The sequence below is a fragment of the Pantoea folii genome, assembly GCF_056678875.1.
On sequence record NZ_JBWXON010000020.1, the window covers coordinates 57672 to 115116 of the forward strand.

54 protein-coding genes (1 of these 54 running past the window's edge) are annotated in these 57445 nt (G+C 53.3%); 33 read left to right on the top strand and 21 right to left on the bottom strand.

Features of this window, described 5'->3' with window-relative positions:
* Positions 1–244, bottom strand: the beginning of a protein-coding gene (rfaD, locus tag AC1MDE_RS20700; RefSeq protein WP_045815712.1) for an ADP-glyceromanno-heptose 6-epimerase. The gene continues 689 nt to the left of window position 1, outside the view; only the first 244 of its 933 coding nucleotides appear in the window; the start codon lies at positions 242–244; the stop codon falls past the left edge of the window.
* Between the two features lie 231 nt (positions 245–475).
* Here rfaD and AC1MDE_RS20705 point away from each other — a divergent pair, with 231 nt between their 5' ends.
* Positions 476–1684, top strand: a complete 1209-nt coding sequence (locus AC1MDE_RS20705; RefSeq protein ID WP_058960125.1) for a glycine C-acetyltransferase — start codon at positions 476–478, stop codon at positions 1682–1684.
* Complete coding sequence (gene tdh / locus AC1MDE_RS20710) at positions 1681–2709, top strand: L-threonine 3-dehydrogenase (RefSeq protein WP_038644056.1); 1029 nt, start codon at positions 1681–1683, stop codon at positions 2707–2709. The genes AC1MDE_RS20705 and tdh overlap by 4 nt, the downstream gene beginning before the upstream one ends.
* Before the next feature lie 35 nt (positions 2710–2744).
* Here tdh and AC1MDE_RS20715 read toward each other — a convergent pair whose 3' ends face one another.
* A complete protein-coding gene (locus AC1MDE_RS20715; RefSeq protein ID WP_058960126.1) occupies positions 2745–3827 on the bottom strand; it encodes a glycosyltransferase in 1083 nt (360 codons plus the stop codon).
* Positions 3828–4013: 186 nt separating this feature from the next.
* On the opposite strand from AC1MDE_RS20715, the gene AC1MDE_RS20720 reads away from it, so the two are divergent.
* On the top strand, positions 4014–4985 hold the full coding sequence (locus tag AC1MDE_RS20720) for a polysaccharide deacetylase family protein (RefSeq protein WP_058960127.1): 972 nt from the start codon (positions 4014–4016) through the stop codon (positions 4983–4985).
* Here the strand turns inward: AC1MDE_RS20720 and AC1MDE_RS20725 are convergent.
* A complete protein-coding gene (locus AC1MDE_RS20725) occupies positions 4960–5991 on the bottom strand; it encodes a glycosyltransferase family 9 protein (RefSeq protein ID WP_058960154.1) in 1032 nt (343 codons plus the stop codon). The two genes, AC1MDE_RS20720 and AC1MDE_RS20725, sit on opposite strands and share 26 nt — an antisense overlap.
* A 177-nt stretch (positions 5992–6168) precedes the next feature.
* Between AC1MDE_RS20725 and AC1MDE_RS20730 the strand changes: the two genes are divergently transcribed.
* From AC1MDE_RS20730 to coaD, 6 genes are all read left to right on the top strand, one after another.
* Positions 6169–7158 carry a glycosyltransferase gene (locus AC1MDE_RS20730; protein WP_479397868.1) on the top strand — a complete coding sequence of 330 codons (990 nt, stop codon included), beginning with the start codon at positions 6169–6171 and terminating at the stop codon, positions 7156–7158.
* Between the two features lie 73 nt (positions 7159–7231).
* Positions 7232–8308, top strand: a complete 1077-nt coding sequence (gene rfaQ / locus AC1MDE_RS20735; protein ID WP_479397869.1) for a putative lipopolysaccharide heptosyltransferase III — start codon at positions 7232–7234, stop codon at positions 8306–8308.
* On the top strand, positions 8301–9434 hold the full coding sequence (locus AC1MDE_RS20740) for a glycosyltransferase family 4 protein (RefSeq protein WP_058960130.1): 1134 nt from the start codon (positions 8301–8303) through the stop codon (positions 9432–9434). The genes rfaQ and AC1MDE_RS20740 overlap by 8 nt, the downstream gene beginning before the upstream one ends.
* 85 nt (positions 9435–9519) lie before the next feature.
* On the top strand, positions 9520–10794 hold the full coding sequence (waaA, locus tag AC1MDE_RS20745; RefSeq protein ID WP_058960131.1) for a lipid IV(A) 3-deoxy-D-manno-octulosonic acid transferase: 1275 nt from the start codon (positions 9520–9522) through the stop codon (positions 10792–10794).
* Positions 10795–10797: 3 nt separating this feature from the next.
* Positions 10798–11574 (top strand): glycosyltransferase family 2 protein, encoded by a 777-nt coding sequence (locus tag AC1MDE_RS20750; protein ID WP_058960132.1) that lies wholly within the window; start codon positions 10798–10800, stop codon positions 11572–11574.
* Positions 11571–12056 carry a pantetheine-phosphate adenylyltransferase gene (gene coaD / locus AC1MDE_RS20755; protein ID WP_058960133.1) on the top strand — a complete coding sequence of 162 codons (486 nt, stop codon included), beginning with the start codon at positions 11571–11573 and terminating at the stop codon, positions 12054–12056. The genes AC1MDE_RS20750 and coaD overlap by 4 nt, the downstream gene beginning before the upstream one ends.
* Here the strand turns inward: coaD and mutM are convergent, their stop codons facing one another.
* The 4 genes from mutM to radC form a co-directional block, all read right to left on the bottom strand.
* Positions 12057–12866: a bifunctional DNA-formamidopyrimidine glycosylase/DNA-(apurinic or apyrimidinic site) lyase gene (mutM, locus tag AC1MDE_RS20760; RefSeq protein ID WP_480345058.1), complete on the bottom strand. Its 810-nt coding sequence runs from the start codon at positions 12864–12866 to the stop codon at positions 12057–12059.
* 70 nt (positions 12867–12936) lie between these two features.
* Entirely contained in the window at positions 12937–13104 is a 168-nt protein-coding gene (rpmG, locus tag AC1MDE_RS20765; RefSeq protein WP_001051798.1) for a 50S ribosomal protein L33, read from the bottom strand.
* Positions 13105–13122: 18 nt separating this feature from the next.
* Positions 13123–13359 carry a 50S ribosomal protein L28 gene (rpmB, locus tag AC1MDE_RS20770; RefSeq protein ID WP_007885297.1) on the bottom strand — a complete coding sequence of 79 codons (237 nt, stop codon included), beginning with the start codon at positions 13357–13359 and terminating at the stop codon, positions 13123–13125.
* Between the two features lie 243 nt (positions 13360–13602).
* Complete coding sequence (radC, locus tag AC1MDE_RS20775) at positions 13603–14259, bottom strand: RadC family protein (RefSeq protein ID WP_058960135.1); 657 nt, start codon at positions 14257–14259, stop codon at positions 13603–13605.
* Positions 14260–14448: 189 nt separating this feature from the next.
* On the opposite strand from radC, the gene coaBC reads away from it, so the two are divergent.
* The 3 genes from coaBC (at position 14449) to slmA (ending at position 16817) form a co-directional block, all read left to right on the top strand.
* Positions 14449–15669, top strand: a complete 1221-nt coding sequence (gene coaBC, locus AC1MDE_RS20780; RefSeq protein WP_479401342.1) for a bifunctional phosphopantothenoylcysteine decarboxylase/phosphopantothenate--cysteine ligase CoaBC — start codon at positions 14449–14451, stop codon at positions 15667–15669.
* Positions 15647–16105, top strand: a complete 459-nt coding sequence (dut, locus tag AC1MDE_RS20785) for a dUTP diphosphatase (RefSeq protein ID WP_034823835.1) — start codon at positions 15647–15649, stop codon at positions 16103–16105. Before coaBC ends, dut begins: the two co-directional genes overlap by 23 nt.
* Positions 16106–16220: 115 nt before the next feature.
* Positions 16221–16817, top strand: coding sequence for a nucleoid occlusion factor SlmA (gene slmA / locus AC1MDE_RS20790; protein WP_034823837.1), 597 nt, complete (start codon positions 16221–16223; stop codon positions 16815–16817).
* Between the two features lie 95 nt (positions 16818–16912).
* Here the strand turns inward: slmA and pyrE are convergent, their stop codons facing one another.
* Complete coding sequence (gene pyrE / locus AC1MDE_RS20795; protein WP_034823839.1) at positions 16913–17554, bottom strand: orotate phosphoribosyltransferase; 642 nt, start codon at positions 17552–17554, stop codon at positions 16913–16915.
* Between the two features lie 49 nt (positions 17555–17603).
* Positions 17604–18320: a ribonuclease PH gene (gene rph / locus AC1MDE_RS20800; RefSeq protein ID WP_034823841.1), complete on the bottom strand. Its 717-nt coding sequence runs from the start codon at positions 18318–18320 to the stop codon at positions 17604–17606.
* 146 nt (positions 18321–18466) lie between these two features.
* On the opposite strand from rph, the gene AC1MDE_RS20805 reads away from it, so the two are divergent.
* On the top strand, positions 18467–19651 hold the full coding sequence (locus AC1MDE_RS20805; RefSeq protein ID WP_479402995.1) for a NupC/NupG family nucleoside CNT transporter: 1185 nt from the start codon (positions 18467–18469) through the stop codon (positions 19649–19651).
* Between the two features lie 67 nt (positions 19652–19718).
* On the opposite strand, the gene AC1MDE_RS20810 is transcribed toward AC1MDE_RS20805, so the two are convergent.
* On the bottom strand, positions 19719–20162 hold the full coding sequence (locus AC1MDE_RS20810; RefSeq protein WP_038649786.1) for a DUF3574 domain-containing protein: 444 nt from the start codon (positions 20160–20162) through the stop codon (positions 19719–19721).
* A 174-nt stretch (positions 20163–20336) separates the two neighbouring features.
* On the opposite strand from AC1MDE_RS20810, the gene AC1MDE_RS20815 reads away from it, so the two are divergent.
* From AC1MDE_RS20815 to AC1MDE_RS20850, 8 genes are all read left to right on the top strand, one after another.
* On the top strand, positions 20337–21200 hold the full coding sequence (locus AC1MDE_RS20815; RefSeq protein WP_058960137.1) for a YicC/YloC family endoribonuclease: 864 nt from the start codon (positions 20337–20339) through the stop codon (positions 21198–21200).
* A 423-nt stretch (positions 21201–21623) separates the two neighbouring features.
* Positions 21624–22547: a kdo(2)-lipid IV(A) palmitoleoyltransferase gene (gene lpxP, locus AC1MDE_RS20820; protein WP_034823845.1), complete on the top strand. Its 924-nt coding sequence runs from the start codon at positions 21624–21626 to the stop codon at positions 22545–22547.
* A 139-nt stretch (positions 22548–22686) separates the two neighbouring features.
* On the top strand, positions 22687–24141 hold the full coding sequence (locus tag AC1MDE_RS20825) for an efflux transporter outer membrane subunit (protein ID WP_479414854.1): 1455 nt from the start codon (positions 22687–22689) through the stop codon (positions 24139–24141).
* Positions 24142–24213: 72 nt separating this feature from the next.
* Positions 24214–25356, top strand: a complete 1143-nt coding sequence (locus tag AC1MDE_RS20830; RefSeq protein WP_374754038.1) for an alanine racemase — start codon at positions 24214–24216, stop codon at positions 25354–25356.
* A 218-nt stretch (positions 25357–25574) separates the two neighbouring features.
* Positions 25575–25970, top strand: coding sequence for a hypothetical protein (locus AC1MDE_RS20835; RefSeq protein ID WP_058960140.1), 396 nt, complete (start codon positions 25575–25577; stop codon positions 25968–25970).
* 436 nt (positions 25971–26406) lie between these two features.
* Positions 26407–26673, top strand: a complete 267-nt coding sequence (locus AC1MDE_RS20840; RefSeq protein WP_034823852.1) for a hypothetical protein — start codon at positions 26407–26409, stop codon at positions 26671–26673.
* Positions 26674–26747: 74 nt separating this feature from the next.
* A complete protein-coding gene (locus AC1MDE_RS20845) occupies positions 26748–27392 on the top strand; it encodes an oligosaccharide flippase family protein (protein ID WP_058960156.1) in 645 nt (214 codons plus the stop codon).
* A gap of 323 nt (positions 27393–27715) precedes the next feature.
* Positions 27716–28333, top strand: a complete 618-nt coding sequence (locus tag AC1MDE_RS20850) for a trimeric intracellular cation channel family protein (RefSeq protein ID WP_058960141.1) — start codon at positions 27716–27718, stop codon at positions 28331–28333.
* On the opposite strand, the gene ligB is transcribed toward AC1MDE_RS20850, so the two are convergent.
* On the bottom strand, positions 28274–30016 hold the full coding sequence (ligB, locus tag AC1MDE_RS20855) for an NAD-dependent DNA ligase LigB (RefSeq protein WP_058960142.1): 1743 nt from the start codon (positions 30014–30016) through the stop codon (positions 28274–28276). The genes AC1MDE_RS20850 and ligB overlap by 60 nt on opposite strands.
* A 239-nt stretch (positions 30017–30255) precedes the next feature.
* Between ligB and gmk the strand changes: the two genes are divergently transcribed.
* From gmk to recG, 5 genes are read left to right on the top strand one after another with little or no spacing between them, the layout of a single operon-like run.
* A complete protein-coding gene (gene gmk / locus AC1MDE_RS20860; protein WP_034823854.1) occupies positions 30256–30879 on the top strand; it encodes a guanylate kinase in 624 nt (207 codons plus the stop codon).
* A gap of 57 nt (positions 30880–30936) precedes the next feature.
* A complete protein-coding gene (gene rpoZ, locus AC1MDE_RS20865; protein WP_034823855.1) occupies positions 30937–31212 on the top strand; it encodes a DNA-directed RNA polymerase subunit omega in 276 nt (91 codons plus the stop codon).
* 20 nt (positions 31213–31232) lie between these two features.
* Positions 31233–33341: a bifunctional GTP diphosphokinase/guanosine-3',5'-bis pyrophosphate 3'-pyrophosphohydrolase gene (gene spoT / locus AC1MDE_RS20870; RefSeq protein ID WP_034823856.1), complete on the top strand. Its 2109-nt coding sequence runs from the start codon at positions 31233–31235 to the stop codon at positions 33339–33341.
* Between the two features lie 3 nt (positions 33342–33344).
* Complete coding sequence (gene trmH, locus AC1MDE_RS20875) at positions 33345–34040, top strand: tRNA (guanosine(18)-2'-O)-methyltransferase TrmH (protein ID WP_034823857.1); 696 nt, start codon at positions 33345–33347, stop codon at positions 34038–34040.
* The gene (recG, locus tag AC1MDE_RS20880) at positions 34037–36115 is read left to right on the top strand and encodes an ATP-dependent DNA helicase RecG (protein WP_058960143.1); all 2079 of its coding nucleotides are present in this window, start codon (positions 34037–34039) and stop codon (positions 36113–36115) included. Before trmH ends, recG begins: the two co-directional genes overlap by 4 nt.
* Positions 36116–36167: 52 nt before the next feature.
* Here recG and AC1MDE_RS20885 read toward each other — a convergent pair whose 3' ends face one another.
* Positions 36168–36644 (bottom strand): MarR family winged helix-turn-helix transcriptional regulator, encoded by a 477-nt coding sequence (locus AC1MDE_RS20885; RefSeq protein WP_058960144.1) that lies wholly within the window; start codon positions 36642–36644, stop codon positions 36168–36170.
* A 70-nt stretch (positions 36645–36714) separates the two neighbouring features.
* On the opposite strand from AC1MDE_RS20885, the gene AC1MDE_RS20890 reads away from it, so the two are divergent.
* The 3 genes from AC1MDE_RS20890 to AC1MDE_RS20900 all read left to right on the top strand — a co-directional run bounded on the left by AC1MDE_RS20890 (position 36715) and on the right by AC1MDE_RS20900 (position 40921).
* Entirely contained in the window at positions 36715–37650 is a 936-nt protein-coding gene (locus tag AC1MDE_RS20890) for a quinone oxidoreductase family protein (RefSeq protein ID WP_058960145.1), read from the top strand.
* A 92-nt stretch (positions 37651–37742) separates the two neighbouring features.
* A complete protein-coding gene (locus AC1MDE_RS20895) occupies positions 37743–39119 on the top strand; it encodes a nucleobase:cation symporter-2 family protein (RefSeq protein ID WP_058960146.1) in 1377 nt (458 codons plus the stop codon).
* Between the two features lie 122 nt (positions 39120–39241).
* A complete protein-coding gene (locus AC1MDE_RS20900) occupies positions 39242–40921 on the top strand; it encodes an AsmA family protein (RefSeq protein WP_480345059.1) in 1680 nt (559 codons plus the stop codon).
* 130 nt (positions 40922–41051) lie between these two features.
* On the opposite strand, the gene fabY is transcribed toward AC1MDE_RS20900, so the two are convergent.
* From fabY to typA, 5 genes are all read right to left on the bottom strand, one after another.
* Positions 41052–41999, bottom strand: coding sequence for a fatty acid biosynthesis protein FabY (fabY, locus tag AC1MDE_RS20905; protein WP_058960147.1), 948 nt, complete (start codon positions 41997–41999; stop codon positions 41052–41054).
* A 59-nt stretch (positions 42000–42058) separates the two neighbouring features.
* A complete protein-coding gene (dtd, locus tag AC1MDE_RS20910) occupies positions 42059–42496 on the bottom strand; it encodes a D-aminoacyl-tRNA deacylase (protein ID WP_058960148.1) in 438 nt (145 codons plus the stop codon).
* A complete protein-coding gene (locus tag AC1MDE_RS20915) occupies positions 42493–43365 on the bottom strand; it encodes a virulence factor BrkB family protein (protein WP_045815735.1) in 873 nt (290 codons plus the stop codon). Before AC1MDE_RS20915 ends, dtd begins: the two co-directional genes overlap by 4 nt.
* Complete coding sequence (yihX, locus tag AC1MDE_RS20920; RefSeq protein WP_034823897.1) at positions 43366–43962, bottom strand: glucose-1-phosphatase; 597 nt, start codon at positions 43960–43962, stop codon at positions 43366–43368. It lies immediately after the preceding gene.
* 183 nt (positions 43963–44145) lie between these two features.
* Positions 44146–45966: a ribosome-dependent GTPase TypA gene (gene typA / locus AC1MDE_RS20925; RefSeq protein ID WP_034823899.1), complete on the bottom strand. Its 1821-nt coding sequence runs from the start codon at positions 45964–45966 to the stop codon at positions 44146–44148.
* Positions 45967–46406: 440 nt separating this feature from the next.
* Here typA and glnA point away from each other — a divergent pair, with 440 nt between their 5' ends.
* From glnA to glnG, 3 genes are all read left to right on the top strand, one after another.
* On the top strand, positions 46407–47816 hold the full coding sequence (gene glnA / locus AC1MDE_RS20930; RefSeq protein WP_034823901.1) for a glutamate--ammonia ligase: 1410 nt from the start codon (positions 46407–46409) through the stop codon (positions 47814–47816).
* A gap of 186 nt (positions 47817–48002) precedes the next feature.
* Positions 48003–49052, top strand: a complete 1050-nt coding sequence (gene glnL / locus AC1MDE_RS20935; protein WP_479397874.1) for a nitrogen regulation protein NR(II) — start codon at positions 48003–48005, stop codon at positions 49050–49052.
* A gap of 7 nt (positions 49053–49059) precedes the next feature.
* Entirely contained in the window at positions 49060–50469 is a 1410-nt protein-coding gene (glnG, locus tag AC1MDE_RS20940) for a nitrogen regulation protein NR(I) (protein ID WP_034823905.1), read from the top strand.
* Between the two features lie 35 nt (positions 50470–50504).
* Here glnG and hemN read toward each other — a convergent pair whose 3' ends face one another.
* Complete coding sequence (gene hemN / locus AC1MDE_RS20945; RefSeq protein ID WP_479397875.1) at positions 50505–51878, bottom strand: oxygen-independent coproporphyrinogen III oxidase; 1374 nt, start codon at positions 51876–51878, stop codon at positions 50505–50507.
* Positions 51879–52113: 235 nt separating this feature from the next.
* On the bottom strand, positions 52114–52635 hold the full coding sequence (gene yihI / locus AC1MDE_RS20950; RefSeq protein WP_034823909.1) for a Der GTPase-activating protein YihI: 522 nt from the start codon (positions 52633–52635) through the stop codon (positions 52114–52116).
* A 550-nt stretch (positions 52636–53185) separates the two neighbouring features.
* Between yihI and yihA the strand changes: the two genes are divergently transcribed.
* Positions 53186–53824 carry a ribosome biogenesis GTP-binding protein YihA/YsxC gene (gene yihA, locus AC1MDE_RS20955; RefSeq protein WP_058960150.1) on the top strand — a complete coding sequence of 213 codons (639 nt, stop codon included), beginning with the start codon at positions 53186–53188 and terminating at the stop codon, positions 53822–53824.
* 85 nt (positions 53825–53909) lie between these two features.
* Here yihA and spfP read toward each other — a convergent pair whose 3' ends face one another.
* Complete coding sequence (gene spfP, locus AC1MDE_RS20960) at positions 53910–53957, bottom strand: small protein SpfP (protein ID WP_071892919.1); 48 nt, start codon at positions 53955–53957, stop codon at positions 53910–53912.
* A gap of 274 nt (positions 53958–54231) precedes the next feature.
* On the bottom strand, positions 54232–57021 hold the full coding sequence (polA, locus tag AC1MDE_RS20965; RefSeq protein WP_479397878.1) for a DNA polymerase I: 2790 nt from the start codon (positions 57019–57021) through the stop codon (positions 54232–54234).
* Between the last annotated feature and the right edge of the window lie 424 nt (positions 57022–57445).

Sequence of the window (57445 nt, forward strand, 5' to 3'; positions counted from 1 at the left end):
TGGTCGCCGAGCAGGCACCTTCGTGGAACACCGCTTCGATTGGACCCAGATCTTCGCCGGACATGATGTAAGAGAGGAACTCTTCTTTGTCCATGTAATCCGCGATATCAAGATCTGCGAGGTTCACGAATTTGGTGCCATCTTTCAGATTATCCACCACCAGAATATCGGTAAGACCGCGATCGTTCAGCGCTTTAACAATGTTGCTGCCAATCATGCCAGCGCCACCGGTTACGATAATCATATGCTTTGCCTTTAAACAGTTGGGGTGAAACAGGAGGTTTCACGCACGAATACCTAACATCATAACATTTCAGCCCGCGGCAGGCAGCCAGATGACTCCGTAACCGCTGCACAATTTGCATCCATAGCGTGAACTATGCTGCAAAACGAAGATTTCTCTGGCGGAAATGTCGGCACGATGCGTCTTGATCAGTAATATGTGCCAAAATTTTGCTATCTGAGGAGCAGAATCATGTCCAGTCAGTTTTATTCGCAAATCCTTCAACAGCTTGAGACAACACGTAGCGATGGATTGTTCAAACAAGAACGTACCATCACGTCGGCGCAGCAGGCTGAGATCAATGTCGCTAATAGTCCTTCGGTGATTAACTTCTGCGCCAACAACTATCTCGGTCTGGCGAATCACCCCGCGCTTATTCAGGCCGCCAAAGAAGGCATGGATTCCCACGGCTTCGGCATGGCATCCGTGCGCTTTATCTGCGGCACACAAGATATCCATCAGCAGTTGGAACAAAAGCTGGCGGCCTTTCTCGGCATGGAAGATGCTATCCTGTTTTCCTCTTGCTTCGATGCCAATGGCGGTCTGTTTGAAACGCTGCTCAGTGCGGAAGATGCCATCATCTCTGATGCACTCAATCATGCCTCAATTATCGATGGCGTACGCCTGTGTAAAGCCCAGCGCTATCGGTATGCCAACAACGATATGTCTGAGTTACGTGCTCGGTTAGAGGAAGCGCGTGATAAAGGTGCTCGCCATATTCTGATCGCCACAGACGGTGTGTTCTCGATGGATGGCGTGATTGCCAATCTGCAAGGCATTTGCGATTTGGCCGACGAATTTGACGCATTGGTGATGGTTGATGATTCCCATGCGGTCGGCTTTGTCGGTGCAACTGGGCGTGGCACCCATGAATACTGCGGCGTAATGGATCGCGTAGATATCCTGACTGGCACATTAGGCAAAGCGCTAGGTGGTGCTTCTGGTGGCTATGTAGCTGCGAAAAAAGAGGTGGTTGAATGGCTACGCCAGCGTTCACGCCCTTACCTATTTTCCAATTCCCTCGCACCTGCTATCGTCGCCGCCTCGCTGCGGGTGTTAGACCTGCTCAGTGAAGGCGATGGGTTACGCCAGCGCATTTGGGATAACGCCCGATTCTTCCGCGAGAAGATGACCGCAGCCGGCTTTACGCTGGCGGGTGCTGACCACGCCATCATTCCGGTGATGCTTGGCGATGCAAAAGTGGCTCAGCAGTTTGCCAGCCTGCTGCAAAAAGAGGGCATCTACGTCACAGGCTTCTTTTATCCGGTGGTGCCGCAAGGTCAGGCACGCATCCGCACTCAGATATCTGCAGGTCATACGCAGGCACAACTGGAACATGCCGTTGCCGCCTTCACTCGCATTGGCCGACAGTTGGGCGTGATCGCAGGAGCAGAACGATGAAAGCATTGGCCAAACTCAAAGCCGAAGAAGGTATCTGGATGGTGAAGGATGCACCGATTCCGGAACCTGGTCACAACGACCTGCTGATTAAAATTCGTAAAACCGCAATTTGCGGCACCGATGTTCACATTTACAACTGGGATGATTGGTCGCGTAAAACCATTCCCGTTCCAATGATCACTGGCCATGAATATGTCGGCGAAGTCGTCGGTATGGGCGAAGAGGTAAGAGGCTTTGCCCTTGGCGATCGTGTGTCCGGCGAAGGTCATATCACCTGCGGTCACTGCCGAAATTGCCGCGCCGGCCGCACTCACTTGTGCCGCAATACCGTGGGTGTCGGCGTCAATCGTCAGGGCTGTTTTGCTGAGTACCTGGTCATCCCTGCATTTAACGCTTTCAAGATTCCCGACAATATCTCTGACGAGCTGGCAGCGATTTTCGATCCCTTTGGCAACGCCGTGCATACCGCGCTCTCGTTTGATCTGGTCGGCGAGGATGTGCTGATCTCTGGCGCTGGCCCCATTGGTATTATGGCTGCAGCGGTGTGCAAACATGTAGGCGCACGCAATGTAGTCATCACCGATATCAATGAATATCGCCTCGGTCTGGCACGCCAGATGGGCGTGACACGCGCCGTCAATGTGGCGCAGGAAAATCTGCGCGATGTGATGGCTGAGCTGGGTATGACCGAAGGTTTCGATGTCGGGCTGGAGATGTCTGGCGCGCCTCCCGCGTTTCGCACCCTGCTGGAGGTGATGAACCATGGTGGGCGAATCGCTCTACTGGGCATTCCGCCGGGCGAGATGGCGATCGATTGGAATCTGGTGATCTTCAAAGGACTGTTCATCAAAGGCATCTATGGCCGTGAGATGTTTGAAACCTGGTACAAAATGGCAGCGTTGATTCAATCCGGCCTCGACTTAACGCCCATCATCACACATCGCTACCACATCGATGAATTCCAGCAGGGATTTGACGAGATGCGATCCGGCCGTTCAGGAAAAGTGGTATTGAGCTGGGATTAAGGATTCACAGGGAGGCTTTTGGGCCTCCCATGGATTCACTTAATCAGCGCCAGATATTGCTGACAGATTGCCGCCGTATCAAATTCGGCAAAGGCATCCGCTGCTAACAACGGCGGGTGCTGATAAATGTCACACATTGCTGCTGCCAGCGATTCAGGGTTGAGATCCGCCAGGCCGCGCGCTAAATCACCCTGCAACAGCCACATCGGGCCACCCGGACAACGCGTACTGACGACGGGTGTGCCACACAATACGGCTTCGATCAGCACATTACCAAAACCCTCGCTATCCGAACTGACGATCAACATTGTCGCCCGGCTGATCCATGCATAAGGGTTTTGTGTAAAGCCCTGGAAAATAACACGATCGGCAATTCCTAGCGATTGTGACAGGGCTTCTAAAGCGGCTTTACGCTGTGCCGATCCCTGCCCCAATAACACCAACGGCAACTGAATATTGCTTAATGCGTAAGCCTTTAACAGTCGGTCATGCCGTTTAGTTTCGTGGAAGCGCCCGACATGCACCAGAAAACCAGACTCAGGCACTTCGGCGGGCTCTGCTGCCAACTGCCGAATCAGTGCAATATCGAACGGATTGCCAATTACCGCTTCGCCTGTGAGCTTCACAGCAAAGGCCTCTTTCAAATCCTCCAGCACGGCGGGTGAAACGCCGACCACGTTACGCCCCTGATAAACCTGCTGGATTTTACGCGCCTTTAACCAGCGTGATAATCCGGTGCGATGTCCAAGGTAGGAGGCTGAAAACACGCCATGCAGGCAGAACCAGGTTTTCTTCGCATCCAGCGCGCGACTTCGACGCACAATACGGTCGGTTTTGTGCAGATGAGATACCACAAGATCAAATTCACCTGCCGTTTTCTCCGCCTGTTGTACTGCTGCGTCCAGCAAACGGGCTCGACGACTCAGCTCAGTGAGTTTGCGCCAGGGTCGACGATTGGTGTCCAGAATGACCTGATAATCCACTCCCTGCGGCAAGGGGTATTCGCACACTTTTCGCAGGGAAAACAGTGATACACGGTGCCCCTGTGCCAGCATACCGGTGACCAGCGTCAGAACCACTTTTTCAGCGCCGCCGCCCGGCAATCCATCTATCACCATGAGTATGCGTTTTGACAAAATATTCTACCTGTCTGAATGAAATAACATGTGATTGCCTGCAGTCCTGGCCAGGATAGTAGCGCAGATCCTTCGTGCTTTTCGCCTGTTTCCTGCCCGGGCAAATAGTTTTGCGTCACTGAATGGCTCAGCGTAACATTGCGATTTTATTGGCTTCAGGCGGCGAACATGACCCGGCACGCGTTCCTTATTACCATTGACACTGAAGGCGACAACCTTTGGCGCAATCACCGTTCAATCACCACCGAAAATACCGGCTATCTGCCACGTTTTCAGGACCTGTGCGAGCGTTATGGTTTTAAACCCACCTGGCTGACCAACTATGAAATGGCGATGGATTCCGCTTTCGTGGAATTCGGTAAAGATGTCATCGCACGCAAACAAGGTGAGATTGGCATGCATCTGCATGCATGGAACAGTCCGCCAGAAGCTCCACTCACCGATGATGACTGGCGTTGGCAGCCTTTCCTGGTCGAATACCCGGATACCGTGCTGCGCGATAAAGTCGTTTATATGACTGATCTGTTGGAAGAAAAGTTCCAGACCAAAATGCTGAGCCATCGTGCGGGGCGCTGGGCATTTGATGAACGTTATGCCGCCATTCTCACCGAATTAGGCTATCAGGTGGATTGTTCCGTTACCCCGCGCGTGAACTGGTCCTACACACGCGGCGCGCCACAGGGTAAAGGCGGCACTAACTATACAGATTTTCCGTTCAAACCTTATTTCATCGATCCGCAGGATATCTCACGCAGCGGCAACTCTTCACTGCTCGAAATCCCTATGAGTATTCAATACAAATACTCGCCTTTGATGAATGCCTTCAAACAAAGTCTGTATCGACTTCGCGGCAAGCAAAAAAGCCCCGCCGTACATTGGCTGCGCCCGTCCGGCGGTAATCTTGCGGATATGCAACGTGTGGTCGAAATGTCGCTGGCAGAAGGCAATAATTACACGGAATTTATGCTGCACAGCTCTGAGTTCATGCCAGACGGCAGCCCAACGTTTAAAAACGAACGCGATATCGAACAATTATATGCGGATTTAGAGGCGCTCTTTAGTTGGTTAGCGCCCCGTTTTGTTGGTCAGACCCTGTCTGAATACCACGACAGTTTTAGGCTACAGCAGCCTGCACGTTAAGTTTTTCCCACGCCTGCCAGACCGTTTCCAGTGCGATATCAGTGCATTCACCGGAATCGGTCTGCATAATCTGGTACTCACCCGACCATGGATGCCACAACGTCGCATTGGTATCGCCAAAGAACACAACCTGCTTTTTATGCAGCCCGGCGGCAAGATGCATCTGCCCCCCATCGCTACACAAAATTTGTTCGCAGCTATCAAAACCTGCGATGACTTCGCGCACTGATGCGGTGGGATAGCGCGCTACGCGCGGTGAATTGACCAACTGCATCAACTCATCAGCACGTGCCGCATCGCCTTTGTCATGGGCATCCAACGTGCCTTGAGGCGACCAAAACACCAGCACGCGCGCCTGCTCATCTTCCAACAGCTTATTGATAAAAGCCGCATAACTGGCTATCGGCCAGCGACGCTTTGGGCTGCGGCTGCTGATGTGCACACCATATACCCTGCCTGGTGAGGCGAAGCTTTGTGCAACCCGCGCTTTCGCGGCTTCACGTTCTGCATCTGCGAGATAAAGATTCACGGAGGGCACTTCAGGCAGGCTGTCAGTCAACGCCGAGAGGTAAGAAAAGGTATGTTCGACCTGATGGCTGCCCTGAAAATCGCTTTTACGGAACGGATGATCCAGCTGAACATCGGGCAAAGCTGCACCAATAATATTGTGTGCGCCTGCCATTTTCGCCAACCGTAAGCTGTATTTGCACGGCACAGGATTGGCCAAAATCGTGGCATCAAAACGCGTTTTACGCAGTGCCAACATGATTTTTACGCGCTGCCAGTAAACACCGAGTGTGGTTTCGTTCTTACCGCGATGTTTGGCTTTTTTGTAGACATACAGACGGTCAACGTGAGGATTATGGCTCACCACATCCTGAGCAATCTTATTAACCAGTAGGGTGATTCTTGCGTCAGGAAAAGTGCGTTTCAAACCTTCCAGCAGTGGAGTGGTACACACCATATCGCCAATGTTATCGCGTCGGATAACAAGGATGTTTTTCATACTGATGCCCAGGGTAAAAAGGATTGATGCCAAACATTCCGGCCAGAACCGTTCCTAAAAGCGCAAAAATGCTAGCGAGCTAACTACTTTTGACCATTAATGTCCAAAAAGTTCTGAATTTCTTAGCAATAATTAACGTTAGAAAATCGTAAATAATTGATAAAACCATAAATAACAATGTCGCTTGATAATCCCGCACTTTCCATCATTACACCCATGTTCAACGCTGGCGCGATGTTCGAGACGTTTATGCAGTCTCTACTGGCGCAGTCGCTGACAGATCTCGAGATCATCATTGTCGATGATGGTTCCACCGATGGTTCAGGCGAACGGGCTGAGGCTTATGCGCATCAATATTCTCAGGTGCGGGTTGTTCACCAGGCTAATGGTGGCGTCTCACGGGCACGCAATGCCGGATTAGCCGTTGCAAAAGGCAAGTACGTCACATTCCCGGATGCAGACGACACCATGAGCCCAACCATGTATCAAACACTGGTTGAGATGGCCGAGCGAGACGATCTCGATGCCGCGCAGTGCAACGCGGAATGGTTTTTCAAAGCCAGCCAGACGACCAAACCGTTGATTCCCCTGGATCGCTTATCCAGCACCGATGTATTAAGCGGCCCAGAATGGCTGAACACCGCACTGCAAACCCATCGATATATGCATGTTGTATGGCTAGGTATTTATCGCCGTGAACTGATTGAACAAAACAATCTCACTTTCGAACCGGGATTGCATCATCAGGATATTCCCTGGACCACAGAGTTCATGTTCAACGCCAAACGCGTGCGCTACACCGATCAAATGCTCTACCGCTACTACCTGCACGATGCCTCCATTAGCAACCGCAAACGCACCGGTCAACGAAATGTCGAGTATCAACGCCATTACCTGAAAATCGCGCAGATGCTGGAAGAGATCAATGCACGCTATCGCGATAAAGTTAAAATCTATCCCGCATTCCATTATCAAATTACGCGTGAAGCGCTCAGCGTCTGCCATTCCATTCGCCGTGAACCGGAAGAGAGCGCACGGCAGGCGATGATTGCGGATCTGTTTGCCACGCAAACCCATAAACGGATGCTGCGTAATGCACGCGGCGCGCGGCAGTGGTATCAACTGCTGTTATGGCTGAGTCGCATTTATCGCTGGCGTAACAAATAAGCGTCGCGGCTGGCTTTCGCCCTATAGGGGTTTGCCCTACAATCAGCTCACTGAAATTTGAGATCATTTGAGTATGGCAAGCCCGATTCCAGTCCAATTTGCACCGAAAAACATTCTGCTGATCAAGCTACGCCATCACGGCGATATGCTGCTGACCACGCCCGTTATCAATGCGCTCCGCCAACGCTATCCCCAGGCCAACATCGACGTCCTGTTGTACAAAGAGACGCGGCCGATGCTGGAAGCGCACCCCGCGATTCGCCAGTTGCACATCATTGACCGCAACTGGAAAAAAGAGGGCGGCTGGCAGAAGTTCCGCCACGAGATGGCTCTACTTTCAGCTGTACGAGCCTGCCATTATGACGTGGTGATTAACCTCGCCGACCAGTGGCGTAGCGCGATTATCACGCGTTTTTCAGCCGCTCCGGTGCGTATTGGGTTTGCCTACGCCAAACGTGATCACGCCCTGTGGCGTTGGTGCCATAACTATCTGGTTTCGACAAAAACACATAATCAATTGCATACCGTCGAGCAGAATATGGCGGCGCTTGAGCCGCTAGGTATCAGCGCGGAAGGTGCAAAAGCCTCAATGCACTTTAGTGCGGCAGATAAACAGAAAGTGCAGGATGCATTGGCTCAGCAAAAGGTCAGCGGGCCGTTTATCGTGTTACAGCCGACATCGCGTTGGGTATTTAAATGCTGGGAAGATGAAAAGGTCGCGCAGCTGATTGATACGCTCGCGGCTGACGGCCATACCCTTGTTCTTACCGCTGCCCCAGACCAGAAAGAGCAAGCGATGATTGCCCACATTCAGTCGCTGTGCCACAGCCAGAATGTGGTTTCACTTGCTGGGCAGTTTTCATTGCCGCAACTGGCGGCATTGATTGATGCCGCACAACTGTTTATCGGTGTGGATTCTGCCCCCATGCACATGGCCGCCGCACTCGATACGCCCTGTCTTGCGCTGTTTGGCCCCACCAAACTGCAACACTGGCGTCCGTGGGGTGAAAACAATCGCGTGATCTGGGCCGGTGATTATGCACCGCTGCCTTCGCCAGACGACATCGATACCAAAACAGAACAGCGCTATCTCTCAGCCATTCCGGTGGATGATGTGGTGGCCGCCGCCAGGAGTTTTTTGCATGACTAAGTTACGCCTGGCGATTGTCCGGCAGAAATATCGTCCGGATGGCGGGGCCGAGCGTTTCATCTCGCGGGCGCTGGAAGCACTGGACAGCGAACAGCTCGATCTGAATATCATCACACGTAGCTGGCAGGGCACACCCAATCCGGCCTGGCATTTGCACATCTGCAATCCCGCCAAATTTGGACGCGTATCGCGCGAACGCGGTTTTGCCCGCGCGGCACGGGCATGCTGGGAACGTGAAAAGTTCGATATCGTGCAGAGCCACGAACGCATTGCGGGCTGCGATATTTTTCGCGCCGGTGATGGCGTCCATCGCGTGTGGCTGGAACAACGTGCGCGTATCGTCTCACCCTGGCAGCGTTTGAGCGCCAGCCTGAGTCCTTATCATCGCTATGTTTTGCAGGCTGAAGCAGAGATGTTCAATGCAGCATCTTTAAAAGCAGTAATCTGTAACTCTGAGATGGTGAAGCAAGATATTTTGCGTCATTTCACGCTAGATGCCAGCAAAATCCATGTCATTCACAACGCCATTGATAGCCAGCGTTTCCAGCCAGCAACAGAAGCTCAGCGCTACGCCATACGCCAGCAATTGACGCTGCCACAGGATGCCACGGTGATGATCTACGTGGGTTCAGGCTTTGAGCGCAAAGGCTTGAAAGCCGCCATTGAAGCACTCGCCCACAGCGATCGCTATCTGGTTGTGGTTGGCCAGGACAAACAACTTTCACGCTATCAGCAGCTGGCTAACCAGCTTAATTGCCTTGATCGCTTGCGCTTTGTTGGCGTGCAGCAGGATGTGGAGCCCTATTATCACGCCGCTGACGCCTTACTGTTGCCCACGCTTTATGATCCTTTTCCGAATGTGGTGCTTGAAGCGATGGCCTGCGGTTTGGCCGTGATTACCAGCACCGGCTGTGGCGGCGCAGAATTTATTCAAGCCGGCCAGGAAGGCTTCGTTTGTGATGCATTGGATATCAAGGCATTAAATGACGCCATTGTCGCCACACCTGCACTTTCGCAGAATTCTGTGATGGGTGAAGCCGCACGCCGCAGAATCGAACCTTTTGGTCCGCAGCGACTGGCGCAGTCCCTGACTTCACTCTATCAGCAGGTGCTGAAGACCAGCTGACGAAGTGGTATGAGCAGGCGGTCAGTTTCTGATAACATGCCGCCTTTCATGTGTTTTTTGACGCGAATCTGTCGTAACGATAACTATGACAACTCTATACACAGCCCTGCTCTATTTAATACAGCCACTGATCTGGCTGCGCCTGTGGCTGCGCGGTCGAAAAGCACCGGCCTATCGTAAACGCTGGGCGGAACGCTACGGCTACTGTGTGGGCAAAGTTGAACCGCACGGCATTGTGCTGCATTCGGTTTCTGTGGGTGAAACACTGGCCGCCGTGCCGCTGGTACGCGCATTGCGCCATCGCTATCCTACTCTGCCGATCACCGTGACTACCATGACGCCAACCGGTTCCGAACGCGCTCAGTCCGCGTTTGGTAAAGATGTGCATCATGTCTATCTGCCCTATGATTTGCCCGGTTCGATTAACCGTTTCCTTGATACCGTTGATCCTCGTCTGGTGATCATCATGGAGACCGAGTTGTGGCCGAACATCATCCGTATTCTGCATCAGCGCCAAATTCCGCTGGTCATTGCCAATGCCCGTCTGTCAGAGCGTTCGGCCAAAGGCTATAAAAAACTCGGTGGCTTTATGCGTGATTTGCTGCAGCGCATTACGCTGATAGCAGCGCAGAACAACGAGGATGCTGAGCGATTCCTCAGCCTCGGCCTTAAACGAACGCATCTCGCCGTCACCGGTAGCCTGAAATTTGATATATCTGTAACGCCGGAATTGGCGGCCCGTGCGGTCACCTTGCGCCGTCAATGGGCATCGCGCCGCCCGGTGTGGATCGCCACCAGCACGCACGAAGGCGAAGAGACCATCATCCTCGATGCGCATCGTCGTCTGCTGCAGCAGTTCCCTGATCTGTTGCTAATTCTGGTGCCACGCCATCCTGAACGTTTTAAAGATGCCTGTGAACTGACGCAAAAGCGCGGTTTCAGTTTCACTCTGCGCAGCAGCGGTGAAATTCCGTCTGGCGCAACGCAGGTTGTGATTGGCGACACCATGGGTGAATTAATGCTGCTGTACGGCATCGCCGATATCGCCTTTGTTGGTGGCAGTCTGGTAGAACGCGGCGGTCATAATCCGCTGGAACCGGCCGCCCATGCCATTCCGGTGCTTATGGGTCCGCATATCTGGAACTTCAAAGATATCTGCGCCAAATTGCAGCAGGCAGAAGGCCTGATCACCATCACCGACGTGGTTTCGCTGGAGAAACAGGTGGCCAACCTGCTGCAGGATGATGATTACCGCCGTTATTACGGTCGCCACGCTGTCGAAGTGCTGCATCAAAATCAGGGCGCATTGCAGCGTCTGCTACAGTTACTCGAACCACATTTGCCGCCACGAGCTCATTAACGCATGCCACAACGCCAACGTCTTTCCGTGGTGATGATCGCCAAAAACGAAGCTGAATTGCTGCCGGAGGCGCTGGCCTCAGTGAGCTGGGCAGATGAGATTGTACTGCTGGATTCAGGCAGCCAGGATAACACCGTAGCAGTGGCCCGCGCGCACGGCGCGCAGGTTCATCAGGCTGAAGGCTGGGCGGGCTTTGGCAAGCAGCGCCAGCGTGCACAAGCTCATGCAAGCGGCGATATGATTCTAATGCTGGATGCCGATGAACGTGTCACACCCGAGTTACGCCGCGCGATTGAAAACGTACTTGAGCAACCACCCTCCGCTACCGTTTATAGCCTGGGACGCAGCAATTTGTTTCTTGGCCGCTTTATGCGCCATAGTGGCTGGTATCCGGATCGCGTGATGCGCCTCTATCCTCGCGTACTCAATTACAATGACAATCTGGTGCACGAGTCGCTGGAAACCCTGGGCGCATCGGTGGTGACGTTACCAGGCGATCTCCAGCATCTCACCTGCCGCGATTTGATCGCTTTCCAACGCAAACAGATGAATTATGCCGAAGCCTGGGCGCAAGAACGTTTTCAGCGAGGCAAGCGTTGTGGCATCTTCTCGATTTTCAGCCACACGTTGGGCGCATTCTTTAAGACGTTGCTGCTGCGTGCCGGATTCCTCGACGGCAAGCAGGGCTGGATTCTGGCCGTCGTCAACGCGCAATACACCTTTAACAAATACTCAGCGCTCTGGGCGCTGCATCACACCTCAACACAAGGTCGCGTATGAGCACCAAAGCGATTTATCCCGGCACGTTTGATCCCATCACGTTGGGCCATGTGGATATTGTGACGCGCGCGGCGCAGATGTTTGATCGCATCGTGGTTGCTATTGCCGCCAGCCCCAGCAAAAAGCCGCTGTTTACACTCGATGAGCGCGTGGATTTGGCACGGCAGGCTACTCAGCACATCGCCAATGTTGAGGTGCTGGGCTTTAGCGATCTGATGGCGAACTTCGCCAAAGCGCAAAATGCCAATGTGCTGGTGCGGGGATTGCGTGCGGTGTCAGATTTCGAATATGAACTGCAACTGGCGCAGATGAATCGTCACCTGTTGCCTACGCTGGAAAGCGTGTTTCTGATGCCTTCCGAAGGGTTCTCGTTTGTATCATCGTCGCTGGTGAAGGAAGTGGCGCGTCATAAAGGTGATGTGCAGGCATTTCTGCCTGCCGTGGTGCATCAGGCACTGCTGGCCAAGCTGGCGCTGCCCTGATTAATGCTGACAGCATGGGCACCAAAAGGTGCTGCGCTGGCCATGTTTACCGCTGACGATCGGCGTACCGCAGGCTCGGCAGGGTTCGCCCGCCCGACCGTACACCTGCAATTCCTGGGCAAAGTAGCCAGGCTTTCCATCGGTTTGCAGGAAATCACGTAGCGTGGTACCGCCCTGCTCAATCGAACGCAGCAAGACGGCCTTGATTGTCGCCACCATCAACTCCGCTTCATCACGACTCAAACTCATCGCCGAACGATCGGGTAAGATCCCGGCGGTAAACAGTGATTCACTGGCATAAATGTTGCCCACGCCAACCACCACTTTGTTATCCATCAGCCACTGTTTAATGACCGTGCGTTTGCCGCGCGACTTCTCAAACAGATAAGCACCATCGAATTCGCTGCTGAGCGGCTCAGGACCGAGATGTGCCAGTACACTGCTGCCTTCCAGATCAGGGGTCCACAACCACGCACCAAAGCGGCGTGGATCGGTATAACGTAGCACCTTGCCGTTGCTCATCACCAAATCGACGTGATCGTGTTTTGCGGCGGGTTGCTCACCGGGAAGGACTCGAAGGCTGCCAGACATGCCGAGATGAATGATAATCCAGCCGTGTGGCAGTTCCAGCAGCAGGTATTTTGCGCGCCGTTGCACGCTCAACACTGGTTGGTCGCTCAGCGCATGAATTTCGTGCGAGACCGGCCAGCGCAGGCGTGAATTACGCACAATCGCATGCAAAATCGTTGCGCCCACCATATGTGGCTCAATACCACGTCGGCTGGTTTCTACCTCTGGTAATTCAGGCATGTCATCTCCTCAACAAATCGCAGAAACAAAAAACCCGGCCGAAGCCGGGTTTTTCGCAAGAACACCAAAATTACTTAATTTTGGCTTCTTTGTAGATCACGTGCTGACGTACAACCGGATCGAACTTTTTCAGTTCCAGTTTCTCTGGTTTAGTACGTTTGTTCTTCGTGGTGGTATAGAAGTGACCTGTACCAGCAGAGGAAACCAGCTTGATCTTCTCACGAATACCTTTAGCCATGATTCAATTCCTTAGTACTTAGTACTTCTCACCACGGGCGCGGATTTCGGTCAGAACCGTATCAATGCCCTTTTTATCAATAACACGCATACCTTTAGCAGATACACGCAGAGTAACGAAGCGCTTTTCGCTCTCAACCCAGAAACGGTGAGAGTGCAGGTTCGGCAGGAAACGGCGTTTCGTCGCGTTCATTGCGTGGGAACGGTTGTTACCCGTTACCGGACGCTTTCCAGTTACCTGGCAGACTCGTGACATTTCTATTCTCCAAAAATCAAATCAGCTCGAGCTTTAAAAACTAGGTTTTGGCCGCCTCGTCAGGCCTTAGCCCGCCCAAGCGAGTTCCATGTGAACCCGCTAAGCTGGCCCAAACGCCAAACCCGAGATTCTCAAAGGTGGCGTAGTATACGCCGCTCAGCCCAAGTGCTCAAGTCCCGAACAAATAAAGATCCCGATGGATCGCGCGAAAATGCATCATTTCTGCGCAATCGGATGGTTATTTTACAGCCAACCGCGCTCAGCGAAGGAGGTAAACTCGCCGTGACCGATCACCAAATGATCAAGTAAGCGAATATTCAGCAGCGCGCAAGCCTGCCCGACTTTACCGGTAATATCACGATCGGCGCGACTGGGCTCGGCTATGCCGGAAGGATGATTATGCGCCAAAATCACGGCGGCCGCGTTGAGTTTTAACGCTTCGCGCACAATTTCACGTGGATGCACTTCGACACTGGCAATACTGCCGGTAAACATCTTTTGCGCCTGCAAAACCCGATGCTGATTATCCAGGAATAGCGCCATAAAAACCTCTCGCTCCTGATGCGCCAGCACGCTTTGCAAGTAATGCCTTGTCACCTGTGGATTCTCCATCACATTTTCTCGCGCCAGCTGACTGGCGAAAAAACGTCGCCCCAGTTCAGCCACTGCATGTAGTTGGGTAATTTTGGCCGTGCCTACGCCTTTAATCACGCTCAGTTCTGTTTCATTTGCGGTCATGATGCGATATAGCGAGCCAAACTCGTTAAGCATTTGTCGCGCCAGCGCCATCACCGGAATACCGTGGCTGCCGGTGCGCAAAAAAATCGCTAACAGTTCTGCATCGCTCAATGATTCTGCGCCTGTGATGGCCAGTTTTTCTCGTGGGGCCAGTTCCGTCATGACATTCTCCTTCCTGGGGCAAGGCAATTGTGCGTATTTGTCAGGAGGCATACCAGCAAGCCGGTCGCGATTTCAGAGCCATCTCGCAAAGGGCGCAGGCCGTGAAAAGGCGGTCGCTGGATTTTGTGATAAAGTTGCCTGCATCTGCCGCATCACAGCGGCAATCCGTTTTGAGTTGAGGCAAAGAACATGACGGGATTAGCCGGAAAAAAAATTCTGCTCGGCGTCAGCGGCGGTATTGCTGCTTATAAAACACCCGAGTTGGTTCGTCGTCTGCGCGATCGTGGCGCAGAGGTGCGTGTCATGATGACTGATGCAGCGAAAGCCTTTATCACTCCGCTCAGCTTACAAGCCGTTTCCGGATATCCGGTGCTGGATGATTTACTCGACCCTGCCGCTGAAGCCGCTATGGGCCATATCGAGCTGGCGAAATGGGCTGATCTGATTGTACTGGCCCCCGCGACAGCCGATTTGATTGCACGCATCACGGCAGGGATGGCTAACGATTTGGTGACCACCGCCTGCCTCGCCAGCGCAGCACCTCTGGCGATCGTGCCGGCCATGAACCAACAGATGTACCGCGCGCCGATTACCCAGGAAAATCTTCAGCGTCTAAATCAGCGAGGCGTTCTGATTTGGGGGCCAGACAACGGCAGCCAGGCCTGCGGCGATGTGGGCCCCGGCCGCATGCTTGATCCGCTGGCAATTGTCGCTCATGCGCTGGAGTGGGCCGCGCCCGTCAACGATCTGCAACATCTCAACATTATGATCACCGCCGGCCCAACCCGTGAGGCGCTGGACCCGGTTCGTTACATTAGCAATCACAGCTCCGGTAAAATGGGATTCGCCATTGCCGCCGCCGCCGCAAAACGTGGCGCAACGGTGACACTGGTGGCGGGCCCGGTCACACTGCCTACGCCCGCTGGCGTCACACGCGTTGATGTGGGGAGTGCACTGGAAATGGAAGCGGCGGTGATGGCGCAAATCAGCCAACAACATATTTTCATTGCCAGCGCTGCCGTGGCAGACTACCGGGCGGCAAACATTGCCGCAGAGAAAATCAAAAAACAGGGTGGCGATGATAACGTCACGCTGCAGTTGGTGAAGAACCCGGATATTGTCGCAGGCGTAGCGGCATTACAGAAACATCGCCCTTATGTGGTGGGATTTGCTGCCGAAACCCAGAATGTGGAAGAATACGCGCGGCAAAAACGGGTGCGAAAAAATCTGGACCTGATCTGCGCGAACGATGTGGCGCAGGCAGGACAGGGATTCAATAGCGACACCAATGCTCTTCACCTTTTTTGGCAGGAAGGAGAGAAAGTCTTACCGCTCAGTGATAAGACGCTCCTTGGCCAACAATTAATAGACGAGATTGTCAGCCGTTATGATGAAAAAAATCGACGTTAAAATTCTGGATGCGCGCGTGGGTAACGAATTCCCACTGCCAACTTATGCCACCTCGGGTTCTGCGGGTCTCGATCTGCGCGCCTGCCTTGATGGTGCACTGGAGATCTCCCCAGGCATGACCACGCTGGTGCCAACTGGTCTGGCGATTCACATTGCTGACCCTGCGCTGGCCGCTGTGATTTTGCCCCGCTCAGGTCTGGGCCATAAGCATGGGATCGTGCTGGGCAACCTGGTGGGCTTAATCGACTCCGATTATCAGGGCCAACTGATGGTCTCCGTCTGGAACCGTGGTCAGGATAGCTTTACGCTGCAGCCTGGCGACCGTTTGGCACAACTGGTCTTTGTTCCGGTGGTACAAGCCGAATTCAACCTGGTGGAAGATTTTGACACCAGCGATCGCGGCGCCGGCGGTTTTGGCCACTCTGGTCGTCAGTAACACGCGACACTTTTCGCAAGCCATCTTTTTATCTCTCGTCGCTACGGGCCAAACTGCTTGTAGCTGACGAGGCAGTATTGCCTGTTTTTGGTGAATTTCAGGGGTCTTGAAGGTCATGGCAGAAAAAAAAGCCGCGAAACGGAATCGTCGCGAAGAGATTTTGCAGGCGCTAGCGCAAATGCTGGAGTCGGGCGATGGCAGTCAGCGAATCACCACCGCCAAGCTGGCAGCCAATGTAGGCGTTTCGGAAGCGGCACTCTACCGCCACTTCCCGAGCAAAACGCGTATGTTCGACAGCCTGATCGAGTTTATTGAAGACAGTCTGATTACCCGCATCAATCTAATCCTGAAAGACGAGAAAGAGACGCTCGCACGACTGCGTTTAATCGTGCAGCTGATTCTGGGATTTGGTGAGCGTAATCCGGGGCTGACGCGCATTTTGACCGGCCACGCACTGATGTTTGAACAGGATCGCCTGCAAGGGCGCATCAACCAGCTTTTCGAACGCATTGAGGTGCAGCTGCGTCAGGTGATGCGCGAGAAGAAAATGCGTGATGGTGAAGGCTTCCAGACTGATGAAACGCTGCTGGCGAGCCAGTTGCTGGCGTTCTGCGAAGGGTTGCTTTCCCGCTATGTGCGATCTGAATTCCGCTATCGTCCAACAGCTGATTTTGACAGCCGCTGGCCTCTGATTGCTGCACAGTTAGTGTAGCGATTCATCAGGCGCGCCCATGATTGGGCGCGCGATAAAACACCTTAGTCCATCATCCGGTCGCCAGCGATGGCGGCCGTGATAAAGCCGCGGTGTTAAATACCGTACTCTTTACGATACGCCCGCACTTTCGCCAGATGGTCTGCCATTTCCGGCTTCTCTTCCAGATAATCAATCAGTTCCGCGAGCGTAATGATCGCCGTGACTTTGCACTGATAGTCACGTTCCACTTCCTGAATGGCGGAGATATCACCACGGCCGCGCTCCTGGCGGTCCAGCGAAATCATGACGCCCGCCAATGTGGCATTGTGCGCGCTGATGATGTCCATCGATTCACGAATAGCGGTACCCGCGGTGATCACATCATCCACCAGCATCACTTTACCCTGCAGCGGGCTACCGACCAGCAAGCCGCCTTCACCGTGGTCTTTGGCTTCTTTACGATTGAAGCAGTAAGGCACATCGCGGTCGTGATGATCGGCCAGTGCGACGGCCGTGGTGGTGGCAATCGGAATCCCTTTGTAGGCCGGGCCAAACAGCAGATCAAAATCAACGCCGCCATCCACCAGCGCCTGCGCATAGAAACGTCCCAGCAGCGCTAAGTCACGGCCGGTATTGAATAAACCGGCATTAAAGAAGTATGGGCTTTTACGACCCGATTTCAGGGTGAACTCACCAAACTTCAGCACCCCTTTGTTCAGGGCGAATTCAATAAACTGACGCTGCCAGGCTTTCATTTCTCACTCCTCAAATAAAGAAAAGGCGACTCTATGGTCGCCTGTTATATCAATTTGTTAGCGCTGCTTTTTGCGCCTGAATCAACTGCTCAATGCCGCCTCGCGCCAGCGCCAGCAGCTGCAGTAATTCCTCATGGCTGAACGGCTCGCCTTCGGCGGTGCCCTGCACTTCAATCATGCGGCCATCTTCAGTCATGACGACGTTCATATCGGTTTCAGCCGCAGAATCTTCCACGTACTCCAGATCGCACAGCGCTTCACCGCCAACGATACCGACCGAAATCGCCGCCACCATGCCTTTCAACGGGCTGGCTTTTAACTTGCCCGCCGCAACCAGCGCATTCAACGCATCGGCTAACGCGACGCATGCACCGGTAATCGATGCAGTACGCGTGCCGCCGTCGGCCTGAATCACGTCGCAGTCCAGTGTGATGGTGAACTCGCCCAACGCATCCAAATCCACTGCGGCACGCAGCGAGCGAGCAATCAGACGTTGAATCTCCAGCGTACGGCCACCTTGCTTACCTTTGGCCGCTTCGCGCGCCATACGGCTGTGGGTGGAACGCGGCAACATGCCGTATTCCGCAGTGACCCAGCCCTGACCTTTGCCTTTGAGGAAACGTGGCACACCCTCTTCAACGGTGGCGGTGCACAGCACTTTGGTTTCACCGAACTCAACCAGCACGGATCCTTCTGCATGTTTGGTGTAGTGACGAGTGAGGGTGACGGGACGCACTTCAGATGCGTTACGGCCTGCTGGACGCATGGGTTCTCTCCGGCTTACTTAGGTTTGGCTGCGCATTATACGGACTTCGTGCGCGGCTGTCCTGCCTACATGCGGCACTTTTCCCGGATGAAATTTCGCCTCAGCTGTGGCTAAATGCGCCCTTTCCTCTCATAAAAAGACAAATGATGACAGCAATACTCCATTTCCTGCTGGCGCTGGTGGTGATCTTCGCCCTTGCGCTATTGGTCAGTCATGACCGCAAACTGATTCGCCCACGTTTTATTATTCAATTGCTGGTGGTTGAAGCGGCACTGGGTTGGTTCTTCCTGCATTCTGCGGGCGGCCAGTCTGTGGTGACCGCTGTCGGCGGCTTCTTCGAAACCTTATTGACCTTTGCTGCGCAAGGTACCGATTTTGTGTTCGGCAATATGGCGAAACAGGGACTGGCGTTTATTTTCCTCGGCGTGCTCTGTCCGATTGTGTTCATTTCCGCCCTGATCGGCATCTTGCAGCACTGGCGTATTCTGCCGTTGTTGATTCGTCTGGTCGGTACCCTGCTGTCGAAGGTGAACGGGATGGGCAAACTTGAATCATTCAATGCCGTGAGTACGCTGATTCTGGGTCAATCGGAGAACTTCATCGCCTATAAAGGTATCCTCGGCGATATCTCCGCACCGCGCATGTACTCCATGGCCGCAACTGCGATGTCGACGGTGTCGCTATCGATTGTCGGTGCTTACATGTCGATGATTGATGCGAAATATGTGGTTGCCGCGCTGCTGCTGAATATGTTCAGTACCTTCATTATCCTGTCGATCATCAATCCGACACGCCCGGAAAATGAAGAACGTATTGCGCTGGATAAGCTTCACGAAGACCAGAGCTTCTTTGAGATGCTGGGCGAATACATCCTGGCAGGTTTTAAAGTAGCGATGATTATTCTGGCGATGCTGATTGGATTTATCGCCCTGATCGCCGCCATTAACGCTCTGTTTGCCGCGGTATTTGGCTACAGCTTCCAGCAACTGCTTGGCTATGTCTTCTATCCGTTTGCGTGGTTGATTGGCATTCCTTCTGCCGATGCCCTGCAAGCGGCAAGCATCATGGCGACCAAACTGGTGGCCAATGAATTCGTGGCCATGATTGAGCTGAAGAAAGTCGCTGCGGAAATGTCACCGCGCGGTCTCGGCATTCTGTCCGTATTTTTAGTGTCGTTTGCTAACTTTGCCTCAATTGGCATCGTGGCGGGAGCGATTAAAGGATTGAATGAGCGCCAGGGCAATGTGGTATCGCGCTTTGGCTGGAAGCTGGTTTATGGTTCCACGCTAGTGAGCCTGCTGTCAGCCGCGTTTGCAGGATTGTTCATTTAATCACAGCGGAGCGGCCAGCTAGCCGCTCTTTACAGGGCCGAGCCCATCAAAGCGGCCCTGTTCTGCTTTAGAACGCGACACACACCAGCGAATCGACACGCATCACCGACTCCTGATCGAAGCGCTTTTTATAAATGTCGCGCAGCGCATTGATGCTGTCAGAACTTGCACGGTCCGGCTGATGTATCAGCATTAACGCTTTGCTGTTTTCACGCGCCAGCTTTCCACCCTCTCCCAGCCACTGACCTTTACCGTCATACACTGAAAGCCCATCTTTGAATCGTGGCGTGACATCATTATCAACAAATTGCTGCCATTCGCTGCTGCTGATGACGCCGCCTTTCGGCTTGTTCATCCCGAACCAAAGAGTGGTTTGCATCATGATGTCCCCTGAGCCGCACACAGCAACAGGAGCGGTATTCGGTGGGATCTGTTCAGGAGGTGCAGCGGTTGTCTGGCATCCGGCCAGAAAGAAGACGAACGCCAACGGCATCGCCAATTTATTCAGCATCATAGCCTCAGACTGTTTAGGTATCACACAGGACATCATAGGGTGTGAAAGGTGGATACGTCATCCTTTTCACCGAAAGTTGCGCGCGGCGTGAGCTCATTGCGCTTATGCCTATCATGGTTTGGCTGCCATCACTATAATGCGATGAACATTCCTGAAAATGAGTACAAGCTTATGATCCGCAGCATGACCGCTTACGCCCGCCGCGAAGCAAAAGGCCACTGGGGCAGCGCAGCCTGGGAAATCCGTTCGGTAAACCAACGCTATCTGGAAACCTACATCCGTCTGCCGGAACAATTTCGTAGCCTGGAGCCGGTGATTCGCGAGCGTATCCGTAATCGCCTGACGCGCGGTAAAATCGAGTGCAACCTGCGCTTTGATGCCGACCCCAGTGCACAAGGTGAGCTGCAACTGAATGAAGCCTTAGCGAAACAACTGGTGCGATCCGCCAACTGGGTGAAGATGCAGACCGACGAAGGCGCGATCAATCCGCTGGATATTCTGCGCTGGCCTGGCGTGATGTCAGCTCAGGAACAGGATCTGGATGCTATCAATACCGAACTGCTGACCGCACTCGACGGCGCACTGGATGACTTTATCATTGCTCGTGAAAGCGAAGGCACTGCGCTCAAGACCCTGATTGAGCAGCGTTTAGAAGGCGTGTCGCTGGAAGTCAGCAAAGTGCGTACGCAGATGCCGGAAGTGGTGAAGTGGCAGCGTGAACGTCTGATCAGCAAACTGGAAGAAGCGGAAGTACAGCTGGAAAATACGCGCCTTGAGCAAGAACTCGTCATGATGGCGCAGCGCATTGATGTGGCGGAAGAGCTGGATCGTCTGGATGCGCACGTCAAAGAGACCTACAACATCCTGAAGAAGAAAGAAGCGGTTGGCCGCCGTCTCGACTTTATGATGCAAGAGTTCAATCGTGAGTCGAACACGCTAGCCTCTAAGTCGATCAATGCCGATATCACGGCGTCAGCTATCGAGCTGAAGGTGTTGATTGAGCAGATGCGCGAGCAGATTCAGAACATCGAATAACACCTCATTCGGCTGGTGTTGAAAAAGCCCGGTGATCCGGGCTTTTTTGCCCGCTCAGCATGCCCAGCAAGTTTCGTTTATCTTCTAGACCAATTTGCAGACTTTGCAATGTAAAGATTGTGAAAGCTTTGATGATGATGCATGTCAATGGCTGACCAAACATGACTGTGAATCAACCTTATGGACTATCACAGTAAGAAATTATGCTGTTGTTTATCATCAATTATTTATTTTCATTCCATGAATCTTCCGTTGAAAATACGCTTCCTCAATGAAACCTCTCAATCCTAAAGATTGCAGAGATTACGTTTCTTTGAGGGCACTATTTGCTAATCTACTGGTCGTAATTAACACAGCCGTACCGCCAGGAATTCATGGACACCCTTCTTTGTGCGATACACCCACTCTTTCCCTGAAGGCGTTATGAAGAAAAACGGGCAGTTCAATTCTAAACTTTTGCATCCCCGCTACTGGTTTACCTGGTTTGGGCTGGGTGTGCTGTGGCTGCTGGTGCAGCTTCCCTATCCTATTTTAATTCGGCTTGGCGCCTCTGCCGGCAAGCTGTCGCGTCACTTTCTGAAGCGTCGTGAGCGCATTACCCGCCGCAATATTGAACTCTGCTTCCCGCATATCAATGAGGAAGATAAAGAGGTATTGATCGCCGGTAACTTTGAATCCCTTGGTATGGCGCTGGCAGAAACCGGTATTGCCTGGTTCTGGTCGGATGCGCGCGTCCGCCGTTATTTCCAGGTTGAAGGCCTGCACAACCTGCAAAATGCCCAGCAAAACCATCGCGGCGTGATGGCGATTGGTGTGCATTTCATGTCGCTTGAGCTGGGTGGCCGCATTACCGGACTGTGCCAGCCAATGATGGCGATGTATCGCCCTCACAATAATCAGGCAATGGAGTGGGCGCAGACAAAAGGTCGTATGCGATCGAATAAGGCGATGATTGATCGTCGCGATCTGCGCGGTATGGTGCAGGCATTGAAACAGGGCGAAGCCGTCTGGTTCGCGCCAGATCAGGATTACGGCCCGAAAGGCAGCGTGTTCGCTCCGCTGTTTGCTGTCGAAAAAGCGGCTACCACCAATGGCACCTTCGTATTATCGCGTCTGGCTAAACCGGCCATGCTAACGATAGTGCTGATCCGCAACAGCGATAAGAGCGGTTATCAGCTCATCATTCAACCGGAGTTGCAAAACTATCCGTATGAAGATGAAGCGGCTGCCGCGGCTTACATGAATAAAGTGATCGAGAAAGAGATCCTGCGCGCACCTGAGCAGTACTTATGGCTGCACCGCCGCTTTAAAACTCGCCCACCGGGTGAAGCGTCACTTTACGTCTAATCTGTTGATGCAGCAGGCCTTCGCCTGCTGCCCCTTCTGCACTGCTCACATTTACCAACCATTCTTAACGAAAAACAGGTTTGTCAAAAATTGCACAGACTCATGTAATGGTCTGCTCTCTTCTATTCTGACCAAAAACATGAACCTGCCATTTACCACTAAACCACGCGCGCTGCTGGCGCTTGCCGTGGCCAGCGCACTGCTGGCTGGTTGTGCCAATCCGCACGGCTTACATCCTCATAACTTACTGCTTGATGCCAACTCACTGCAAGCCAAAGCATCCCTTAGCGGCGCGCATTTCAGCGCAGCAAACTGGCCGAAAACCGAATGGTGGCAGGGATTTAACGATCCACAGCTGAATCGGCTCATTGCTGATGCCATGACTTCAAGCCCGGACCTGCAGGTGGTGAACGCGCAGGCAGACAAAGCCAATGCGCAGGTCATTGCCGCCGAGGCTGAACGCTATCCCGATGTGGATCTCAATGCCGGGATCACGCGTTCACGTGTGGCAAAAGTCGACGACCCGCTTCTGCAAGGGAAAAGCTACAGCACGCTGCGCACGGCCAATATCGGCATGAGCTACACCTTTGATCTGTGGGGCGGCAAGAAAGATACGGCTGAAGCCGCGCTGGGCCAGGCGCGTGCCAGTGAGTTAGATCGCCAGGCCAGCCAGTTGACGCTCGCCGTCAATGTGACGCGCGCCTGGAATAACCTCAACCTGGCCTGGTCGAACGCTGAACTGGCAAAGCAGAATGCCGATCGTTCCAGTGGCATCGCCAAAATTCAGCAGCAGTATGTCAGCGCCGGTTTGACGTCCGACTATCAATATAAGCAGGCGCTATCGCAGCAAAAAACCGCTGAAGCGACTCTGACCGAAGCCAGACAGAATGTCACCGATGCCGGCATTCAACTCTCCACGCTGATCGGCAAAGGGCCCGATTACTGGCACCAACTGAAACCGGCGAAAATGAGTGTCCCCATTGCCGCCACGCTGCCGGGTAATATTCCAGCGGAGCTATTGGGCCGTCGCCCGGATGTGGTGGCAGCACGCTGGCGCGTAGAAGCAGCATCAAAACAAATTGCCGCAACGAAAACCGAGTTCTATCCCAACATCAACCTGGTGGCGGAAGCCGGTACCCGTTCACTGCTCGGCGATGCATTTTTTGGTGCACCCAGCCGATTCTTTAACGTGGGTCCAAGTCTGTCTCTGCCGATCTTCGATGCCGGCAAGCGCCGCGCCGATTTAGCGGAAAGTGACGCTAACTATGATCTGGCTGTCGCGCAGTACAACAAGCTGCTGATTGGTTCCCTGGGGAATATCAGCGATACCATTACCCAACTGCAGTCGATTCAGGATCAGCTTGCGCAGCAGCAGAGCGCGAATCAACTCATTCATAGCGCATGGGATGATTTAAACCGTGAATACACTGCAGGATTGCGTCCGTACCTTGATGTGCTGACCATCCAGAACCAACTCATCGAGTCCGATCAGAAACTGGTGGCATTGCAGGCGCAGCAGATCAATCTGGCAGTGGTATTAATTGAAGACCTGGGGGGCGGATTCCAGAACACTGGCACTTCAGTGAAGGGATAAGCTGACGGCTGGCATTCTGCCGCACATTGATGAATGATAGTCCGCACCTGGAATACTCTGCGGACTATCATGATGGAACAGAATGCCAATGCCGGCTGGTTACGCCCTCTTATCGCTGACCGACTGACGCCTTACCTCGAAATTGATGCGACGCGCCTGCAACGCAATCTGCAACACATGCAGCAAAAAGCCGATGCCGCAGGTGTCACGCTGCGTCCACATATCAAAACGCATAAAAGTGTCTGGATTGCCGAACAGCAACGCCAGTTAGGTGCGCGTGGTATTACCGTGTCAAAACCCAGTGAGGGTGTTGCCTTTATCCTCGGTGGGGAGCGCGATTTGCTGCTGGCTTATCCCGTTGTTCACGCCGATACACTCACTGAATTACTGGCTGTCGCCGTGCAATATCAGGCGCGTGTCACCTGTATTGCCGACTGTACTCTCGGCGTCACGGCAATCGCTCAAGCGCATCGCCAGCAGCCCACGTGTGAATTGTCTATCGCCATCAAAGTCGATGTGGGGTTGCACCGCGTGGGAGTGGATCCGCACAGCGGTGAGGCCGTGGCATTGGCGCAGCAGATTAAAGCAGCGGGATTGCCTTTTGCCGGACTGGTTTCGCACGCCGGCCATGCTTACGGCGCGGGTCATGCCGAGGCTATCGCTGAAGTTGCACAGCAAGAAATCATGTTAATGAACCAGGTTCAGCAGCAATTGATCGCTGCAGGCTTTGCGCGTTGCCGCATTTCTGTTGGCTCCACGCCTACAGCCCTGGCCGCGCCCGTGGCTGAAGGCAGCGACGAAATTCGTCCTGGAAATTATGCGCTGCTGGATCTTACCGCCTGGCGCCTGGGGCTGTGCACGCCCGATGCACTGGCACTCAGCGTGGTAACGCGTGTAGTGGCGGTGAATCCGCATTTCGCGATTATTGATGCCGGCTCCAAGATGCTCAGCTCTGATAAGGGTCCGCACGGCACTAACGCCAGCGGTTTCGGTATCGCCGTTGATGAGCAGGGCAACCAATACGAAATTCTGAAACTTTCGGAAGAGCATGGCTTTCTGCAATACGGGGATCATGCTCCGGCGCTTGGGGCTCTGCTACGCATCTTCCCCAATCACAGCTGCGCGGTAGTGGCTCAATCTGACCGCTTCGTTTTACGCCATCAGGACGGTACAGCAGAGACGAAGGATATTCAGGGACGCGGCAAGTTTATCTGATAGCAGGATTTTTACTGGAAACCTCTGTTGCAGCACACTTCCACTATCCTGCCATTTGCAGCGGAATCCCCTTCAGTTAAGGTACTCTTTGCTGTAGGCAGTCTCATCATTCTGTAGGGTACGGCCTTAAGACCGCCATTTTACTGTGGCGGCCATCATTCATCTCCAGAAGCCACCCTTACGGATTCCCTGCCTTTCATTCGCCTAACGGAGGTTCCATGCTGCCATCTCAGACAGTCACGCTGACCATTCCCCGCAACTGGTTAGATTTATATGAAACCATCTGGAAACCTGAATGCTTTGCCAAATGGGCCAGTGGGCTAAGTGCCAGTACGCTCACGCAAGAGGGTAACTACTGGAAAGCCAAAGGACCTGAAGGTTCAGTGAAAATCCGCTTCACGCCACACAACCTCTTTGGCGTCATGGATCATTGGATCGATACCGGCAGCGGTAAGGAGATTTATATGCCGATGCGCGTGATTGCTAACGAAAAGGGAGCCGAAGTGGTGATGGTGGTTTATCGCCAACCCCTTATGTCTGATGAAAAATTTGCTCAGGACGTTGACTGGGTAAAACGCGACCTGGATCAACTTCTACACCTGTTAACTCATTAGAATCAATGCATTATAAAAATCGTACTGCTTTAACTTTCGCTGGAAGCAATCAATAAAAAAGTCATCTTTTTCTACGCAATAGCGTTTAACTGTTTAACGATAATACCTGTTGCTTTTCGTGCTAATCACCAGTCTGGCTAAAGTCTTCTCACCAGGAAAACTCCTGGTGAGAGCACGCCTCCTAAGTCTTAGCCCCTCTGATTTATCGGTGTTTTTTCTTACTTATTCAAATGGCTTGTTTAATCGCCGATCAAAATGTCTAACAGGACTTATTAATCGCTCATCCGTCCCCTTATCTATTCTGATGCAAAGTCTGAAACCATTTATTTCTGAAGTTCATTTATAGGAGTTTTCTTATGGTGTTAATTTAATTAAAACACGGTATAACTCATTCACACACAGCAATACCCGATAATAACAACAGCAGGGAAATAACATGGATCGCTCAACCTATCCTTTGTTGTCTGAAAAAGAATTTGTTGAGATTGCCAGTAGGATACTGGCCGGGGAATATAATAATTCAAAGGGATTTTATAATGATCTTGCGGATTTCCTCCGAACAGGAGGAGATACCGCTGAGACAATGAAATATTTACGCGCCAGGGGCATCTCTTTAAATTCAGAACATCATTTAATTGAATGCATCTTTACGTGGCAAACTCTGAAAGGCATTTCAGGGCTGCGTCAGGACACGTTGCATTGATGTGATCTGTACTCTGGGCAGGCGCCCGGGTGAACCCTTAATTGCATTGGTACATGTACCATAACGAGCAGAACATGGCGATAAGAGAAAAAAGTTTGGCCAGCGCCAAATGGTCAATTTTGTCATCCATAAAAATCGTCGGCATTGGTGTTTTACAACTTTCACTTCTGGCACAAATACTTCAGGCAAACGAGTTAGATTTACTCGCGATTGCCATTGTGATGTTATTGATTATTGATACGCTTGCCGACCGTGGGTTTGGTAATTCCGTCATCAGAAATATAAATCTTAATAACAGCGAACTTTCCATTCTCTACTGGGGAAATGTATTAAGTGGCATGGTGATATTCGCCGTGCTGTTTATTGGTAGTGATTTATATAGCCGAATAATGAACCAACCGGAAATGGCGATTATGCTGGAAATGATTTCGGTGATTTTCATCATTATTCCACAAGGGCAACATTATCGCGCCATATTACAGCGTGAGAAACAATTCTCGCGTATCGCCTTCACAGAAACCTCATCGGTGCTGGTTGGCCTGGGTGTCACACTGTTTACCGTATGGCTGACCCCTTCAGTGTTGTGCGCTATATGGGGCTACCTGGCCATGGTATCCATCAGAATGCTGGTCTACTGCTACTACGGTCGTTCCTGGTTCCAGCCAGAATACCGTTTTAGCCTGAAAAGTTTCGCTAACGTGCGAGCAAGAAACGGATAATAAAAACAAGTCTGTATGGTGGGCTCTGGGCATCTGAGAAGATGCGTTCGCGTGCTGGTCGCCAGCACGCTTTTTTCTTTTTTTGATACGTTTAACATCTCTTCTTCACCCGTCCTCTTACCCCTCAGACCTGCACGATCACACAGATCACATCACATTTTTTAATGCGAAAGCGTAACGCACTCCTGATTTATCAAGCGGGTTAAGCCTGTTAGCATGAGCGGCATCAAAACAGCTAATCCGATGACGTCTGCTTTAGAAATACTCAGTGGTCGATAGCTGAGGAAATCTTTAGGCTGACCGCCGATCTTATGGAGTGCTCTATGTTATTAACCGTTCTCTACATTATTGGCATCACCGCCGAAGCCATGACCGGTGCGCTGGCCGCTGGTCGCCGCAAAATGGATCTGTTTGGCGTCATCATCATTGCGTCCGTCACTGCAATCGGAGGCGGCTCGGTGCGTGACATCCTGCTCGGGCATTATCCGTTGAGTTGGGTTAAAAACCCGGAGTACATCATGATCGTGGCCGCCGCTGCGGTGGTGACCACTTTTGTTGCCCCTTTAATGAATCATCTGCGTAAAGTGTTTCTGGTACTGGATGCGCTTGGCCTGGTGGTGTTCTCCATTATTGGCGCGCAGGTCGCGCTGGATTCTGGTCATGCCTCGATCATTGCCGCTATTGCCGCCGTGATCACGGGGGTTTTTGGTGGCGTGCTGCGTGATATGTTCTGCAATCGCATCCCGCTGGTGTTCCAAAAAGAGCTCTATGCCGGTATCGCATTTGCCGCAGGTTGGATCTACATTCTGCTGCTCAAAACGCCGCTTCCCCATGAAGCCGTGGTGATCATTACGCTGCTGGCCGGCTTCATTGGCCGTTTATTAGCGCTGCGCTTCCGCCTTGGTCTGCCGATCTTCAACTATCCCCACCCCGAACATTAAAGGTGCAGCAGGAATTTCCTGCTGCTGTAAAAAGCGGATCAGTTGCTGTAATTCCTCATCCTGCAGCATGCTAACAATCCGCTCTGCCAGTGTGCGCCCGATGCCGGGTAGCTGCTGCCACTCATCTGCCGAGCGAGCCAGCAACGCTGTCCAGTCGTTATCCACTAAGGCCTGCAACGCGGTTCGGGGAAGCGGTAGACCTAATGCGCTCACCCAGCGCCGAAAGGGTTGCTGACGTGTCTGTTGGAAACGTTGCCAAATCTCTTGTGCCCGCGCAGAGGACATCCCGCTGTCCTGCGCGATCTCTTCTGGCGTTAACGTCAGCCAGGAAAAAAGATGAGTGATCGCGCCACTGTTCAGTAACCGCTGCCAGCTACTACGTTGCACGCCAGGGATGTTCAGCACCGATTTCTGACTGAGCCAGGTGAGGCGTGATAAGAACTGAAGCCGGCAATCCTGGTTGAAGTGCAAACAAGACAGCGGATTAAATTCGCCCTGCTGTGGTGTTAAAGGATAATCTCGCCCTCTCACCCGCCAAATGACTCGCTCTAAGCGAGGAATACCCTGACCGGCTAACGTGACTATCACTTGATCACCTGCGATGACATCCAGCTCCCGCCATCGCCGCAGCGATCCAAGATTCACTCTGCGCACGGTTTTATCATCCAGCTGAACGGGAGTGAGGTTCAGCACCACGGCAATTTTCCCCGTGCGCCCAACGTTGAAATCCACGGACAGCACTTCACTGCTGACTTCAACCGGCTGATATTTCCACGCGGCGGACCAATGCCCCTGACCAGGCTGCCAGTCCCGCCCGGCACCGACGGGTGATTGATGGATCACGACGCCATCGGTGACGAACGGCAAAGATGCACGGAACCAGCGATCGCGCCACACCTCCGCCTCCTCTTCGTTCTTGATTGGGCGGCTCCAGTCCTGCGCCAGACCGAATCCCCAGCGTGATAACTGCGCCAGTCGAGCGGGCATCTGGATTGGACCATCGGGCCATGCCCAGATAAAAATTCCGAGATCTGCCAACAGCGGGGATACTTCATGACGCATCATCGCACCCGCCACCTGCGCTCTGGCATTTCGCCCTCCGTCACGTGCTTGCTGATGATCGGTCATAAGCAGAAACAGCTCGCCTTGCAGCACCACCTCTTCACGATCGGTTTCAATGTGAGTAGGAATCGCCGGAATATGGCGGGCTTTGGTTATCCACTCTTCGCCACGCAAGCCATCGCCGCGACTCACCAGGGAAACCAATTGCCCGCGTCGATACACCAGCGTTACCGCCACGCCATCGACTTTCGGCTGTATCCACAGTGGCGATTTATCCTGCATCCAGTAAGCCACTGCCAACTTGTCACGCAGTTTCCGTACCCCTGTGTGTGCCACCGGGTGTCGGGTACTACCGTCCGTTGTGGGCTGCGCTTGATAAGCCCGTTGATCCGGCGCGAAGCAGCGCTGCCAATGCAGTAAGCGTTGCTGCAGGCTGTCATAGTCCCCATCGCTAACCAGACTCGTGCCCTTGCGATAGTAGGCATCATCCCAGTGCCGTAGCTGGCTATGTAATTGAACCATCTCTTGTTCGGCGCGCACCGGTGACCAGTTAGGGCACAGCGCTTCAGCCCCGCAAGCCGCGGTGAAAAACCAGCAACACAACCACCACCATCCTTTCATCGTTGCTCTCCTTTTTGTCTATTGGAGAGTGCGATGAGGGCAATGACCAGTGCTGAAGGTGGTAAAGAGCAAACGTATTCCCGGCTTTTTAAGCCGTTTGCAGCGGCTTACCGCGTTATCTGGCGCGGGTTCACAGAAAAAGAATTACCTTAGCCCAACGGCAAACGCTGCGTGGCACCGTTAAGCCGTGTATACTGTGCAGGAAATCGACTCCGCTCTTTACTCAATTCAAGATAACCATGGCTCAAGGCACGCTTTATATTGTTTCCGCCCCCAGTGGCGCGGGTAAATCCAGTCTGATTCAGGCTTTATTGAAGACACAGCCGCTATACGATACGCAGGTGTCTGTTTCCCATACCACTCGCGGCGTGCGTCCCGGTGAAGTTCATGGTGAACACTATTTCTTTGTCTCCAAGCCTGAATTTGAGACCATGATTGCCGCTGAAGACTTCCTCGAACATGCGGAAGTGTTTGGCAATTACTACGGTACCTCGCGCGCCGCGATTGAGCGCGTGCTGGCGACCGGTGTCGATGTATTTCTGGATATCGACTGGCAAGGTGCTCAGCAAATTCGCCAGAAAATGCCTGCCGCACGCAGCATTTTTGTGCTGCCGCCGTCGACTGAAGAGTTAGATCGTCGCCTGCGTGGCCGTGGTCAGGATAGCGAAGAGGTTATCGCCCGCCGTATGGCTCAGGCCGTGGCGGAAATGAGTCACTACGCTGAATACGATTATCTGATCGTGAATGATGATTTCGACCTGGCACTGACCGACCTGAAACACATTATTCGCGCAGAACGTCTGCGTATGAGTCGCCAAAAATCGCGACATGATGCTTTAATCAGCAAACTATTGGCAGTCTGAAGTCACTTTCAGTATTATGCCCAGTCATTTCTTCATCATCTGTGGAGTAGCACACCTATGGCACGCGTAACCGTTCAGGACGCAGTAGAGAAAATTGGTAACCGTTTTGACCTGGTGTTGGTCGCTGCACGTCGTGCACGTCAGATGCAGGTAGGCGGTAAAGATCCGCTGGTTCCGGAAGAGAACGATAAAGCCACCGTTATCGCCCTGCGCGAAATCGAAGAAGGCCTGATCACCACCCAGATTCTGGATGTGCGTGATCGTCAGGAGCAGCAAGAGCAGGAAGCCGCTGAGTTACAAGCCGTTACCGCTATCGCTGAAGGTCGTCGTTAACAGCACTTCGCAGGTCAACCTTGTATCTGTTTGAAAGCCTCAATCAACTGATTGAAAAATACTTGCCTGAGGAGCAAATCAAGCGCCTCAAGCAAGCTTATCTCGTCGCGCGTGATGCCCACGAGGGTCAGACACGCTCCAGCGGTGAACCTTACATCACCCATCCTGTTGCCGTTGCCTGCATTCTGGCCGAGATGAAACTCGACCATGAAACGCTGATGGCAGCGCTGCTGCATGACGTGATCGAAGATACACCCGCCACTTACCAGGATATGGAACAGCTGTTTGGCAAAAGCGTGGCCGAACTGGTGGAAGGCGTGTCGAAACTCGACAAGCTGAAGTTCCGCGACAAGAAAGAAGCCCAGGCTGAAAACTTCCGCAAAATGATCATGGCGATGGTGCAAGACATCCGCGTCATTCTGATCAAACTGGCTGACCGCACGCACAACATGCGTACGCTCGGTGCGTTACGACCGGACAAAAAACGTCGTATCGCGCTGGAAACGCTGGAGATTTACAGTCCTCTGGCGCACCGCCTCGGTATTCATCACCTGAAAACAGAGTTGGAAGAACTCGGCTTTGAAGCCCTCTATCCAAATCGTTTCCGCGTGATCAAAGAGGTGGTGAAAGCGGCACGCGGTAATCGTAAGGAGATGATTCAGAAGATCCTTTCTGAAATCGACGGGCGCTTACAGGAAGCAGGCATTCCCTGCCGTGTCAGTGGCCGCGAGAAGCATCTCTATTCGATCTACCGCAAAATGCACCTGAAAGAGCAGCGATTCCACTCGATCATGGATATTTATGCCTTTCGCGTTATCGTGAAAGACCTGGATACCTGTTATCGCGTGCTCGGTCAGATGCACAGCCTGTACAAACCGCGTCCTGGACGCGTCAAAGATTACATCGCTATTCCCAAGGCCAACGGCTATCAATCACTGCATACATCAATGATTGGCCCGCACGGCGTGCCCGTTGAAGTGCAAATCCGTACCGAAGATATGGATCAGATGGCGGAGATGGGGGTAGCGGCACACTGGGCTTATAAAGAGGCCGGTGAAAGCGGCACGACCGCACAGATTCGCGCTCAGCGCTGGCTGCAAAGCCTGCTGGAGCTGCAGCAAAGCGCCGGTAGCTCGTTTGAATTTATCGAGAGCGTCAAATCCGATCTCTTCCCGGATGAGATCTACGTCTTCACGCCGGAAGGACGCATCGTCGAACTGCCTGCTGGCGCCACGCCGGTAGACTTCGCTTACGCCGTGCACACCGATATTGGCCATGCCTGTGTCGGTGCACGTGTCGATCGCCAGCCTTATCCGCTGTCGCAATCGCTAACCAGCGGCCAAACCATTGAAATTATCACCGCGCCAGGTGCACGCCCGAATGCGGCGTGGCTTAACTTTGTGGTGAGTTCAAAAGCGCGCGCCAAGATTCGTCAGCTGCTGAAAAACCTCAAACGCGAAGACTCCGTTAACCTTGGCCGTCGCCTGTTGAGCCATGCGCTCGGCGGCAGCAAGAAGCTGGCAGAGATCCCGCCGGAAAATATTCAGCACGAGCTGGAGCGCATGAAGCTGACCAGCATTGACGATTTGCTGGCGGAGATCGGCCTCGGCAACGCCATGAGCGTGGTCGTGGCGAAAAACCTGCTGCAGTCGGGTGCTGAGCAGCCGCAAAGCAACAGCAAACGCAAAAAGCTGCCGATCAAAGGTGCTGATGGCGTATTGATTACCTTTGCCAAGTGCTGTCGTCCGATTCCTGGCGATCCTATTGTCGCGCACGTCAGCCCGGGTAAAGGTCTGGTGGTGCATCACGAATCCTGTCGTAACATCCGTGGCTATCAGAAAGAGCCCGAGAAGTTCATGCCGGTTGAGTGGGACAAGGTTATCGACCAGGAGTTTGTCGCGGAAATTAAGGTGGATATGTTCAACCATCAGGGCGCACTGGCGAACCTGACGGCGGCTATCAACACAGCGGGATCCAACATCCAAAGTCTTAACACGGAAGAGCGCGACGGCCGTGTTTACAGCGCCTTTATCCGCCTCACCGCGAACGACCGCGTCCATCTGGCCAATATTATGCGTAAAATCCGCGTAATGCCGGATGTGATTAAAGTTCACCGTAACCGTAATTAGTGCATGAACGCTCAACGTTTTGCTCGTATCCAGGAAATGCTGGCCATGCGCCAGCACGATCTCACCGTGTGCATGGAGCAGGTCCATAAGCCGCATAATGTCTCGGCGGTGATTCGTACTGCTGACGCGGTCGGCATCCATGAAGTGCACGCCGTCTGGCCTAGCGTGCGCATGCGCACCATGGTGTCTGCTTCAGCGGGCAGCAACAGTTGGGTGAAAGTGCAGACGCATCGTCATATCGCAGAAGCCGTGCGTCACTTGAAAGATCAGGGGATGCAGGTGCTGGCGACCAATCTGTCGGCCAATGCAGTGGATTTTCGCGAGATCGATTACACCAAACCGACCTGCATTCTTATGGGGCAGGAAAAAACCGGCATCACCGCTGAAGCGCTGGCGCTCGCCGATCAAGACATCATTGTGCCGATGGTGGGCATGGTGCAGTCGCTCAACGTGTCCGTCGCCTCCGCGCTGATTCTATATGAAGCGCAGCGTCAACGGCAGAACGCCGGCATGTACAAACGTCAGCACAGCCTGCTTGATGCCGATGAACAGCAGCGTTTGCTGTTTGAAGGCGGTTATCCGGTGCTTGCCCGCGTGGCGAAGCAAAAAGGTCTGCCTTATCCGCATATCAACGCCCAGGGCGAGGTGGAAGCCGATGCCGACTGGTGGGCCACCATGCAATCCACAGGTAAAAAATGAAAGGCCGTCTGCTGGATGCCATACCGCTCAGTACCCTGACCGGCGTCGGCGCCAGTCAGGCGGGAAAACTGGCTAAACTCAGCCTGTTCACTATTCAGGATTTGCTGCTGCATCTGCCGCTGCGCTACGAAGATCGCACCCAACTCTACAAGATTAATGACCTGCTACCGGGCGTCTGGTCCACGGTGGAAGGTGAAGTGCTACACAGTGAGATCACCTTTGGCCGCCGCCGCATGCTGGTGTGCCAGATCAGTGATGGCAGCGGCGTGCTGACCATGCGCTTCTTCAATTTCAATGCCGGGATGAAAAACAGTCTGGCGCCAGGCCGCCGCGTCACCGCTTATGGCGAAATCAAACGTGGTCAGCGCGGTGCTGAAATTATTCATCCCGAGTATCGCGTGCAGGGCGAACAGGGCGGCGTCGAGCTACAGGAAACCCTGACACCGGTCTATCCCACCACTGAAGGCATTCGTCAGGCCACGCTGCGCAATCTCACAGATCAAGCGCTGACGTTGCTGGAAAGCTGCCCGATTGCCGAGTTGCTGCCGTCAGAACTGAGCGGTGGCTTGATGAGTTTGCCGGATGCCCTGCGCACGCTGCATCGTCCGCCGCCCGATTTACGTCTGAGCGAGCTGGAAACCGGTCGTCATCCCGCACAAAAGCGCTTAATCCTTGAAGAGCTGCTGGCGCACAACCTCAGCATGCTGGCGGTTCGTGCCGGCGCTCAACGTCATCATGCGTTGCCGATGCCTGCTAAGCATAATCTGGTGAATCAATTGCTGGCCGCGCTGCCCTTCTCACCCACCGGCGCGCAAAAACGCGTGGTTGAGGAGATCGAGCGCGATTTAGCCAACGACTTCCCAATGATGCGTCTGGTGCAGGGCGATGTGGGATCGGGCAAAACGCTGGTCGCGGCGCTGGCGGCGCTGAATGTCATTGCGCATGGCAAACAGGTGGCGCTGATGGCGCCGACCGAGCTGCTGGCCGAGCAGCATGCCAACAATTTCCGCCAGTGGTTCGCGCCGCTAGGCATTGAAGTGGGTTGGCTGGCTGGCAAGCAAAAAGGCAAAGCACGTGAAGCCCAGCAGGAAGCGATTGCCAGCGGACAGGTAGCGATGGTGGTCGGCACGCATGCGCTGTTCCAGGAGCAGGTCAAATTCAACGGCATGGCGCTGGTGATCATTGATGAGCAACATCGCTTCGGCGTGCATCAACGTCTTGCGCTATGGGAAAAAGGTGAAGAGCAAGGTTTCCATCCGCATCAGCTGATTATGACAGCCACGCCGATTCCGCGTACCCTGGCGATGACCGCCTATGCCGATCTCGACACCTCCACCATCGACGAATTACCGCCTGGCCGCACACCGGTCACCACGGTGGCCATTCCTGACAGCCGTCGTGGCGATATTATCGAGCGGGTGAAAAACGCCTGCCTTGAAGGTCGCCAGGCTTACTGGGTCTGTACGCTGATTGAAGAGTCAGATGTACTGGAAGCACAAGCGGCGGAAGCCACCTGGGAAGAGTTGAAACTCGCGCTGCCTGGCTTGCAAGTTGGGCTGGTGCACGGCCGCATGAAACCGGCAGAAAAACAGGCGGTCATGGCGGCCTTCAAAGCCAACGAGATTCAGTTACTGGTCGCGACGACGGTGATTGAAGTCGGGGTAGACGTGCCCAACGCCAGCCTGATGATCATCGAAAACCCGGAACGTTTGGGCCTGGCTCAGCTGCATCAGCTGCGCGGCCGTGTGGGCCGTGGCGCAGTCGCCTCGCATTGCGTGCTGCTGTACAAAGCACCCCTCAGTAAAACCGCGCAGAAGCGTTTGCAGGTACTGCGCGACAGCAACGATGGCTTCGTCATCGCTCAGCACGACCTGGAAATTCGCGGTCCCGGTGAATTACTTGGTACGCGCCAGACCGGTAATGCGGAGTTTAAGGTTGCAGACTTACTGCGCGATCAGGGCATGATCCCGGAAGTGCAACGCGTGGCACGCCATATCCACCAGCACTATCCAGAACAGGCGCAGGGGTTGATTGAACGCTGGCTGCCAGAGACCGAGCGCTACAGCAACGCTTAAAAAAGGGCAAAAGACGGCGTGTTAAAGAGCCAACACGACACGATGCCCGCCCTTACTCACTACGATCGATCGCCATAAAATCACCGACAAATTTCTGCAACAGACGCGCCAGCTCGGTGCGCTCGCTATCCTGCCAGTTCTCAAACAGATGCTGATAAATCTGCGCCCGTGCGGCATCGATTTTATCCGTCATCGCTTTGCCAGTGGCGGTAATGACCGCTTCGTTTACGCGTTTGTCTTTGGCATTTTTCTGTCGTTGCGCTAACTCCAGCTCTTCCAGTTTCGCCACCTGACGGCTCACGGTGGTGTAATCGCGTCCGGCGCGCTCTGCCAGTTCCACCACGCCAATCGGTCCAAAGCGGCCAATCTGAATCAGCAGCGGAAATAGCGCACGATCGAGTTGAATATTGGACTCTTTTATTAGTAATTCATCACGTTGCGGGCGATTAAAAGTACCCACAATCATCAGCAGCGCATTATGCAGATCGTCGAACTCTGCACTATTATGTGTATTTTGCACACTTTTCATTGACGTTATCCCGAGGCAGAACTAATGTGTGCATATTACACATAGTTCCCGATTATCTGAAGGAGAAAGCATGAAAGCAGCTATCGTTTCTGCAGCGGGCGAACAGCCGGTTTACGCTGATTTCCCTGAACCGCAAGCCGATGAACAACATGTTATTGTCAGCGTTAAAGCGGCTGCCGTCAGTCAGCTGGCGAAAGCACGCGCTTCTGGCAAACACTACAGCGCCACCACGCATTACCCTTTTATCACCGGCATTGACGGCACCGGTACACTCAGCAACGGCGATCCGGTCTATTTTCTCGCCTTTGATGCGCCCTGGGGCAGCATGGCGGAAAGAACCCTGGTTCCAGCCACTGCCATTGTGCCTCTGCCCGCCTCACTCGATCCGGTGCTGGCAGCCGCCATCGCCAATCCGGGCATGTCCTCCTGGGCAGCATTGACGCGCCGGGCGCAGTTGCAGCCGGGTGAAACGGTGCTGATCAATGGCGCCACCGGCACTTCAGGTGGATTAGCGGTGCGCATTGCACGACACCTCGGCGCAGGCAAAATCATCGCCACTGGACGCAATCGTGAAGTGCTCGATCAACTGCGTGCCCAGGGCGCGGACATCACCCTGACGCTGGATGAGTTGCCCGGCGCGCTGCCCGCACTGATGAAAGAAGGTATCGATATCGTGCTGGATTACCTGTGGGGCCAGAGTGCACTTGATATCATGCAGGCGGCTGTCGCGGGTGGAGAGAAATCGGTGCGCTTCGTGCAAATCGGCTCGCTGAGTGACCAGGAGATCACTCTGCACAGCAAGCTGTTGCGCTCATCGGGTCTGACATTAATGGGCAGCGGTCTGGGTAGCGTATCCGATGCGGATCTGATCGCCTGCATCAGCGAAATGTTGAATGCCGCGGCGGAGAGTGATTTTTCGGTCGCTTTCCAGATGCGCCCGTTGAGTGAAGTGACTCAGGCATGGCAGGAAGATGATAGCCGCAGCCGTACCGTGTTTACGCTTTAAATCAATGCAAGTGAAAAGGGGCATTGCAAACGATTGCTTTCACACCGCAACCGTTTAAAATCGCCCCTTTGTTGTCATTGAGAACGCGCACCATGTCCGTCAATACCGCTGAATCTCATCAGTCAGCCCGTCCAAAGAGTGAACTGATTTACCGCCTCGAAGATCGTCCACCGTTGCCACAAACGCTGTTTGCTGCCTGTCAGCATCTGCTGGCGATGTTCGTTGCTGTGATTACCCCTGCACTGTTGATCTGCCAGGCGCTGGGCTTACCGGCTCAGGATACGCAGCACATTATCAGCATGTCGCTGTTTGCATCGGGTGTGGCTTCGATCCTGCAAATCAAAACCTGGGGACCGGTGGGTTCGGGTTTGCTCTCCATTCAGGGCACCAGCTTTAACTTTGTGACACCGCTGATTATGGGTGGCATGGCCCTGAAAAATGGCGGCGCCGATGTCCCGACCATGATGGCCGCGCTGTTCGGTACGTTGATGGTGGCGTCCTGTACCGAAATGGTGCTGTCACGCGTTCTGCATCTGGCGCGTCGTATTATCACGCCGCTAGTTTCCGGCATTGTGGTGATGATTATTGGCCTGTCACTGATTCAGGTCGGCCTGACCTCGATTGGCGGTGGCTTCGCGGCGATGAGCGATCACACTTTCGGCGCACCAAAGAACCTGCTGCTGGCTGGCGCGGTATTGGTGGTGATTATCCTGCTCAACCGTCAGCGCAATCCCTACCTGCGTGTGGCTTCACTGGTGATCGCGATGGCGGTCGGTTATGCGTTGGCATGGGCGCTGGATATGCTACCTGCCACCAGTGCGCCCACCGATCAACCGCTGGTGGCGGTACCGACACCGCTTTATTACGGTCTCGGTTTTGACTGGAACCTGCTAATTCCGTTGATGCTGGTGTTTATGGTGACCTCGCTGGAAACCATAGGCGATATCACTGCCACCTCGGATGTGTCAGAGCAACCGGTGAGCGGCCCACTGTATATGAAGCGCTTAAAAGGCGGCGTGCTGGCTAATGGCCTCAACTCATTTGTATCCGCATTGTTCAATACGTTTCCGAACTCCTGCTTTGGGCAGAACAACGGCGTGATCCAATTGACCGGCGTTGCCAGCCGTTATGTGGGCTTTGTCGTGGCGCTGATGCTGATTGTGCTCGGCCTGTTCCCGGCGGTGAGTGGTTTCGTGCAGCACATTCCTGAGCCAGTGCTGGGTGGTGCCACCATCGTGATGTTTGGCACGATTGCGGCATCGGGTGTACGCATCGTTTCGCGCGAGCCGCTGAACCGTCGCGCCATTATGATCATCGCACTGTCGCTGGCCGTTGGCCTGGGTGTTTCACAGCAACCACTGATTCTGCAATTCGCCCCGGACTGGCTGAAAACCCTGCTCTCCTCAGGCATTGCTGCCGGTGGTATCACCGCAATCGTGCTTAACCTCGTCTTTCCACAGGAAAAGTAACCCTTAAGGCAGGCTACGGCCTGCCTGTTATTTATCCGCTTTTACATCCAGGCTGTTGAGCTGTAACGGTAATTCAGGCATAACAACCTCTTACCGGATAAATATCGGGATGGATGGATGCGATGAAATTTTTAGGCAAGTTTTTCCTTACCTTACTGCTGCTGATTCTGCTGGGGCTGGTTGTCCTGTATGTCTTGCTGCAGACACAGTGGGGCGCAGGTTGGTTTAGCCGTTGGGTAAGTGATAAGACCGCCTGGCATCTTTCCCTCAGCAAGATAGAGCACAACTTCTCTTCTCCCTCGCACATCATGCTGGATGATTTCAGCTTTGGGCACGATGGTCAGCCAGCGGTGTTGGTGGCCAAGCGCGTCGATCTTGGACTGGCGCTGGTGCAATTCAGTGACTGGCTGCATTTTGATAGCATCGACGTGCGTGATGGCGAGATTAACCTCGCGAATCAGACGCCCGATACCACGCTGCCTATCCAGGCCAATCGCCTGCAACTGAACAACGTGCGCATTGATAGCCCGCACAGCATGCTGCCGATGATCGCTGAACGGGTTAATGGCGGAATTATCCCGTGGAAACCGACCCCGACGGATATGCTGGGCAGCGATGCACAGTTCCAGATGAGCGCAGGCAAGCTGACGCTGAATGGTGTTCCGGGCAACAATGTGCTGCTGCAGGGAAGTGTGAAGCAGCACCGCATGATATTCAGCAATATTGGGGCCGATCTCGCGCGTGGTTCGATGACCGGCAACGCCGAGCGCGACGCGCAGGGTAACTGGAAGATTGATCAGCTACGTCTTAACGATATCCGCCTGCAGACCCATCAAAATCTGAGTGATTTCCTCAATCCTCTGCGCAACGTGCCGTCAGTGAGCATCAATCGCCTGGATATGACTGATGCCCGACTGCAAGGGCCCGATTGGGCTGTCACCGACCTCGATTTAACCCTGAAGAACATCACGCTGCGAGGAGATGACTGGCAAAGCGATGATGGCTCACTGTCGATGAATGCCGGTAACTTTATTAATGGTGGCTTTGAGCTTAACGATCCGATTGTGAATGCCAACTTCTCGGCGCAGGGCATTGAGTTGGCCCAGTTCAGTTCACGGTGGGCCAATGGCGTGATCCGTGCCAGCGGCAACTGGACGCGCAGCGATAAACGCCTGACGCTGAATGATTTAGCCATTGCCGGGCTGGAATATACCTTACCGCAGAACTGGCGCGACCGCTGGCAGCAAGCATTGCCATCATGGCTGGATAGCGTGCTGGTGACACACGCTACGGCCAATCGTAATCTGGTGATCGACATCAACCCTGCTTTCCCATTCCAGATGACCGCGCTGGATGGTAACGCCGATAACCTGCTACTGGCACGCCAGCATCAGTGGGGAATCTGGGGCGGTAAAGCGAGCTTTAACGCGGCGGAAGCAACGTTTAATCGCACGGATCTGCGCCATCCCTCCATTGCCTTTAATGCTAACGATCAGCAGATTCAGGTGACGGAAATGAGCGCCTTCAACGGTAACGGTTTGCTGGAAGGGACGGCGAGTGTTGGCCAGGATGCACAGCGTCCATTGACGCTGAATCTCAAAGGTCAGGCGGTGCCCGCCAATGTGTTGCAGAACTGGGGCTGGCCTGCGTTGCCTCTTAGCGGCAACAGTAATCTTTTGCTACAGGTGAAAGGTTCATTGAGTGCTGCCGAGCCATTGCGCCAAAGTGTTGAGGGTAATGTGTCCGTGACCACCGATACACAATCGGTGCAGCAGACGATGCATGCGGGTCAGGTTAAATAGATTTTCAGCAAACGGTAGCGATGCGAGGAATGCCGCGTATCAGTAGCGACACCCTGTCGCTCACCGATGCGCCATTCTTCGCGCTGCTACCGATTGAGGTTGAAGATGGCTACAACGTAATCTGCACGCATTAATTAATGCGTGCACCCGAGCCCCCCTCTTCTAATGCACCCTCTGCATCGGCTGGCAGTACGATATATACCCCTTCAAACACCGCTCCCAGCTCATCATCACCAAACAGTTCCACCTCCATCTGCACGCGTGCTTTACGACCACGCGCCAGACGGTCAAGGTCGCCACTCAGTGATCCCAGGTCGGCAATCGCACCCGGACGCCCACTAATGGGCTTACTGTAACGAATATGAGCATCGGCAAGGATGATAGTGCCGCCGAGATGCCGCTCGCGCAGTAACAGCCAAATCAGCCCCCAGCCCGTCAGCGTGGCCAGTGAGAACAGGCTGCCAGCGAATAACGTGTGGTGCGGGTTCTGGTTACCGGTTTCTGGCATGGTAGTAACGAACTTCTGCCCGGTATATTGCAGAATGCGCACGCCCATTTTCTCACTGAGCGGAATATGCTCGTACCAGGCCTGCTGCAACTGACCACACCAGTCAGCGCGGTGCAGAATGTCATCCAGTGTCACCACCGGTTTGATCATCAGGAAATGGCGCACCGGCGTGGTTTGTGGCGCGGTGATTTCCCCCTGATTGACATAGCCCAGCTTGGCGAAGAACTCCACGGCATCTTCACGTGCGCTACAGGTGACGCGTTTCGCTCCTTCCTGACGCGCGACGGATTCCAGCGTCATCGCCACCAGCGTCCCTAATCCTTTGCCCTGCACCGAAGGGTGTACTGCCAGGAAGCGGATGGCCGCTTCGTTTTCCGCATTGATATAGAGACGGCCAACCGCAACAGGAGCGCCCTGCTCATCGACCACCATCTGATGATGCGCCAGTGCATCCCAGGCATCACGCTCAGAACCCTGCGGCTGACGCAGTGGCTTACGTAACATTTCCCAGCGGAACTGATAATAGGTATCCAGTTCTTCCGCCGTTTGCGGCACACGAAGATGATACATAAAGTGATTCTCTCGTTCGGAGCTTGCGTGGCTGATCCCTGGCCGCTCGGCTGAAAACCTCACACCTGCAACCAGAAGGTCACTGGGCCATCATTCACCAGCGAAACCTGCATGTTGGCAGCAAAACGACCGTTCGCCGTGGACACACCCTGTGCCCGGCAACAATCGCTGAAATAGTGATAGAGACGCTCGGCTTCCGCCGGTTCGGCACCACCCGAGAATGAGGGACGCATGCCTTTGTTGGTGTCGGCGGCAAGTGTGAATTGCGAAACCACCAGCACGCTGCCACCGGCCTGCTGTACGTTCAGGTTCATTTTGTCGTTCTCATCACCGAAGATGCGATAACCCAGCACACGTTCAGACAACCGCTGGGCCTTTTGTTCGTCATCGCCCTTTTCCACCCCTAACAACACCAGCAAACCGGCGTCAATCTCACCCACCGTCGCGTCATCCACCACGACGCTGGCGCGACTGACGCGCTGAATCAAAGCAATCATGTTTCCTCTCGTTCTTTTTCGCGTTCCTGCTGTTTTAGCTGGCGATAGTCATCCAGGGTGACGGTGATTTCCGCGCCTAACAACACAATACACCAGGTCCAGTAAACCCATAAAAACAGAATCGGGATGACTGCCAGTACGCCGTAAATTAATTGATACGAAGGGAACATCGTAACATAGAGCGCAAACCCTTTTTTGCCCAGCTCAAACAGCAGCCCGGCGACAATCGCGCCGACCAGTGCATCACGCGTTGGCACACGGCGCGTTGGGACGATGCTGTAGAGCAACCAGAACGCGAGGATGGCGAGTACCAGAGGAAAGATGCGTAATACCTGATCGATAAGGCTGGTCACGCCAGTGACGTTGACCCAGCGCAGCGATAACAAGTAAGAGCTGATGGCCAGACTGGCACCAGCCAGTATCGGGCCCAGCGTCAGGATCATCCAATAGACGGCAAAGGAGTAAACCATTGGTCGTGGTTTAGTACTGCGCCAGATCGCGTTGAGTGCGCTGTCTACCGAGTGCATTAGCAACAGCGCAGTCACGATCAATCCGACAATCCCCACCGCTGTCATTTTATTGACGTTGGCCACAAACTGGTCGAGATAGCGCTGGATAACGTCACCGGCTGCCGGCATAAAGTTGCTGAAGATGAAATGCTTAAGCTGGACGCTGATCTCCGAAAACATCGGGAAAGCGGCAAAAAGCGCAAACACCACGGCGATCAGCGGCACCAAAGCCAGCAATGAGACGTAGGCCAGATTCCCGGCCTGCGTCGTCATGTTGTCTTCATCAACACGGCGCCAGAGCAGTTTGACCCACAGGAAAAACGCGTGCGCCGAATGGCGCAAGTGGTTACGTGTTACCACTCAGCGACGGCTCGCAAACCAGTCCGGCACGGTTTTCGCGTCTTCCACCAGCACGCTCTCGATCCCTAAAGCGCGCGCAGCATCAATGTTGGCGCGATTATCATCAAAGAACACCGCTTGATCGGCGGTATAGCCTTCGTGCTCAAGCACATATTGATAGATGCGCGCTTCTGGCTTACGCATGCCTATGTCTTGCGACATATAGACGTGATCGGCGGCCTGTTGCACTTCCGGATACTGCGTTGGCCAGAACTCAAAGTGCAACTGATTGGTGTTAGACAGGATTACCACGCGCTCACCCTTAGCGCGCAGAGTGTTCATGATCGCCAGCGTTTCCGGACGCACCCCGACAAACACCGCCTGCCAGCCCGCGGTGAATTGCGGATAGCTCAAGGCGATATCCAGTTGATCACAGATACGCGCCGCAAACTCGGGATCGCTGATCTCACCACGTTCGTGTTTCTCGAACGCTTCATCCATCTGGAAGCGACTTTGTAAGGTCGCCAGCGGCACACGTCCCAGGTCACTCCAGACGCCGAGCACACGATTAAAATCGATATCAACAATCACATTGCCTAAATCAAAGATGTACAGCATGACGCCTCTCCTTCTATTCCCTGGATCATTCACTTTAGCGGCAAAAAGCATGACTGAACAGGTACGATGAGGGGGAAATAAGCGTTCTGGAATCGGGGACAACTTTCACAAAGCGAGCGTTGCAGCGGGTTGCAGGCACAAAAAAGCCCCGCGATGCGGGGCTTAAATATCAGACTGTTTCGCTTACTCTTTACCGCCGCGAGACGCACGCTTACGGTCGTTCTCGGTCAGGTGACGTTTACGAATACGGACTGACTGCGGAGTCACTTCTACCAGTTCGTCATCATCGATGAACTCGATAGCCTGCTCCAGCGTCATTTTCTGCGGTGGAACCAGAGTGGTCGCTTCATCAGTACCTGACGCACGCATGTTGGTCAGTTTCTTACCGGTCAGGCAGTTAACTGTCAGGTCGTTAGAACGGCTGTGAATACCGATGATCTGGCCTTCATAAACCTCAGCACCGTGACCCAGGAACAGCTTACCGCGATCCTGCAGGCTGAACAGTGCGAATGCGACTGCTTTACCCTGGCCGTTAGAGATCAGTACACCGTTCTGACGCTGGCCCACTTCGCCTGGACGCACATCGTCGTAGTGGCTGAAGGTGGAGTACAGCAGGCCAGTGCCTGAAGTCATCGTCATGAATTCGTTACGGAAGCCGATCAGGCCGCGGCTTGGGATCATGTAGTCGAGACGTACACGGCCTTTGCCATCTGGATCCATATTTTTCAGATCGCCTTTACGCTCACCCATCGCCTGCATCACAGAACCCTGGTGGGTTTCTTCGATGTCGAGGGTCACGTTTTCGAATGGCTCTTGTTTACGGCCTTCGAATTCGCGGAAGATAACTTTCGGACGGGATACCGCCAGTTCGAAACCTTCACGACGCATGTTCTCGATCAGAACAGACAAGTGCAGCTCACCACGACCAGACACACGGAATGCGTCTGAATCTTCGGTTTCTTCAACACGCAGTGCCACGTTGTGCACCAGCTCTTTATTCAGACGCTCCAGAATCTGGCGCGAAGTCACATACTTACCTTCTTTACCGCAGAAAGGTGAAGTGTTGACGTTAAAGAACATGGTTACGGTTGGCTCATCAACGCTCAGGGCTGGCAGCGCTTCAACCTTCTGCGTGTCGCAGATGGTGTCAGAGATGTTCAGCTCGCCCAGACCGGTGACAGCGATGATATCGCCTGCTTCAGCCTCGGCGCTCTCGATACGTTCCAGACCCAGATGGCCCAGTACTTTACCGACTTTACCGTTACGGGTTTTGCCTTCGCTATCAATGATAGTGACTTGCTGGTTCGGCTTGATTTTACCGCGCTTGATGCGGCCAATGCCGATAACGCCCAGGTAGTTGTTGTAGTCGAGCTGCGAGATCTGCATCTGCAGTGGGGCTTCAACTTCAACCTGTGGTGGAGAAACACGATCCACAATCGCCTGATACAGCGGGGTCATGTCGTCTGCCATGTCGTTGTGATCCAGACCGGCGATACCATTCAGCGCTGACGCATAAATGATAGGGAAGTCCAGCTGCTCGTCAGTCGCGTCGAGGTTAACGAACAGGTCAAACACCTGATCAACAACCCAATCAGGACGCGCGCCCGGACGGTCAACTTTGTTGATGACTACAATCGGCTTCAAACCATGAGCAAAGGCTTTTTTGGTTACGAAGCGGGTTTGCGGCATAGGGCCATCCATCGCATCTACAACCAGCAGCACCGAGTCCACCATGGACATAACACGTTCCACTTCACCACCGAAGTCGGCGTGTCCTGGGGTATCAACGATGTTGATACGGTAGTCGTTCCATTTGATGGCGGTGTTTTTTGCGAGGATGGTAATCCCACGCTCTTTCTCCAAATCGTTGGAGTCCATTACGCGCTCAGTCGCTTCGGTACGAGCATCAAAAGTACCGGACTGTTGTAGCAGCTTGTCAACCAGGGTGGTCTTACCATGGTCAACGTGCGCGATGATGGCGATGTTACGCAAATTTTCGATCACAGCTTTGCCTCAGGCATTATAGAAATAACGCGGTATTGTACACGGATTAAGCGAAAGACTGAACATGATCACAGTATTCCCTTAAAGTTTCTCTTAGTGCTGTTTTTTAGCACCAATTACGGTGCATTAATCTGCACTGCGATGGTGTTTTGCACCTTTTTGGGGCGATATTTGATCTATGGAGCACCAAATTAGTGCACCTCATCCATACTGGTGCAGTGACCGACTCACGAAAGAGCGCGTCACAGCGCCATTTTTACCATTGTAATAAAGTTGGCACAGAATTCGCTTTATATCTTTCAAGCGAAAACGACAGTTATACAACGGTTGAAAAGAGCTTGCCGAGATCTTGGTTAGGGGTGGTCAGTAAGCGTGACACATTCCAGGCAACGAAGTTCTCTCACCATGACGATTATGACCATTTCCAGGAGAGTTTAAGTATGTCCGCTGAACACGTCCTCTCGATGATGAACGAGCACGAAGTTAAGTTTGTTGACCTGCGTTTTACCGATACCAAAGGTAAAGAACAGCACGTTACTATCCCTGCTCACCAGGTTAACGCTGACTTCTTCGAAGAAGGCAAAATGTTCGATGGCTCATCCATCGGTGGCTGGAAAGGCATTAACGAATCAGACATGGTGCTGATGCCGGATGCGACCACTGCAGTTATGGATCCTTTCTTCGAAGATCCAACGCTGATCATCCGTTGTGACATCCTCGAGCCAGGCACGCTGCAGGGCTACGACCGTGACCCACGCTCCATTGCTAAACGTGCAGAAGAGTTCCTGCGTTCTTCTGGCATCGCGGATACCGTGCTGTTTGGACCAGAGCCAGAGTTCTTCCTGTTCGATGACATCCGTTTCGGTTCTTCTACTTCAGGTTCACACGTTGCTATCGATGATATCGAAGCGGCATGGAACACCGGTAAAGAATACGAAGGCGGTAACAAAGGTCACCGTCCAGGTCTGAAAGGCGGTTACTTCCCGGTTCCACCAGTCGATTCAGCTCAGGACATCCGTTCTGCTATGTGTCTGACCATGGAGCAGATGGGCCTGGTGGTTGAAGCTCACCACCACGAAGTTGCTACTGCTGGTCAGAACGAAGTGGCTACCCGCTTCAACACCATGACCAAAAAAGCTGACGAAATTCAGATCTACAAATACGTGGTGCACAACGTTGCTCACGCGTACGGCAAAACTGCAACCTTCATGCCTAAGCCAATGTTCGGCGATAACGGTTCTGGTATGCACTGCCACATGTCCCTGTCAAAAGGCGGCGTGAACCTGTTCTCTGGCGACAAGTACGGCGGCCTGTCTGAAACTGCTCTGTTCTACATCGGCGGTATCATCAAGCACGCTAAAGCGATCAACGCCCTGGCTAACCCAACCACCAACTCTTACAAGCGTCTGGTCCCGGGTTACGAAGCACCTGTTATGCTGGCTTACTCAGCACGTAACCGTTCAGCTTCAATCCGTATCCCAGTGGTTGCGAGCCCGAAAGCACGTCGTATCGAAGCACGCTTCCCGGATCCAGCGGCTAACCCATACCTGGCCTTCACCGCGCTGCTGATGGCGGGTCTTGATGGTGTTATCAACAAGATCCACCCTGGCGATGCGATGGACAAAAACCTGTATGACCTGCCACCGGAAGAAGAAGCTGAGATTCCAAAAGTTGCAGGTTCTCTGGAAGAAGCACTGAACGCACTGAACGAAGACCGCGAGTTCCTGACCCGTGGCGGCGTGTTCACTGATGACGCTATCGACGCGTATATCGAACTGCGTAAGCCAGAAGTTGACCGCGTGCGCATGACTCCGCACCCAGTTGAGTTCGAACTGTACTACAGCGTTTAATTTAAAAAATTTCAGCGCATTTCACGCCGCTGATTGGCGGCGTAAATAACCTGAACGTTTTTTTGTTGCCGTGGAAACTTTAGCCCATCTCCGGATGGGCTTTTTTCACCGCGAATTCATCGTTCGAATGATAGTTTTCAGTCCCAAAAGGCTATAATGCACTAAATTAGTGCAGAGGAACGCTGTATGGCAACTGGCACATTGCCCGACGCGGGGCAGATTCTTAACTCTCTAATCAACAGTATTTTGCTGGTCGATAACGATCTGGTTATCCATTATGCCAACCCGGCAGCGCAGCAATTACTGGCACAAAGCTCACGCAAATTGTTCGGCACGCCATTACCGGAATTAACCGGCTATTTTTCGCTGAATATTGAGGTGATGAGCGAGAGTCTTGGAGCAGGCCAGGGCTTTACCGACAGCGAAGTGACGTTAGTGGTCGATGGCCGCGCGCACATTATGTCGCTGACCGCACAGCGTCTACCCGATGGTCTTATCCTGCTTGAAATGGCGCCGATGGATAATCAACGCCGTCTCAGCCAGGAACAGCTGCAACATGCTCAGCAGGTCGCTGCACGTGATTTAGTGCGCGGACTGGCGCATGAAATTAAAAACCCGCTCGGAGGTTTACGCGGCGCCGCGCAGTTATTAACGCGTGCTCTGCCCGATCCTTCGCTGCATGAATATACCCGGATTATTATCGAACAGGCGGACCGCCTGCGTAATCTGGTTGATCGTTTACTGGGGCCCCAACAGCCCGGTATGCACGTCACACAAAGCATTCATCAGGTGGCGGAGCGCGTGGTGAATCTGGTCTCGATGGAGCTGCCGGACAATGTCTCGCTGGTGCGTGATTACGACCCGAGCCTGCCCGAGCTGCCACACGATCCCGATCAGATTGAGCAGGTGCTACTCAACGTAGTGCGTAATGCGTTGCAGGCGCTGGGTGACGAAGGTGGCACTATCGTGATCCGCACCCGTACCGCGTTCCAGCTCACGCTGCACGGCACCCGTTATCGCCTGGTGGCACGTATTGATATCGAAGATGATGGCCCTGGGATTCCTGCTCATCTACAGGACACGCTGTTCTATCCGATGGTGAGTGGTCGTGAAGGAGGCACCGGTTTAGGTCTCTCCATCGCCCGCAGCCTGATCGATCAGCATTCAGGAAAAATAGAATTTAACAGTTGGCCAGGACATACCGAATTCTCGGTTTACCTGCCTATTCGCCAGTGAGGTTTCTATGCAACGAGGGATAGTCTGGATCGTCGATGACGATAGCTCCATCCGCTGGGTGCTTGAACGTGCGCTCACTGGAGCCGGTTTGAGCTGCGCGACATTTGACAGCGGCAATGAGGTGCTGGATGCACTCTCAAGTAAAACCCCAGATGTATTGTTATCGGATATTCGCATGCCGGGCATGGATGGACTGGCGCTGCTGAAACAAATTAAACAGCGTCACCCAATGCTACCGGTCATCATAATGACCGCGCATTCGGATCTTGATGCCGCCGTCAGCGCTTATCAACAAGGCGCGTTCGATTACCTGCCCAAGCCGTTTGATATTGATGAAGCGGTCGCGCTGGTTGAACGTGCGATCAGCCATTATCAGGAGCAGCAGCAGCCGCGTAATCAACCGGTGAGCGGCCCGACAACCGACATCATTGGCGAAGCGCCGGCGATGCAGGATGTGTTTCGCATCATCGGCCGTTTGTCGCGATCTTCCATCAGCGTGCTGATTAATGGTGAATCGGGTACCGGTAAAGAGTTAGTGGCGCATGCTCTGCATCGTCACAGCCCGCGTGCCAAATCACCGTTTATCGCGCTGAATATGGCGGCAATCCCGAAAGACCTGATCGAATCCGAATTGTTCGGGCATGAGAAAGGGGCCTTTACCGGGGCGAATCAGATCCGTCAGGGCCGTTTTGAACAGGCCGATGGGGGCACGCTGTTTCTTGATGAAATAGGTGATATGCCGCTCGACGTGCAAACCCGCTTGCTACGCGTGTTGGCCGATGGCCAGTTCTATCGCGTGGGCGGCTACGCACCGGTGAAAGTGGATGTGCGTATTATCGCGGCAACCCACCAAAACCTTGAGTTGCGCGTGCAGGAAGGCAAGTTCCGTGAGGATCTGTTCCATCGCCTGAACGTGATTCGCGTGCACTTACCGCCGCTGCGTGAGCGTCGTGAAGATATCCCACGTCTGGCGCGCTACTTCCTGCAAGTCGCCGCGCGTGAGTTGGGCGTCGAAGCGAAGATTCTGCATCCGGAAACCGAAACCGCGCTGACGCGCCTGCATTGGTCCGGTAACGTACGCCAGCTGGAAAATACCTGCCGCTGGTTAACCGTGATGGCTGCAGGCCAGGAAGTACTGATTCAGGATCTGCCGCCGGAGCTGTTTGAGTCGAGCACGCCGGACAATCCAGTGCAGTCTCTGCCGGATAGCTGGGCCACCTTGCTGGCACAATGGGCGGACCGCGCGCTGCGTTCCGGTCATCAAAACCTGCTCTCTGAAGCGCAGCCGGAGATGGAGCGCACGCTGCTCACCACCGCCCTGCGTCACACTCAGGGACACAAGCAGGAAGCCGCACGTTTGTTGGGTTGGGGTCGTAATACCCTGACGCGTAAACTGAAAGAGCTGGGAATGGAATAAGTGAGAATCAGGGGAGCGCGATGCTCCCCTGATTTTTATATCACCCGCGAGAATTGCTGCATGCGAGCCTTTTGGCGCAGATAACGATCGAAGCACATGCAGATATTACGAATCAGTAAACGCCCAATTCCTGTGACATGCAGACTACGCCCACGCCGTTCCAGCAAACCATCCGCCATCAAAGGCGCCAGTAACGCTAAATCTTCCGCAAAATAGGTTTCGAAGGTGATCGGCCACTGCGCTTCAATCGCCGCGAAATCTAATGAGAAATGACAAATCAGCGTTTTGATGACATCACGGCGCAGACAGTCATCGTCGCTTAGTGTCAAACCACGCCATAGCGCGTTCCCGCTCTGCTCCACGCTGGCATAGTATTCTTTCAATTCTTTTTGGTTCTGAGCATAACTGTCTCCCAGCATACTGATCGCTGAGACGCCGAATCCGACTAGCTCGGTTTCGCCTTGCGTGGTGTACCCCTGAAAGTTGCGGTGCAGTTCACCCGCACGCTGCGCAATGGCCAACTCATCATCCGGTTTGGCAAAGTGATCCATCCCGATGAACTGATAGCCTGCATCCGTTAGGGTGCCAATGGTTTGCTGCAGGATTTCCAGCTTCTGTTCCGCACCAGGTAGCTCTTCATCTTTGATTTTGCGTTGTGCAGCAAACAGCGTCGGCATGTGCGCGTAATTGAATACGCTGAGTCGATCGGGATTAAGCGCGATGACTCGCTGTAAGGTGAAGGCAAAACTTTCGGGCGTTTGCAGCGGCAAACCATAAATCAGATCCAGGCTGACTGAGCGGAATCCTCGCGCACGCGCACGCTCAACCAGCCCGAAGATAGTCTCTTCATCCTGCACGCGATTGACGCGCTCCTGCACCGCCTTATTGAAGTCCTGCACACCCATACTCAGGCGATTAAAACCTTCAGCACGCAGATGATCGATCATCGCCAGCTCAATTTCGCGTGGATCGACTTCGATCGACATCTCAACGTCATCAGCAATCTCAAAATGGCCACGCAGCAGCGCCACCAGCCGGCTGACCTGAGCTTGGTTGAGAAAGGTTGGCGTACCACCGCCCCAGTGCAATTGCGTGACGCGGCGTCCGGCAAACAGCGGCGCACGCTGGCGGATTTCCTGCTCCAGCACATCCAGATAGCGATCGGCCTTGTGCAGCTGGCGCGTCACAATCTTATTACAGCCGCAGAAGTAGCAAAGGCGATGACAGAACGGAATATGGACATACAGCGACAGGCAACGTTGAGGATAGCGTTCAACCGCAAACTGGAAGCTTGCCTCGCCAAAGTTCTCATTGAACTCTAGCGCAGTGGGGTATGAGGTGTAACGCGGACCTGCGTAATTGTATTTTTCGATCAGCCGCTGATCCCATTCAATCTGCTGCGATGACATGCTCACTCCTTACGGTGAAGTCGTTTGAGGGAGGGTCGCGTTGCAGAAGAGGAGAGATAGCGGTGAGCCGTACGCCGGCGTAAACGCGACTTCAGACGCGACAGGCGACGAAGTTTAAACAATAACCACAGGAGATAACATGTTAGCAGCAGCGCTAAAATTGATCCAGGCCAAAGCATCAGCGAATACCTGTTTAGCGCGGCATGCGCAAATGCGCATGCCGATCAAAAATGACTTAGTTGCCTTTTAACAAGCGCATCATATCGACTTCGGCTTGTTCATCTTCAGCACCGTCATCCAACGCGATACCGAGGGTTTCCATCAGTTCGTCAATGCGATCCAGCGTCTGATCGAGCCATGCCTGATCTTCAGCGCTGAGTGTCTCACCACTTTCCAGACGGTCCAGTAAGGTGTCGAGGCGTTCATCATTTTCCAGCTTCGCCAGCTCTTCTTCCGGTGTCAGACGAACCTTCTCCGCTTTCGGCCTGGCTTTCGCTACCGGCTTTTTCTCCGGTACGGTTTTACCATCGGCCACCAGCGCAACCGGTTTTTTACTACCAGTACGTGGATCGGCATTTTTCTGACCCTGGCCTTTGCCAGCGCCTTTGGTTTCCGGGTTAGCACGGCTGCCCGCTTTATGGCCGCTGTGCTTTTTATCGCGTTTACGATCGCGTGCTTCCTGGTTCAGTTCTTCACGCGATTTGCGTTTGGCTTTAGCAGCAGGTTTGCCACGCTGGGCTGGTGCAGGTTGCTTCATGGTGTCCGGTCTCGGCGATTTTTCTTCAGTATAGAATTGCGGCGAAATCTAGCAGAAAGATGACAAAGAAAAAAGGCGATAGCCTATGCTATCGCCTTATTTCGCACCTTCTACTGAAGGAATAACGGTATAAATCCTTTACAGCTCTCAACGTCCCGGTTGCTCCTTCGCCTCATCGCTCCTGCGAGTAATCCTTTTCCTTGTCCGACTCATACCTGAATCACATCCTGCCATGCTCCTGGTCATCCCCGACACTCCTGAGCGCATCATCCTGATGGGTGCTACCGTGCACTGACACCAAATGTAGACCAATCAGTAAAATGAACAAGTGAGACATGTCTTTAATTTAGAGCGGTAATTTTCAATATCTATTTATCTTATTGAAAATATTACGCTATCCAACATATGAACATTCTATTAATCGGTAATGACTGGCAGTAATTATCGTCGATCTCTTACAAAGTGGCGCGTTAAGACGCTATCGGGCACTTTTGCGCCATAACAGGTATAATCAGCCCAATTGAACGAATCACTTTGCTGGAGCTTTACTTTGTCTGCTTTGAATTATCACATGACCCACTTCGTGCTCAGCGCCCCGGATATTCGCCATTTACCGGCAGATGTGGGCATTGAGGTCGCGTTTGCCGGACGCTCTAACGCAGGCAAATCCAGCGCGCTGAATACCATCACCAACCAGAAAAGCCTGGCGCGTACCAGTAAAACGCCAGGTCGTACTCAGCTCATCAACCTGTTCCAGGTCGTCGAGGGGAAAACCCTGGTCGACTTACCGGGTTATGGCTACGCCGAAGTCCCGGAAGAGATGAAACGTAAATGGCAGCGTGCGCTGTCTGAATATTTGCAGAAGCGCCAGGCACTGAAAGGCCTGGTGGTGCTGATGGATATTCGCCATCCGCTGAAAGACCTCGATCAGAATATGATTGAATGGGCAGTCCAGAGCGGCATCCCTGTACTGGTGCTGTTAACCAAAGCAGATAAGCTGGCATCAGGTGCACGTAAAGCGCAGCTCAAGCTGGTGCGTGAGGCAGCATTAAGTTTTATGGGTGATGTGCAGGTAGAGATGTTCTCGTCACTCAAGAAGATCGGCGTTGATATCGTTCGTCAGAAACTGGATAGCTGGTTCAGTGAACTGGAACCGGCGCAGGAAGATGAAGAAGCCCCTTCTGCGTAATGTGAAGCGCGGGTTTACGACCCGCTTTTCAGAAAAAGCCCAATAAAAAACGCCCCAGTCATAAATGACTGGGGCGGCTAAATATTCAGCCAAATCCGATTACGTGAAGTAAAAGGTCTGAAAGATAGAACATCTTACCTCTGTACCCTACGCGATGAACTTTACCTGATTTTTCCTGACCAACAAAGGGTTTTTTGTTGTTAAGTTTCAGGATTCCACATCTTTTTTACCGGATCCGTCACACTTTGGCTCAAGGCGTGTAGTTTAATTACTAAAAAAATGCTTAGCCGATAGGCAGTTACAAAATGCGCATTTAACAAGCGGCTTTACATCGTTGCTGAACCGATTAAGTAAACTTTTTTCTTATGACGATGTCAGCGGCATAGATATACCGCCGACAACGTTCCTTAGTGCGCCTGGTCCCAGTTATCGCCCGTTCCCACTTCAACCTGCAGCGGTACATCAAGTTTCATGCTGCTCTCCATCAGTTGGCGGATCGTCGCACTCGCACTCTCTACCGCGTCTTTGTGGATTTCAAACACCAGTTCATCGTGTACCTGCATAATCATCTTCACAGCGTCATCCTGCTGTTGCAGTAACCAGCCATCTACAGCGATCATCGCGCGTTTGATAATGTCCGCTGCGGTGCCCTGCATCGGGGCGTTAATCGCCGCGCGCTCTGCCGCCTTACGACGAATGGCGTTGCTGGAGCTGATGTCCGGAAGCCACAGGCGGCGACCATCCAGTGTCTCCACGTAGCCCTTCTCGGCCGCCTGGGTGCGAGTCTCTTCCATGTAACGCAGTACGCCCGGATAACGCTCAAAGTAGAGATCCATATACTTTTTCGCTTCGCCAGCACCGATATTCAACTGGCGCGACAGACCGAAGGCACTCATGCCATAAATCAGGCCAAAGTTAATTGCCTTGGCACTGCGGCGTTGCTCACCTGAAACCTTGCTCAGCGCAACACCAAAGACTTCTGACGCTGTCGCGCGGTGAATGTCTTCACCCTGCGCAAACGCATCCAGCAGGCCTTTATCCTGCGACAGATGCGCCATGATGCGCAGTTCAATTTGCGAGTAGTCAGCCGCAACGATGCGATTATCTTTATCTGCGATAAAAGCCTGACGAATACGACGGCCTTCATCGTTGCGCACTGGGATATTTTGCAGGTTGGGATCGGTAGATGAGAGACGTCCGGTGGCCGTGACCGCCTGATGATAAGAAGTATGCACGCGGCCGGTAACCGGATTGATCATCAAAGGCAATTTGTCGGTATAAGTCGACTTCAGCTTAGACAGGCCACGATGCTCCAGAATCACTTTGGGCAGCGGATAGTCCAGCGCCAGTTCAGCCAGCACTTCTTCGCTGGTTGACGGTGCGCCACCCGGCGTTTTTTTAGTGGGCTTGATGCCCTGCTTTTCAAACAGAATGGTTTGCAGCTGTTTGGTGGAGGAGAGATTAAACGGCTCGCCTGCCAGTTCGTGCGCTTTCAACTCCAATTCCGCCAGACGTGCGGTCAGCTCCTGCGAATGTTTGGCCAGGATGTTTTGATCGATCAATACGCCGTTGCGTTCAATGCGTGAAATCACGGTCACCAGCGGCATCTCGATATCGGTGAAGACCTGCTTCGGACCCGCTTCCTGCTCCAGCTTCGGCCACATCTGCAGATGCAACTGCAGCGTGACATCTGCGTCTTCTGCAGCGTAATGAGCGGCCTGCTCGATAGCAATCTGGTTGAAGGTCAGCTGATTTTTTCCTTTACCGGCAATCTCTTCAAAGGTGACGGTTTTATGGTTCAGCCAGCGCGAAGCCAGGCTATCCATATCATGTTTGCCGCCGACGCTGCTCAGGCAATAAGATTCCAGCATGGTGTCGAATTTAATGCCGTTCAGCTCAATATCGTAGTTCTTCAGCACGCCACGATCGTATTTGAGGTTCTGACCGACTTTTGCAGATTTAGCGTCTTCCAGTAGCGGTTTTAGCTTTTTCAACACGTCGCTGCGGTCGAGTTGTTCTGGCGCATCAAGATAGTCATGGGCCACCGGAAGATAAGCGGCTTCACCGGGCGCAACCGCAAAGGAGAGGCCGACAATGTTGGCACTCCAGCTATCCAGAGAATCGGTTTCCAGATCGAAGGCAAAGAGTTCTGCTTTTTTCAGTTTTTGCAGCCACTCGTCGAAGGTTGCCTCATCCAAAATGGTGACATAGCCGTCAGATGACAACACGCTAGCGGTTTCCGCCACCGTAGCCACTGGTTCAGTCGCCAGCGATTTCTGCGCCTGCACATTGCTCTTTTTGCCCTGCAACCAGGTGCCGTCCTGTAAATCGGTGATCCAGCGTTTGAATTCATAGCGGCCGAAAAGATTTTGCAGCTTTTCAACGTCCGGTTCGTTAACGGTGAGTTGCTCACAACCCAGTTCCAGTTCAACATCCGTTTTGATGGTCGCCAGCTGATAGGACAGGAATGCAACTTCGCGATTCTGCTCCAGCTTCGCTGCCATGGTCTTCGCGCCACGGAACGAGAGATCCGCCACTTTATCCAGGTTGTCGTAAATCGACTGCATACCGCCCAGGCCCTGCAGCAGCGCCTGTGCCGTTTTCTCACCCACGCCAGGCACACCCGGAATGTTATCCGAGCTGTCACCCATCATGGCAAGGAAATCGATAATCAATGAAGGCGGCACACCGTATTTTTGCTCAACCTCTTCCGGGCCCAACACGGTGTTGGTCATGGTATTGATCAACGTAATGCCCGGCGTGACCAGCTGCGCCATGTCCTTATCACCGGTACTGATCAGCACTGCACGGCCCTGCTTTTCTGCTTCCAGTGCCAGAGTACCAATCACGTCATCAGCCTCAACGCCGGTCACCGCCAGCAGCGGTAATCCCATCGCTTTGACCATCTCGTGCAGCGGCTCGATCTGTGCACGCAGATCGTCGGGCATTGGCGGACGATGCGATTTGTAGTGCTCGAATAATTCATCGCGGAAAGTTTTGCCTTTCGCATCGAAGACCACGGCCACATGGCTCGGCTGATACTGCATCAGCAAACTTTTCAGCATGTTGAGCACACCGTACATCGCGCCCGTGGGCTCGCCTGCACTGTTGGTCAGCGGCGGAAAGGCATGATACGCCCGGTAGAGATAAGAGGATCCGTCTACCAGAATCAGGGGATTTTCTGCAATTTGCGCCATAGGTTCGTATTTTCTTCGTTGCGATAATGAGGGCTATAAGGATGCCACAACCAGAGAGGAATGTTGAATCAGAGCAGGGATGTCAGGATCTTTTTCGTTGTTACGCGGAGTGGATCGCAAGGATCGGTCTGTGGATAACTTTGTGCGTAAAATTCATAACGTATTGTTATTTACGCTTATTGCAATCATTTTACAGATAAAAGTTATTGTTTTTCAATTTGTTATTAACTTACCGTGATGAAGCGCGCCTTTTTGAAAAGGTGATCGTCCATGTGGATATTAAGCGGAGGGTTAACGGGGATATCATGATTACGTCATGGGAAAGGGAGTAAAAACGCCGACATCGCCGTAATGCCGATCAGTTAAGACAAAAATGATCGGTTGAACGATCCGGCAGTTCTGCAAGAATCCGTAATCTCTCAGG

Bases quoted from the DNA above. Each gene is read 5' to 3' on its own strand.
- AC1MDE_RS20705 (WP_058960125.1), top strand. From the start codon at position 476: ATGTCCAGTCAGTTTTATTCGCAAATCCTTCAACAGCTTGAGACAACA.
- tdh (WP_038644056.1), top strand. From the start codon at position 1,681: ATGAAAGCATTGGCCAAACTCAAAGCCGAAGAAGGTATCTGGATGGTG.
- AC1MDE_RS20715 (WP_058960126.1), bottom strand. From the start codon at position 3,827: ATGGTGATAGATGGATTGCCGGGCGGCGGCGCTGAAAAAGTGGTTCTG.
- AC1MDE_RS20720 (WP_058960127.1), top strand. From the start codon at position 4,014: ATGACCCGGCACGCGTTCCTTATTACCATTGACACTGAAGGCGACAAC.
- AC1MDE_RS20725 (WP_058960154.1), bottom strand. From the start codon at position 5,991: ATGAAAAACATCCTTGTTATCCGACGCGATAACATTGGCGATATGGTG.
- AC1MDE_RS20730 (WP_479397868.1), top strand. From the start codon at position 6,169: ATGTCGCTTGATAATCCCGCACTTTCCATCATTACACCCATGTTCAAC.
- rfaQ (WP_479397869.1), top strand. From the start codon at position 7,232: ATGGCAAGCCCGATTCCAGTCCAATTTGCACCGAAAAACATTCTGCTG.
- AC1MDE_RS20740 (WP_058960130.1), top strand. From the start codon at position 8,301: ATGACTAAGTTACGCCTGGCGATTGTCCGGCAGAAATATCGTCCGGAT.
- waaA (WP_058960131.1), top strand. From the start codon at position 9,520: ATGACAACTCTATACACAGCCCTGCTCTATTTAATACAGCCACTGATC.
- AC1MDE_RS20750 (WP_058960132.1), top strand. From the start codon at position 10,798: ATGCCACAACGCCAACGTCTTTCCGTGGTGATGATCGCCAAAAACGAA.
- coaD (WP_058960133.1), top strand. From the start codon at position 11,571: ATGAGCACCAAAGCGATTTATCCCGGCACGTTTGATCCCATCACGTTG.
- mutM (WP_480345058.1), bottom strand. From the start codon at position 12,866: ATGCCTGAATTACCAGAGGTAGAAACCAGCCGACGTGGTATTGAGCCA.
- rpmG (WP_001051798.1), bottom strand. From the start codon at position 13,104: ATGGCTAAAGGTATTCGTGAGAAGATCAAGCTGGTTTCCTCTGCTGGT.
- rpmB (WP_007885297.1), bottom strand. From the start codon at position 13,359: ATGTCACGAGTCTGCCAGGTAACTGGAAAGCGTCCGGTAACGGGTAAC.
- radC (WP_058960135.1), bottom strand. From the start codon at position 14,259: ATGACGGAACTGGCCCCACGAGAAAAACTGGCCATCACAGGCGCAGAA.
- coaBC (WP_479401342.1), top strand. From the start codon at position 14,449: ATGACGGGATTAGCCGGAAAAAAAATTCTGCTCGGCGTCAGCGGCGGT.
- dut (WP_034823835.1), top strand. From the start codon at position 15,647: ATGATGAAAAAAATCGACGTTAAAATTCTGGATGCGCGCGTGGGTAAC.
- slmA (WP_034823837.1), top strand. From the start codon at position 16,221: ATGGCAGAAAAAAAAGCCGCGAAACGGAATCGTCGCGAAGAGATTTTG.
- pyrE (WP_034823839.1), bottom strand. From the start codon at position 17,554: ATGAAAGCCTGGCAGCGTCAGTTTATTGAATTCGCCCTGAACAAAGGG.
- rph (WP_034823841.1), bottom strand. From the start codon at position 18,320: ATGCGTCCAGCAGGCCGTAACGCATCTGAAGTGCGTCCCGTCACCCTC.
- AC1MDE_RS20805 (WP_479402995.1), top strand. From the start codon at position 18,467: ATGACAGCAATACTCCATTTCCTGCTGGCGCTGGTGGTGATCTTCGCC.
- AC1MDE_RS20810 (WP_038649786.1), bottom strand. From the start codon at position 20,162: ATGCTGAATAAATTGGCGATGCCGTTGGCGTTCGTCTTCTTTCTGGCC.
- AC1MDE_RS20815 (WP_058960137.1), top strand. From the start codon at position 20,337: ATGATCCGCAGCATGACCGCTTACGCCCGCCGCGAAGCAAAAGGCCAC.
- lpxP (WP_034823845.1), top strand. From the start codon at position 21,624: ATGAAGAAAAACGGGCAGTTCAATTCTAAACTTTTGCATCCCCGCTAC.
- AC1MDE_RS20825 (WP_479414854.1), top strand. From the start codon at position 22,687: ATGAACCTGCCATTTACCACTAAACCACGCGCGCTGCTGGCGCTTGCC.
- AC1MDE_RS20830 (WP_374754038.1), top strand. From the start codon at position 24,214: ATGGAACAGAATGCCAATGCCGGCTGGTTACGCCCTCTTATCGCTGAC.
- AC1MDE_RS20835 (WP_058960140.1), top strand. From the start codon at position 25,575: ATGCTGCCATCTCAGACAGTCACGCTGACCATTCCCCGCAACTGGTTA.
- AC1MDE_RS20840 (WP_034823852.1), top strand. From the start codon at position 26,407: ATGGATCGCTCAACCTATCCTTTGTTGTCTGAAAAAGAATTTGTTGAG.
- AC1MDE_RS20845 (WP_058960156.1), top strand. From the start codon at position 26,748: ATGGCGATAAGAGAAAAAAGTTTGGCCAGCGCCAAATGGTCAATTTTG.
- AC1MDE_RS20850 (WP_058960141.1), top strand. From the start codon at position 27,716: ATGTTATTAACCGTTCTCTACATTATTGGCATCACCGCCGAAGCCATG.
- ligB (WP_058960142.1), bottom strand. From the start codon at position 30,016: ATGAAAGGATGGTGGTGGTTGTGTTGCTGGTTTTTCACCGCGGCTTGC.
- gmk (WP_034823854.1), top strand. From the start codon at position 30,256: ATGGCTCAAGGCACGCTTTATATTGTTTCCGCCCCCAGTGGCGCGGGT.
- rpoZ (WP_034823855.1), top strand. From the start codon at position 30,937: ATGGCACGCGTAACCGTTCAGGACGCAGTAGAGAAAATTGGTAACCGT.
- trmH (WP_034823857.1), top strand. From the start codon at position 33,345: ATGAACGCTCAACGTTTTGCTCGTATCCAGGAAATGCTGGCCATGCGC.
- recG (WP_058960143.1), top strand. From the start codon at position 34,037: ATGAAAGGCCGTCTGCTGGATGCCATACCGCTCAGTACCCTGACCGGC.
- AC1MDE_RS20885 (WP_058960144.1), bottom strand. From the start codon at position 36,644: ATGAAAAGTGTGCAAAATACACATAATAGTGCAGAGTTCGACGATCTG.
- AC1MDE_RS20890 (WP_058960145.1), top strand. From the start codon at position 36,715: ATGAAAGCAGCTATCGTTTCTGCAGCGGGCGAACAGCCGGTTTACGCT.
- AC1MDE_RS20895 (WP_058960146.1), top strand. From the start codon at position 37,743: ATGTCCGTCAATACCGCTGAATCTCATCAGTCAGCCCGTCCAAAGAGT.
- AC1MDE_RS20900 (WP_480345059.1), top strand. From the start codon at position 39,242: ATGAAATTTTTAGGCAAGTTTTTCCTTACCTTACTGCTGCTGATTCTG.
- fabY (WP_058960147.1), bottom strand. From the start codon at position 41,999: ATGTATCATCTTCGTGTGCCGCAAACGGCGGAAGAACTGGATACCTAT.
- dtd (WP_058960148.1), bottom strand. From the start codon at position 42,496: ATGATTGCTTTGATTCAGCGCGTCAGTCGCGCCAGCGTCGTGGTGGAT.
- yihX (WP_034823897.1), bottom strand. From the start codon at position 43,962: ATGCTGTACATCTTTGATTTAGGCAATGTGATTGTTGATATCGATTTT.
- glnA (WP_034823901.1), top strand. From the start codon at position 46,407: ATGTCCGCTGAACACGTCCTCTCGATGATGAACGAGCACGAAGTTAAG.
- glnL (WP_479397874.1), top strand. From the start codon at position 48,003: ATGGCAACTGGCACATTGCCCGACGCGGGGCAGATTCTTAACTCTCTA.
- glnG (WP_034823905.1), top strand. From the start codon at position 49,060: ATGCAACGAGGGATAGTCTGGATCGTCGATGACGATAGCTCCATCCGC.
- hemN (WP_479397875.1), bottom strand. From the start codon at position 51,878: ATGTCATCGCAGCAGATTGAATGGGATCAGCGGCTGATCGAAAAATAC.
- yihI (WP_034823909.1), bottom strand. From the start codon at position 52,635: ATGAAGCAACCTGCACCAGCCCAGCGTGGCAAACCTGCTGCTAAAGCC.
- polA (WP_479397878.1), bottom strand. From the start codon at position 57,021: ATGGCGCAAATTGCAGAAAATCCCCTGATTCTGGTAGACGGATCCTCT.